33 protein-coding genes, 1 tRNA gene and 1 riboswitch (1 of these 35 running past the window's edge) are annotated in these 54,811 nt (G+C 47.5%); of the genes, 31 read left to right on the forward strand and 3 right to left on the reverse strand.

Annotation, left to right across the window (positions count from 1 at the left end):
- From ABFC84_01360 to ABFC84_01460, 21 genes are all read left to right on the forward strand, one after another.
- Window positions 1-36 carry the final stretch of an HAD-IA family hydrolase gene (locus ABFC84_01360; GenBank protein MEN6411393.1) on the forward strand. 591 nt of this gene lie to the left of the window's left edge, so the window shows 36 of its 627 coding nt (coding positions 592-627); the start codon falls outside the window, past its left edge; its stop codon occupies window positions 34-36.
- Between the two features lie 73 nt (window positions 37-109).
- Window positions 110-412, forward strand: coding sequence for a hypothetical protein (locus ABFC84_01365; GenBank protein MEN6411394.1), 303 nt, complete (start codon window positions 110-112; stop codon window positions 410-412).
- Window positions 413-619: 207 nt separating this feature from the next.
- A complete protein-coding gene (gene glpA, locus ABFC84_01370) occupies window positions 620-2,236 on the forward strand; it encodes an anaerobic glycerol-3-phosphate dehydrogenase subunit GlpA (GenBank protein MEN6411395.1) in 1,617 nt (538 codons plus the stop codon).
- Entirely contained in the window at window positions 2,223-3,467 is a 1,245-nt protein-coding gene (gene glpB / locus ABFC84_01375) for an anaerobic glycerol-3-phosphate dehydrogenase subunit GlpB (GenBank protein ID MEN6411396.1), read from the forward strand. The genes glpA (ABFC84_01370) and glpB (ABFC84_01375) overlap by 14 nt, the downstream gene beginning before the upstream one ends.
- A 15-nt stretch (window positions 3,468-3,482) precedes the next feature.
- The gene (locus ABFC84_01380; GenBank protein ID MEN6411397.1) at window positions 3,483-4,685 is read left to right on the forward strand and encodes an anaerobic glycerol-3-phosphate dehydrogenase subunit C; all 1,203 of its coding nucleotides are present in this window, start codon (window positions 3,483-3,485) and stop codon (window positions 4,683-4,685) included.
- 88 nt (window positions 4,686-4,773) lie between these two features.
- Window positions 4,774-5,691, forward strand: coding sequence for a phosphate/phosphite/phosphonate ABC transporter substrate-binding protein (phnD, locus tag ABFC84_01385; GenBank protein MEN6411398.1), 918 nt, complete (start codon window positions 4,774-4,776; stop codon window positions 5,689-5,691).
- Window positions 5,688-7,142: an ATP-binding protein gene (locus ABFC84_01390; protein MEN6411399.1), complete on the forward strand. Its 1,455-nt coding sequence runs from the start codon at window positions 5,688-5,690 to the stop codon at window positions 7,140-7,142. The genes phnD and ABFC84_01390 overlap by 4 nt, the downstream gene beginning before the upstream one ends.
- 12 nt (window positions 7,143-7,154) lie before the next feature.
- On the forward strand, window positions 7,155-7,817 hold the full coding sequence (locus ABFC84_01395) for a response regulator transcription factor (protein ID MEN6411400.1): 663 nt from the start codon (window positions 7,155-7,157) through the stop codon (window positions 7,815-7,817).
- Window positions 7,818-7,935: 118 nt separating this feature from the next.
- A complete protein-coding gene (locus tag ABFC84_01400; protein ID MEN6411401.1) occupies window positions 7,936-8,715 on the forward strand; it encodes an HAD-IIB family hydrolase in 780 nt (259 codons plus the stop codon).
- A 69-nt stretch (window positions 8,716-8,784) separates the two neighbouring features.
- Window positions 8,785-9,672 (forward strand): ARMT1-like domain-containing protein, encoded by an 888-nt coding sequence (locus ABFC84_01405; protein ID MEN6411402.1) that lies wholly within the window; start codon window positions 8,785-8,787, stop codon window positions 9,670-9,672.
- A gap of 337 nt (window positions 9,673-10,009) precedes the next feature.
- Window positions 10,010-11,356, forward strand: coding sequence for an MFS transporter (locus ABFC84_01410; GenBank protein MEN6411403.1), 1,347 nt, complete (start codon window positions 10,010-10,012; stop codon window positions 11,354-11,356).
- Window positions 11,326-12,999, forward strand: coding sequence for an anaerobic glycerol-3-phosphate dehydrogenase subunit GlpA (gene glpA, locus ABFC84_01415; protein ID MEN6411404.1), 1,674 nt, complete (start codon window positions 11,326-11,328; stop codon window positions 12,997-12,999). Before ABFC84_01410 ends, glpA (ABFC84_01415) begins: the two co-directional genes overlap by 31 nt.
- A complete protein-coding gene (gene glpB, locus ABFC84_01420) occupies window positions 12,986-14,230 on the forward strand; it encodes an anaerobic glycerol-3-phosphate dehydrogenase subunit GlpB (GenBank protein ID MEN6411405.1) in 1,245 nt (414 codons plus the stop codon). The genes glpA (ABFC84_01415) and glpB (ABFC84_01420) overlap by 14 nt, the downstream gene beginning before the upstream one ends.
- Window positions 14,231-14,246: 16 nt before the next feature.
- Entirely contained in the window at window positions 14,247-15,449 is a 1,203-nt protein-coding gene (locus ABFC84_01425) for an anaerobic glycerol-3-phosphate dehydrogenase subunit C (GenBank protein ID MEN6411406.1), read from the forward strand.
- 112 nt (window positions 15,450-15,561) lie between these two features.
- Window positions 15,562-16,602: a recombinase RecA gene (gene recA / locus ABFC84_01430; protein MEN6411407.1), complete on the forward strand. Its 1,041-nt coding sequence runs from the start codon at window positions 15,562-15,564 to the stop codon at window positions 16,600-16,602.
- Window positions 16,603-17,212: 610 nt separating this feature from the next.
- Window positions 17,213-18,091: a LysR family transcriptional regulator gene (locus ABFC84_01435; protein MEN6411408.1), complete on the forward strand. Its 879-nt coding sequence runs from the start codon at window positions 17,213-17,215 to the stop codon at window positions 18,089-18,091.
- A gap of 223 nt (window positions 18,092-18,314) precedes the next feature.
- Window positions 18,315-19,673: a C4-dicarboxylate transporter DcuC gene (gene dcuC, locus ABFC84_01440; GenBank protein MEN6411409.1), complete on the forward strand. Its 1,359-nt coding sequence runs from the start codon at window positions 18,315-18,317 to the stop codon at window positions 19,671-19,673.
- Between the two features lie 40 nt (window positions 19,674-19,713).
- Window positions 19,714-20,865 carry a M20 family metallopeptidase gene (locus ABFC84_01445; protein MEN6411410.1) on the forward strand — a complete coding sequence of 384 codons (1,152 nt, stop codon included), beginning with the start codon at window positions 19,714-19,716 and terminating at the stop codon, window positions 20,863-20,865.
- A 36-nt stretch (window positions 20,866-20,901) separates the two neighbouring features.
- Window positions 20,902-22,320 (forward strand): tannase/feruloyl esterase family alpha/beta hydrolase, encoded by a 1,419-nt coding sequence (locus ABFC84_01450; protein ID MEN6411411.1) that lies wholly within the window; start codon window positions 20,902-20,904, stop codon window positions 22,318-22,320.
- 14 nt (window positions 22,321-22,334) lie between these two features.
- Window positions 22,335-23,495: a hypothetical protein gene (locus ABFC84_01455; GenBank protein ID MEN6411412.1), complete on the forward strand. Its 1,161-nt coding sequence runs from the start codon at window positions 22,335-22,337 to the stop codon at window positions 23,493-23,495.
- Between the two features lie 275 nt (window positions 23,496-23,770).
- Window positions 23,771-25,222, forward strand: a complete 1,452-nt coding sequence (locus tag ABFC84_01460) for a nicotinate phosphoribosyltransferase (GenBank protein ID MEN6411413.1) — start codon at window positions 23,771-23,773, stop codon at window positions 25,220-25,222.
- A gap of 59 nt (window positions 25,223-25,281) precedes the next feature.
- Here the strand turns inward: ABFC84_01460 and hydG are convergent, their stop codons facing one another.
- Window positions 25,282-26,706 carry a [FeFe] hydrogenase H-cluster radical SAM maturase HydG gene (gene hydG / locus ABFC84_01465; protein ID MEN6411414.1) on the reverse strand — a complete coding sequence of 475 codons (1,425 nt, stop codon included), beginning with the start codon at window positions 26,704-26,706 and terminating at the stop codon, window positions 25,282-25,284.
- Window positions 26,707-27,060: 354 nt separating this feature from the next.
- On the opposite strand from hydG, the gene ABFC84_01470 reads away from it, so the two are divergent.
- A tRNA-Met gene (locus ABFC84_01470) sits at window positions 27,061-27,136 on the forward strand.
- A gap of 306 nt (window positions 27,137-27,442) precedes the next feature.
- The gene (locus tag ABFC84_01475) at window positions 27,443-28,528 is read left to right on the forward strand and encodes a PrpR N-terminal domain-containing protein (GenBank protein MEN6411415.1); all 1,086 of its coding nucleotides are present in this window, start codon (window positions 27,443-27,445) and stop codon (window positions 28,526-28,528) included.
- A 159-nt stretch (window positions 28,529-28,687) separates the two neighbouring features.
- Here ABFC84_01475 and ABFC84_01480 read toward each other — a convergent pair whose 3' ends face one another.
- Window positions 28,688-29,587: a hypothetical protein gene (locus ABFC84_01480; GenBank protein MEN6411416.1), complete on the reverse strand. Its 900-nt coding sequence runs from the start codon at window positions 29,585-29,587 to the stop codon at window positions 28,688-28,690.
- Window positions 29,588-29,640: 53 nt separating this feature from the next.
- A complete protein-coding gene (locus ABFC84_01485; protein ID MEN6411417.1) occupies window positions 29,641-30,510 on the reverse strand; it encodes a LysR family transcriptional regulator in 870 nt (289 codons plus the stop codon).
- 364 nt (window positions 30,511-30,874) lie between these two features.
- Between ABFC84_01485 and purB the strand changes: the two genes are divergently transcribed.
- From purB to ABFC84_01525, 8 genes are all read left to right on the forward strand, one after another.
- Entirely contained in the window at window positions 30,875-32,221 is a 1,347-nt protein-coding gene (gene purB / locus ABFC84_01490) for an adenylosuccinate lyase (GenBank protein MEN6411418.1), read from the forward strand.
- Window positions 32,222-32,246: 25 nt separating this feature from the next.
- Entirely contained in the window at window positions 32,247-33,656 is a 1,410-nt protein-coding gene (locus ABFC84_01495; protein MEN6411419.1) for an anion permease, read from the forward strand.
- Between the two features lie 79 nt (window positions 33,657-33,735).
- Window positions 33,736-34,317, forward strand: a complete 582-nt coding sequence (locus ABFC84_01500; protein MEN6411420.1) for an FxLYD domain-containing protein — start codon at window positions 33,736-33,738, stop codon at window positions 34,315-34,317.
- Between the two features lie 249 nt (window positions 34,318-34,566).
- Window positions 34,567-34,644, forward strand: a riboswitch (cyclic di-GMP riboswitch).
- A gap of 135 nt (window positions 34,645-34,779) precedes the next feature.
- Window positions 34,780-34,992 (forward strand): hypothetical protein, encoded by a 213-nt coding sequence (locus ABFC84_01505; protein ID MEN6411421.1) that lies wholly within the window; start codon window positions 34,780-34,782, stop codon window positions 34,990-34,992.
- 64 nt (window positions 34,993-35,056) lie between these two features.
- Window positions 35,057-36,697 carry a ShlB/FhaC/HecB family hemolysin secretion/activation protein gene (locus ABFC84_01510; GenBank protein MEN6411422.1) on the forward strand — a complete coding sequence of 547 codons (1,641 nt, stop codon included), beginning with the start codon at window positions 35,057-35,059 and terminating at the stop codon, window positions 36,695-36,697.
- Between the two features lie 73 nt (window positions 36,698-36,770).
- The gene (locus ABFC84_01515) at window positions 36,771-53,324 is read left to right on the forward strand and encodes a leukotoxin LktA family filamentous adhesin (GenBank protein ID MEN6411423.1); all 16,554 of its coding nucleotides are present in this window, start codon (window positions 36,771-36,773) and stop codon (window positions 53,322-53,324) included.
- A gap of 55 nt (window positions 53,325-53,379) precedes the next feature.
- The gene (locus tag ABFC84_01520) at window positions 53,380-53,859 is read left to right on the forward strand and encodes an OmpH family outer membrane protein (GenBank protein ID MEN6411424.1); all 480 of its coding nucleotides are present in this window, start codon (window positions 53,380-53,382) and stop codon (window positions 53,857-53,859) included.
- 714 nt (window positions 53,860-54,573) lie between these two features.
- On the forward strand, window positions 54,574-54,811 hold a 238-nt coding region (locus tag ABFC84_01525), incomplete at its 3' end, for a TetR family transcriptional regulator (GenBank protein MEN6411425.1).

The raw sequence follows: 54,811 nt of genomic DNA on the forward strand, positions 1-54,811 counted from the left end.
GAGCAGCTTTATAATATTCTTAAAATAAACAAATAAAATCTATGCCGAGCCAATAATTTTATATTGTTAAATTGCTGAGGAATAATTTGGCAGGGGAGCTGCGGAGGCAATGGCTCATTTACTGTCGAATAAAATAAAGGCTGCATCAAATTCTTTTAAGAATACGCCCTACGATTACGATAGGATAGTAAAGGGGGCGATTCCCTTGGAAAACAAGATTAAGCCCGTTGAGGCTGTTCAAAAAGCGTCGAAGCTATTTCCTGTCAGGCCGGTTGGTTTTGCCGAGAACCCAAGATATCAATCACAGCAAAAAAAGAAACGGGCGGTGAAATCTAACCGGGAAGAAGATAAACGGCAGAATCAGTCACAGCAGGCGGAAAAGACCGGAACACATATTGATTTAAATGCGTAGAAAAGAGATCCTGGTTTGAATTTTTGCAAAAAAGGAATATTCATATATTTGGTGAAATAGAACTAAGATAAAATAATAACTTTGGACTAGAGAAAAGAGAAGTCCGAATCAACATTCCGCGTGTTTGGCAGGATGTTGATTTAGACCTCTTTTTTCTTGCTCCTTTAGAAATCAGCAAGAAAAAGGTTTTCAGGAAGGGGTAATGACATGGAAAAGGCTTCAGTAGTAGTCATCGGCGGCGGAGCCACAGGAGTCGGGATCCTGCGGGATCTGGCCATGAGAGGAGTAGACGTGCTGCTCCTGGAACAGCGGGATCTGGTGAACGGCTCCAGCTCCCGCTATCACGGACTGCTGCACAGCGGCGGTCGCTATGCAGTAAAAGACGCCGCCGCCGGCAAAGAATGCATTGAAGAAAATACTATCCTGCGGAAAATCGGCAAACATTGCGTCGAAGCCACCGAGGGCTTCTTTATCCGGCTGCCGGAAGACGATAAAGCATTTGAAGAAAAATGGGTGGAAGGCTGCCGCAAAGTAGGTATTCCCGCCATACCCATCTCCCCGGAGGAAGCTTGGCGACTGGAACCCAACCTCACACGCCGGATTCAGTCCGTGTACCGGGTGCCGGACGCCGCCATCGACGGGTTCCGCATGGCTTGGCAGAACGTAGCCTCCGCCCGCCGCTACGGCGGACGGGTCAGGACCTATAGCGAAGTCGTCGCCATTGAACAAAGCAACCAGCAAATCACCGGTGTCAAAATCAAAAGTTTCCTGACCGGCGCAGTCGAAACAATCGCCTGCGACTTTATCGTCAACGCTGCCGGCTCTTGGGCCGGAAAAATCGCCGGATTGGCAGGCATCCAGGTCCATGTTCAGCCGGACAGAGGCACCCTGCTGGCCTTTAACCACCGGCTTTCCAGCCGTGTCATCAACCGGCTGCGTCCGGCCTCCGACGGAGATATTTTTGTGCCCCACGGCTCCATTACCATATTAGGCACCACCTCCTCTCCGGCCGAAAGTCCGGAAGACAACCTGCCATCCACCCAGGAAGTATTGGCGATGATGAAAATCGGTGAAGCTACCTTCGAAAACCTCGGTCAGTACCGTCTGCTTCGCGCCTTTACCGGCACCCGTCCCTTATACAGCGCTGATCCCAGCGCCAAAGGCCGGGGAGCGTCCCGAAATTTTGTCATTCTGGATCATGCCAAAGATAACCTGACCGGCTTCGCCAGCATCGTCGGCGGTAAATTCACCACGTACCGTCTTATGGCCGAAAAAATGAGCGATCTGGTATGCCGGTATTTAAAAATTACAACACCCTGCCGTACCGCCGAAGAACCCCTGGTGGAAGACGCTTCTCCCCAACTGCTGGCAAAGGCCAGACAATATTTTCCCGCCTACGGAACCGAACTGGCTGCCTCACGGTTAGGCGCCGAACGGCTGGAGAAAGTCGTCAACAGTATGGAACAGGACCCAGAAAAGCGCCAATTGGTCTGTGAATGCGAAAACGTTACTCTGGCGGAAATCGAAACAGCCGCAAAGGACAGCACCAGCTACTGCCTAAGCGATGTCCGGCGCAAAACCCGCATGGGAATGGGGACCTGCCAGGGAGCCTTCTGCATCTTCCGAAGCGTCGGCGCCGTTGACAGTCAGAACCTGGCCTGGGGCCAAAGCACCAATGATCTATTAAAAGAATTCCTCCAGGGCCGCTGGAATGGCATTCGTCCAATCCTCTGGGGCAGCGTCCTGCGGGAAATGGAATTGACCAGGGGCATTTATGAGGGAATGTTGAATATCAATGGAGTGATCGACAATGAGACAAAGTGACGTAATCGTAATTGGCGGCGGCTTTGCCGGACTCACCGCAGCGGCAGTGGCCGCCAAACGGGGCAAAACAGTGACAGTGCTGAGTAAAGGAGTCGGCACTCTGACCATCAGCGGCGGAACCATCGACCTGCTGGGCTGCGGCAGCGACGGCCGTCCCTTTGCCAGCCCGGCTGCCGGACTGGCTTTGGTCGATCCGGACCATCCCTACAGCAAAATAGGCAAAGAAGCCGTTCAGGCGGCAGTTGACTTTTTCCTTGATCTGTGCGAAACAGCCGGTTTTCCCTATCGGGGAAACTTGCAGGAAATGAAATGGATTCCCACCGCCGCCGGTACAATAAAGCCCACCTGCCTGGTACCCAAAACCATGGACACCGCGCCCCTGGCAGAAACCGATATGGTCTATGCAGTCGGCTTTCACTGTCTAAAAGACTACTACCCCCATATCGTCGCGAAGAATTTGCAAAAACTGCCGGGCTATGACAAAACCTACCACATCGCCATGGTCGATCCGCGCTTTACCGCCGGCCGGGATGTCAGCGCCCTGGATATTGCCCGGTGGCTGGATACCGAATCCGGCCGGCAGGACTGTATAGAACAACTGCGAAACACAGTGAAGCCAGGCGCCGTCCTGCTCCTGCCGCCAGTACTGGGAACCCGTCCCGACTACCAAGTCCTGCAGGAACTGGAACAGGCAGTTCGCTGCCGGATCATCGAAACCGTCGCCCTGCCGCCGGCGATGACCGGCTTTCGGCTGCGAAACCTGCTGCTGGATCACCTGAAATCAGCCGGCGTCCGCATCGTTGAGCAGGCTTTTGTTGCCAAAGCCATCGTCGAAAACGGCAGGTGCCTGGCAGTCGTCACCCAGAACAGCGACCGGGAACGGAGCTATTCGGCCCAAGCCTTTATCCTGGCCAACGGCGGTTTCTACGGCGGCGGCCTGCTGGCCGAGCCAGGAAAAGCCGTCGAACCCATCTTCCACCTGCCGGTCAAAGCCCCGGCCAGCCAGACGCAGTGGAGCAATCCCCGGCTTTTCTCCCGGGAACAGCAGCCCTTTGCCAAAATCGGCATCGCCGTCGACAGCACGCTGCGCCCCCTGGCTGAGAATGGCAGCTTGGCCCTTGAAAATGTATATATTGCCGGACGCAGCCTGGCAGGCTATGACTTCTGTTTTGAAAAATCAGGCAACGGTGTTGCGCTGGCATCCGGCTATCAAGCGGCCATGATGGTATAAGGGAGGAAAACAAGCATGAAAATACAGCATAACAATCCGGACAGCTGTACCGCCTGTACAGCCTGCATCGCTCAGTGTCCCGTTACCGCGGTTACCCGGAAATTCCGCGGACCGAAAATGGTGGGACCGGCCCTGGAACGAATGAGACTTTCCCAGGAAGATACGGAACCCTCCCTGGAATACTGCTCCAACTGCAAAAACTGCGACATAGCCTGCCCTTCCGGCGTGCCTATTTCCACCCTCAACATGCTGGCCAGAGCCAAGTCCTTTAAAAACCGCAGCCATTCCCTGCGGGACGATATGCTGGCCCATGGCGAAAAAATGGCCAAACTAGCGGAAAAAATTCCCGGCGGCGCATTTTTGGCCAACCTGGGCATGAACCTTGGCGGCAGCCTGGGCCTCATGAACCTGGCGGGCATCGCCGGAGAAAGACCATTACCATCGTATGCCGCCGAATCCTTTCTCCGCCAATTTAAAAAATTTAAACAGCAAAGCTGCCCGGATAAAGTCGTATTCTATCCCGGCTGTTTTATCAACTACAACGATCCCCAAGTGGGAATGGACTTCGTAGCCGTTATGCAGGCCAACGGCTACGAAGTTATCGTGGAAGAAGACTTTGTCTGCTGCGGTTCGCCTATGGTTGCAACCGGCTATCTGGACGAAGCCGGTGAGCAGGCCCGGACCAATACCGAACTGCTGAAAAAATGGCGACAGCAGGGCTATCCGGTAATTACCTGCTGCACCAGCTGCGGTCTGATGCTGAAGCAGGAATACCAGGAGCTGTATGATATCGAAGGAATGGCGGAAAATGCGAGGAATTTGTACGACGGCTGTGAATTTTTGCTGCTGCTGGCGGACAAAGGGAAATTGAATACCCATTTTGCCGCTCTGGAAGAGAAGGTCCTGTACCACGCTCCCTGCCATCTTCGGGCCCAGGGGTTCGGACTGCCGGCACTGGATTTGCTGGAGCTTATTCCCGGCCTTAGGGTAGAGAACGCCGGCGCGGGCTGCTGCGGTATTGCGGGCAATTACGGATTTAAAGCCGATAAATATGACATTTCCATGGCCATAGGGGAGAAGCTGTTTCAAAGGATCAAAGACAGCGGTGTGGATACGGTGGTCAGCGACTGCGGGACCTGCCGGCTGCAGATCGCCCATGGCGCTAAGGTAGAGACGGTTCATCCCCTGACTCTCCTGCGCCGGGCATATGAAAGATAACAGTTCAGTGACAGGAATTAAGGATTTCGCAGCGAATTTAAATATTTTTAATCGACGAATTTTTGAAGCATAGGCAGGTCAGATCATTATGAAATATTTTTCGGCGATGCTTGTCGTACTCTGTATGCTGCTTGGCGGGTGCCAGAATCAGCAAAATCAATATATTGATTTTAGCCGTCCCTCAGCCAACCCTCCTGTGTACAGCCGGGCAGAACAGGAACAGGGCCCGATTTTAATTGCGCTTGCCTCCGTGATGTCTCCTTATGAGACCATTAGTTATTACCGTAAAATCGCCGAACATATTTCCCGGGAAACAGGCCGGCAGGTCGTTCTCATTCAGCGCAAAACGTATGCCGAGGTGAACATGCTGCTGGCTAATGGCGATGTGGATATTGCTTTTTTGTCAACCGGTGCTTACAGTTCCTATCAGGGAATGAATGAAATCGAAATCCTGGTGATGGCGGAACATGGGGATAACGTATTTTATAATGCCGATGTCATCGTTCATACCGACAGCAGTATCAAGACGATGGATGATTTGAAGGGGAAAGTTTTTGCCTTTACGGACCCGCTGAGCTATTCGGGGCATATGGTCATTGAGGACTATTTGCGGCAGCACGGCACCAGTCCGGAAAAATTTTTTAAGCGTTATTTCTATACTTATAATCACGACAAGTCTCTCTGGGCCGTAGCCAATAAGCTTGCCGATGGGGCCAGCTTTGACAGCCAGATTTATGAATATGCCAAAGAAAGAAATCCTGAGCTGACGGCAAATATCCGCATTATTTTTTCTACCGCACCGGTGCCTACCGGTCCGGTAGTAGTCAGTAAAAGGATGAAAGCAGAACAAAAAGAACAGCTGCGCAGTATTTTTCTCAACATGTATCAGGACCCGGATACGATTCCCGCCCTGCAGGGACTGGTTATCGATCGCTTTGTCATGCCGGAACCTGAATTTTATGAGCCGTTGCGGCTGCTCTACAGCCGGATGAGTACAGCCTTATGAAAAATATAAAGCGATTCAGCATTTATTACAAAATCAATTTTATCATCGTCAGTGCAATTTTATTCCTTAGTCTGACAATCGGCCTTCTCACCATTGAAACGACCAGCAATTTGCTGAATGAGCAGATGGAAAAACGGGGGGCAGAACTGGCCTCCTATGTGGCAGCCTTAAGCCGGAACGACATTCTGCTGGATGATCATTATTCTCTGTTTGACCGGATCAATAAAACCAAGAACAATACGAAAGATGTCCGCTATATTTTGATCTCCGACTCGGCCGGGCGAATTATCGCCCACACATTTCCCGGCGGTCTGCCGGAAGGCCTGCCGCTGACTGCCGGAGCAGCACTGCCGGCGAAGAATGAGGCAGCGGACAGCAATGGATTGGAATCCGGCCTGTCCCCCGATTATGAAGTTGCAAAGTATGACAGCAATGAAGGCTCTATCCGGGAAATAACCGTACCGATCGAGAGCGGCATAGGTTTTGTACGGGTGGGAATGTCGGAAAAAGGAACCCAGCTGCTGATTCGGCAAAAGACAAATGCTGCGATCGGAATCACCTTGATTTCCTGTATCCTGGCGATGCTGGCGTCTACCTATCTGGCTCATCTTATTATCAAGCCGGTGGAAACACTGGCGGCAGCGGCAGCAGAAATCCGCAAGGGCAACTTTTCGGTACAGGCCCAAGAAACGGCGGATGACGAAATCGGTCATTTAACGGTTGTATTTAATGAAATGGTTGCCGGGTTAAAGCACAAAGAAAGTGAAAATAAGCATTTGCTGGATGAATTGCGGGAAAAGGAAGAGATGCGCACCATACTGATCAATAAGCTGATTACCATTCAGGAGGAAGAACGGAAACGGATTTCACGGGAACTGCATGACGAAACAGGCCAGTACTTGACTTCCCTATTGGCCTATTTAAAAGTGCTCATGTCGAAACTCACCAATGACACGCAAAAGACGCTGCTGCAGGGAGCCAGAGATTTGGTTATCGACGTATTGGACGGTGTGCGGAAAACGGCGGTGGACTTGCGTCCGCCGGCCTTGGATGACCTTGGTATTACGGCTGCCATGACGAAATATATTCAAAAGTTCGGTACGGAACAAAACGTTAATGTGAAATTTGCGGCACCGGAAGCGAGACTGAACCTTAGTAATGAAACCGCTCTGACTTTATATCGGATTCTCCAGGAAAGCCTGACGAATGTTGCACGGCACGCCCGGGCAACTTCCGTTTCGATTACTCTTGACTTACAGGCAGCGGCTGTTACGCTGAAAGTCGAGGATAATGGATTAGGTGCGGGTTTCAAAGAATTGGAGATCGCCCGGGCTAAAAACAGGCTGGGAATATACGGGATGCAGGAAAGAGCCGAGCTGTTGGGAGGGAAGTTGGAATTCCACTCTGCTCCCGACAGGGGAACGGTTGTTTTTGTAACACTGCCAATATAGGAGGAAAAAGGAATGGACAAACTGCGGATCTTTCTTGCCGATGATCATTCCGTGCTTCGGGCAGGGCTGAAGCTGCTGCTCAATAACGAAGCGGACTTTGAAGTTACGGGAGAAGCTGCCAATGGGGAAGAAATATTAAAATTGCTGGAAGAGCGGTCGGCTGATATTCTAATTTTGGATATTTCCATGCCGCAGATGGGGGGCTTGGAGTGTATTAAAGAAATCAAAAGCCGCGGCTACAACATCAAAATTTTTGTACTCACCATGTATGAAGACGAACAGTATGTCAAGGAAGCGATTCAGGCAGGGGCACTGGGCTACGTGGAAAAAAGAGCGGTGGATACGGAGCTCTTTGAAGCCATTCGGACAATTGCCACCGGGGCGCGGTACTTAAGCCCGCAGAATGCCAATGCGCTGATTAACAGTCTGCTCCTTGACCATGAGAAAGAAACTCCGGATGATCCCTATATTCTCCTTAGCTTCCGGGAACGGGAAGTTTTGAAATTGATGGCCCGGGGCCATTCCATGAGCCAGATTGGCGAAATGCTGTGTTTGAGTGTGAAAACAGTGGATACGTATAAGACCCGGTTAATGGAAAAACTCCAATGCACCCAGCGAAGCCAATTGGTTGAATATGCTCTTCGCTACGGGTTCCTCTCCGCAAAATCCAGATGAGAAGTTATCTTACCTGAGCTTTGCGGCTTTTTCCTACAAAATAATCAGAAAATTTCTGCTAACCATTTTTTACTGTTTGTAGGATAATAAGAAGAGATATAAAGAAAGGATTAAACCAATGCAATTATTTAACGAGATTCCCGGTGAACGGGCGCGAAAAATAGAATACATTCTTACCGATATTGACGATACCATTACGGAAAACGGCAAACTGCCGGAAGAGTCTTACACCGCATTATGGAGACTGCATAACGCGGGATATAAGATCATACCGGTTACCGGACGGCCGGCGGGATGGTGCGATCTGATTATCCGGCAGTGGCCGGTAGACGCGATTGTCGGTGAAAATGGAGCCTTTGTCTATTATTTTGCCGGCAAACAACTCAAAACCTTTACCCATCCGTCAGTAGCCGGTGGGGATATTCGCAAAAAACTGGACAAGGTCAAAAACGCCGCTTTGCAGGGCGTTCCGGGCTGCCGGATTGCCAAGGATCAGTTTTCCCGGATTTATGATCTGGCAATTGATTTTAATGAGGATCCTCCCTATCTTGGTTTTGAAGCGGCGGAAAAGATAAAAGACATCTGCGTTTCCCTGGGAGCGGAAGCAAAGGTGAGCTCAATTCACGTTAACGCCTGGTTTGGCGAATATGATAAACTATCGATGACCGAACTGTTTATGCAGCAGATATGGCAGGAAAAAAATCTAAAAGAAAAGGTGCTCTTTTTTGGTGACTCTCCCAACGATGAACCGATGTTCGCCTATTTCCCCAACAGCTGTGCGGTTGCCAATATAAAGCCTTTTGTAAATAAAATGAAGCATCTGCCGACTTATGTGACCGAGAAAGAATGCGGCTGCGGTTTTGCCGAAGCGGTGGGCCATTTGCTGTCGATAAAATGAAACCGGAAAAGATATGCATTTTTAGTAAATCAGTAGTAAGGGAAAATATAATATACCAGGGAGGGGAAAATGGGCTCACATGTGGATTGTATCGCTTGTATAGTAAACAAAGCCAACAATTTAGCCGATTTATATATAAAGGATAAGAGAAAAAAGTATGGGTTTATGCAAGCGGTGCTAACAGAAATTTTACATACCGGCTATGACCGGTCAGCTCCCTTGGTAGAAGCAAAAATGACTAGAATTGCCCGGCAAGTAACAGGCATTGAAGATTTTTACGAGCACGACAAACGTTATTTTAATGATTTGCTATTGTCATTGGAACAAGATGTGGAAACCCTGATATGCAAAGGGGAAGAGCCGCTAGTTGAAGCATTAAAGGCGGCTCTTGCCGGCAATATAATAGATTTTAGCGCTTTAAATAATGTCCCGCCCGATTTGGTAAAGGATATCATCTTTAAAACGGTGACGGAGCAGGAACTTGATTCTTGTACCTATGAGCGATTACTGGATGATTTGGCTTGTTCAACAAATTTATTATATTTAGGCGATAATGCCGGAGAAATCGTATTGGATAAAATCCTGCTCAAGTATATCAAGCGGCGGTTTCCCCATTTGAATATCGTATTTACAACAAGAGGAACACCCATTTCAAGTGATGTAACCGAAAAGGATGCCTATTATGTAGGTATTGATCAATATGCGGCTATAGTCAATAACGGGACGGATTTACCCGGTACGGATCTGCAGGAGGTTTCGGATGTTTTTAAAGATGCTTTTGAAGCCGCGGAAGTGATTATTGCTAAAGGACAAGGGAACTTTGAAACGCTTACCGATAGCGGTAAAAATATTTATTACTTATTCTTATGTAAGTGTAATGTGTTTGTAAAAAAATTGAATTTCGGACGATTTACTCCTATATTTCAGGCTGAACGTAAAAGTCAAAAGGGTCGGTAAATAGTCTTTTTGGTATGGATTAGTTTTCAGGAAAACCAAGTAAGAATACTTCTTACTTGGTTTTCCTTTGTTTTTCTTACGGGAGAATCAGTATTTTACTGCTAACAGAGTTTTCAGCATTGTGTGATAATTTTATTTGGATGAGATAGTTGTTTCGTGTTATTTTAAAAAATAATTTGGGGGGATGCTGATGGAAGCAGGTTATGCATTGTTTTATGTTTTACGGCTTTGCTTTTCACCGCTTCAGGAACAACGGTTGTAGGGTGAAATCCGTGTCACATTTATGATACGGCTGCAACTGCCGAATAAGAGAAATTAGAGAAATGAGGTAGAAATTATGGGAGCTATTTGGAACTTTTTCAAAACCGGAACGAATATAACGCCGCTTACGGATGCAAAAGAAATCAAGTCGAAATTCAACACAATGCGCTGGCAGGTATTTGGCTCTATTACCATCGGTTATGCGTTATTTTATGTACTGAGGCTTAACTTTTCAGTTATAAAAAAACAGCTTATGGCGTTAGGTATATTGGATGCACAGCAATTAGGACTCATGGGATCGGTTTTCTTTATTACTTATGGGATTGGTAAATTCACCAATAGCTTTCTGGCGGACCGGTTCAATAATAAACGCTTTTTTGCCTTTGGACTGTTTATGTCGTCTGTTGCCAGTACGTTGATGGGATTTTGCAATACATTTGTACCGCTTGTGGTTTTATGGGGGATCAACGGCTGGTTCCAGTCTTTTGGCGCCGGTCCCTGCATTGTTGCCTTGAATCAATGGTTTACGAATAAAGAACGCGGCACTTATTATGGCATTTGGTTTACAAGTCATAACTTAGGCGCAGCTTTTACCTATATAGTAACAGCCGTGTTGGTTACTTCTTACAGCTGGCAAATGGGGTTTATTGTTCCGGGCATTGTTTGTCTGGCAGGCTCTTTCGTTATATTATTCTGCATGCATGACCGCCCGGAAACAAATGGCCTGCCAAATGTGGAAGTATATAAAGGGGAAGTACAGCCAGAAACGATAGAAACCAATAAGACGGTAGGACAGCTGCAATGGGAAGTTATTAAAAACCCGGCAGTCTGGATCCTTGGCTTATCGAGTCTTTGCTGCTATATCACACGCTATGCGATTGAAAGCTGGGGGGTTGTCTATTTAACAGCAGAAAAAGGTTATTCTACGGTGGGAGCAGCCGGCGTACTCGGTGGAATGCAGATTGCAGGGATTGTCGGAGCACTGACCTGCGGTATTGTCTCTGATAGATTCTTCAATCATAGGCGCAATATGCCATGCTTGATTTATGGTATTTTATATGCTGGATCGGTTGGCATGTTCCTTTGGGCACCGCCGAGCTTTATTATGGATATGGCCTGTTTGTCCGTGTACGGTTTTGTAATGGGAGCTCTTGTCTGTTATTTGGGAGGACTTATGGCAGTTGATATTGTTCCTAAGCGTGCAACAGGTGCTGCAATGGGCATGATTGGCCTTTTAAGTTACGCGGGCGCAGCGATACAGGAAACTGTCAGTGGCGTTCTTATTAATTCCCATATGACAATTGTGAATGGCCAAAAAATATATGACTTTACGCTTGCGGGTTACTTCTGGGTAGGTGCCGCTGTTGTTTCTCTATTATTGGCGCTTATTGTATGGAATGCAAAACCAAAGGAAGTAGTGTAACCAGCTTTCAGGGAAGGGGTAATAGCGTGGAAAAGGCGACAGTAGTAGTCATCGGCGGCGGAGCCACAGGAGTCGGCATTTTGCGGGATCTGGCCATGAGAGGAGTGGACGTACTGCTTCTGGAACAGCGGGATCTGGTGTACGGCTCCAGCTCCCGCTATCACGGCCTGCTGCACAGCGGCGGCCGTTATGCGGTAAAAGACGCCGCCGCCGGCAAAGAATGCATCGAAGAAAATACTATCCTGCGGAAAATCGGCAAACATTGCGTCGAAGCCACCGAGGGCTTTTTTATCCGGCTGCCGGAAGACGATAAAGCATTTGAAGAAAAGTGGGTGGAAGGGTGCCGCAAAGTAGGTATCCCTGCCATACCCATCTCCCCGGAAGAAGCCTGGCGACTGGAACCAAATCTGACCCGTCGGATTCAGTCCGTATACCGGGTGCCCGATGCGGCAATTGACGGTTTCCGCATGGCCTGGCAGAATGTGGCCTCGGCTCGCCGCTACGGCGGACGGGTCAGAACCTATACCGAGGTCATTGGGATCGAACAGAGCAATAATCAAGTGGTGGGCGTGACAGTCCGCAATTTTTTCACCGGTGAAGTCGAAAAGATTGCCTGTGATTTTGTTGTCAGTGCTGCCGGTTCCTGGGCCGGAGAAATCGCCGGACTGGCGGGAATCAAGGTGCACGTCCAGCCGGACAGAGGCACCCTGCTGGCCTTTAACCATCGGCTTTCCAGTCGCATTATTAACCGGCTGCGTCCGGCCTCCGACGGAGACATCTTTGTGCCCCACGGATCCATTACCATTCTAGGCACCACCTCTTCTCCGGCCGAAAGTCCGGAAGACAATCTGCCCTCCACCCAGGAAGTACTGGCGATGATGAAAATCGGCGAAGCTACCTTCGAAAACCTCGGACAGTACCGCCTGCTCCGCGCCTTTACCGGTACCCGTCCCTTATACAGCGCTGATCCCAGTGCCAAAGGCCGGGGAGCCTCCCGGAATTTTGTTATTCTGGATCATGAGAAAGACAATGTAAAAGGTTTTGCCAGCATTGTCGGCGGTAAATTCACCACGTACCGGCTCATGGCTGAGAAAATGAGTGATCTGGTATGCCGGCAGCTCAAAGTAACAGCACCCTGCCGTACCGCTGAAGAACCGTTGGTTGAAGACCCTTCCCCCGGATTATTGGAAAAAGCCAGACACTATTTTCCCGCCTACGGAACCGAATTGGCCGCCTCCCGCTTAGGAGCCGAGCGGCTGGAGAAAGTAGTCCAATCTATGGAACAAGATCCGGAGAAGCGTCAGCTGGTCTGCGAATGTGAAAACATTACCCTGGCGGAAGTCGAAGCAGCCGCCCAAGACAGCACCAGCCACTGTCTAAGCGATGTCCGGCGCAAGACCCGCCTGGGAATGGGAACCTGCCAGGGAGCCTTCTGCACCTTCAGGAGCGTTGGTGTTGCCGACAGTCAAAATCTGACCTGGGGCCAGGACACAAATAAGTTATTGCAAGAATTTCTTCAGGGCCGCTGGAACGGAATCCGCCCGATCCTTTGGGGCAATACTCTCCGGGAAGCGGAACTGACCCGGGGTATTTACGCGGGAATGTTGAATATCAATGGAGTGATCGACAATGAGGGAAAGTGACGTTATTGTGATCGGCAGCGGTTTTGCCGGGTTAATAGCGGCTGCTGCTGCTGACAAACGGGGTAAAAAAGTTACTGTCTTGAGTAAGGGAGTCGGCACTCTGACTATCGGCGGCGGAACGATTGATCTTCTTGGTTATGGCAATGACGGCCGGCCTCTTGCCAATCCGGCAGCCGGGTTGGCTGCAATTGAGCCGGCTCATCCTTATAAGAAAATAGGCAGTCCGGCCATTTACGCTGCGATAAAATTTTTTCTGGCAATCTGTGAATCGGCAGGCTATCCTTATCTGGGCAGGCTGGAGGAAATGAAATGGATTCCTACGGCTGCTGGGACGCTAAAACCTACCTGCCTTGTGCCGAAAACCATGGATACAACATGTCTGAAATCAGCTCATACTGTGTATGCAGCGGGTTTTCAAGGCTTAAAAGACTACTATCCCCATTTGGTGGCAAAGAATTTAAGCAAACTACCGGGCTATGATAAAAATTACGAAATTGTTATGGTTAATCCTCATTTCACCGACGGTCGGGATGTCAGTGCACTGGATGTGGCTCGATGGCTGGATACCGGGACCGGGCGAAAAGAGTGCATACGGCAACTGGTAAAGAAGGTAAAAGCGGGTGCAGTCATTCTAATGCCGCCGGTGTTAGGGACTAGCCCTGATTATCAGGTGTTAGAAGAAATGGAAACAGCGCTGGACTGCCGACTGGTGGAAACAGTAGCCATACCCCCTTCCGTTACGGGGTTCAGACTGCGCAGCATGATGCTGAATTACTTAAAAACCGCCGGTGTCCGCATCATTGAACAGGTTTCTGTCGCCAGAGCCATTATGGAAAAGGGTAAGTGCCTGGGAGTTGTGACGCAAAATATCGACCGGGAACGGACTTATTATGCAAAAAATTTTATTCTGGCCAACGGAGGTTTCTATGGCGGCGGTTTACGGGCGGAACCGGGGCAGGCGATAGAACCGATTTTCAATCTTCCGGTAGAGGCACCGGCCAAGCAGGAAGAATGGGGAAATCGGCAGTTGTTTTCCCCTGAGAAACAATCCTTTGCCAAAATCGGCATAACAGTTGACAACAAAATGCGTCCTCTTGCCCCCAATGGCAGTATCGCTATTGAAAATATATTTATTGCCGGACGCAATCTGCGGGGCTATGATTTTTGTTTTGAAAAATCAGGCAACGGCGTTGCGCTGGCATCCGGCTATCAAGCGGCCATGTCGGTATAAGGGAGGCAAAAAAATCATGAAAATGTATCAGCATAACCCGGACAACTGTACAGCCTGTACAGCCTGCGTCTCTCAGTGCCCTGTTACCGCCGTCACCCGGAAATTCCGCGGACCGAAAATGGTGGGACCGGCTCTGGAAAGACTGAGACTTTCCCAGGAAGATGCGGAACCCTCCCTGGAATACTGCTCCAACTGCAAAAACTGCGACATGGCCTGCCCTTCCGGCGTACCCATTTCTACCCTCAATATGCTGGCAAGAGCTAAGTCTTTTAAAAATCGTAAACATTCCCTGGGAGAAGAACTGCTGGCTCATGGTGAAAAAATGGCCAAACTGGCGGTGAATCTTCCCGGCGGTGCTTTTTTTGCCAATATGGGCATGCATATCGGCAGCGGGCTTGGGTTGATGAGAATGGTCGGCATTACCGGTCAAAGATCCTTGCCGGCTTATGCCGCCGAATCGTTTCTCAGCCAATTTAAGAAGCTGCGTCAGCAAATTTTTCCGGATAAAGTTGTGTTCTATCCCGGCTGCTTTATCAACTACAACGATCCTCAGGTGGGGATGGACTTTGTGGCTGTGATGCAGGCCAACCGGTACGAAGTGATTGTGGAAGAGGAGTTCGTCTGCTGCGGATCGCCTATGGTCGTTACGGGTTATTTGGCGGAAGCAGAGCAGCATGCCGAGAAAAACAGCGAACTGATAAAAAAATGGAGAGAAAAAAGTGTTCCGGTGATTACCTGCTGCACCAGTTGCGGTCTGATGCTGAAGCAGGAGTATCAGGAACTGTATGACATCGAAGGATTGGCGGAAAACGCGAAGAACTTATATGACGCCTGCGAGTTTTTGCTGCTGCTGGCGGACAAAGGCAAATTGAATACCCAATTTGCCGCTCTGGAAGAGAAGGTCATATACCACGCGCCCTGCCATCTTCGGGCCCAGGGGTTCGGCTTGCCGGCACTGGATTTGCTGGAGTTTATTCCCGGCCTTACAGTGGAGAATGCTGACGCGGGCTGCTGCGGGTTGTCCGGCAATTACGGCTTTAAAGCCGATAAATACGATATTTCCATGGACATAGGCGAGAGGTTGTTTGCCAGGATAAAAGGCAGCGGCACGGCTACGGCAGTCAGCGACTGCGGAACCTGCCGGCTGCAGATTGCTCACGGTGCCGGAGTGGCGGCGGTGCATCCGGTGACACTGCTGCGGCAGGCTTATCAGCGATAAAAACTTTTCCTTTACAGAGCCTCTGATCCGATGCTATAATAAAACCAAACAGACGTTCTGTGACGGAGGGGTTAAGGTGGCGGAAAAAACTTTTGGCGTAGGCGGCAGGAACATGACGAAGGAGCAAGCTCTGGAATCGGCGGTTAAACAGATTGAGAAAGATTTTGGGAAAGGCTCGATTATGAAACTGGGGGAAGCAGCGGCGAATATGAATGTGGAAGTGATTCCTACAGGGGCTTTGTCGCTGGATATTGCCTTGGGAGTTGGCGGAGTACCACGGGGCCGGGTGGTGGAGATCTACGGGCCGGAATCTTCCGGGAAAACGACTGTCGCCTTGCATATCATCGCCGAAGCGCAAAAATTAGGCGGCACGGCGGCGTTTATTGATGCGGAGCATGCCCTTGATCCGGTGTATGCTAAGGCACTGGGCGTCAATACGGAAGAACTTTTGATCTCGCAGCCGGATAACGGCGAACAGGCTTTGGATATTGCGGAAGCTTTGGTTCGCAGCGGTGCTATCGACGTTATTGTTATCGATTCAGTTGCTGCTTTGGTACCCAAGGCGGAAATTGACGGTGAAATGGGTGATTCCCATGTGGGTCTGCAAGCCAGGCTGATGTCGCAGGCGATGCGTAAACTGACCGGCATTATCAGCAAATCCCGTACTACCGCCATTTTTATCAACCAGCTGCGGGAAAAAGTCGGTGTAATGTTCGGCAATCCGGAAACAACAACCGGCGGCCGCGCGTTAAAATTTTATGCGTCAATAAGACTTGATGTTCGGAAAAAGGAAAGTATTAAACAGGGAAATGACATTGTGGGAACCCGGACAAAAGTAAAAGTAGTAAAAAATAAAGTCGCTCCTCCTTTTAAACAAGCGGAGTTTGATATTGTATACGGTAAAGGAATTTCTCGGGAAGGTATCTTGGTGGATTTAGGGACTGAGCTTAATATTATTGATAAAAGCGGCGCTTGGTACTCCTATGGCGATAACCGTTTGGGGCAGGGACGGGAAAATGTAAAGGCCGCTTTGGAGGAAAACAACGATATTGCTAATGAAATTGAAGGGAAGATCAGAGAACTGCTCTTGTCCGGCAGTGTAAAACTGCCGGCAGCAGCCGGGAACGATCTGGTGGATATAGAAGAGGAATAATGGAAGGAATTAGATGATTTTGTTACTTCCGCCAGGGGGGAAATGTCTTCCTTTGCATACCGATATAGGAGATATGAACGTACGTATTTCTCTTGCTGAAACGAAATAAAGGGCTTCAGTTGCTGATAGACGAGAGCTTAGTGTGAAATGATGAACACTGAACTCTCGTCTATTTTAGTCTGTGATGAGAATCTTATCTAATGCTTAGCTGCTTCGGTGGGAGTCGAATCTCCCACCGAAGATTCGATGTTCAGCTTTAGCTGAACGAGTTCACTGCCCAGCCGGTCGATGAGATTGAGCAGCTTATCAAAGAATATCCGCAGATTTTTTTATGGATTTCAGGGCATACCCATACTCCGGCTGTTAATCCCTAGTTACGCCTCATCGGTCAATCTTTTTGCGGAACAGGTGATGAATATCCATAATGCCGATATGGATTGTGGGGTCATTTGGACCAATTCACGATACTTGCACCCCGAATAATAGCTGCAAGCTATAGTGCCAATCCAGGTTTATTCATAGAGGAGTTACAGACTGGTAAGCGAAGTAAATATATAGATTAACTTTGCGGACTTCTTCAAACATCGTGTGTTATGGAAGGGGGTAAGGTATGGATTTAAGGAAATTGGAACATTTTGAAGCTGTGAGCAGACTGAAGAGCTTTACCAAAGCGGCAGAAGAGCTCCATGTTGCTCAACCATCAATTACCGCTTCCATACGAAAACTGGAGGAGGAACTGGGAGTTTCTTTGCTATACAGAAATCAGCACGTAGTCGCTGTTACACCGGACGGTGAATTGTTCCGAGAACGGATTAAGAGCATATTACATGATGTGCAGAACGTTGTGGATGAAATGCATGATTTAGGCACTCAAGCGAATCGAACGCTGAGACTGGCAATTCCAACCTCACTTGGTTCTTGGATGTTTCCCGCCGTATTTGTCGAGTATGCAGCGCAACATCCCCACGTTATTCTCAATGTTCTTGAGCGCGGAGTACAAAATATCGTTGACCGGGTTATGGATGAGACGATAGAGTTGGGCTTCATTGTCTTGTCTGATCCATCACCTCCCTATATGACGCTTCCTTTTTCACAGGGACAATTTTTTGTTATTGTTTCCGCTGAGCATCCATTGTGTCATTACGAGAAGATCTCCTTTGAATTATTAAAAAATGAGAGATTTATTTTGTGTTCAGGTGGTAGCTATATCAGAAAAAAAGTCATGGCAGAATGCGAAAAGCATGGTTTTACTCCTAACATTACATTTACCCCATTGCAAGTTGCCACTGCCTTTAATATGGTTGCCAGCGGGGCGGGAATATCCTTTCTGCTCAATGAAAAAATTGCTATAATTAGGGATAATCCCCATATAGCCATCAGGCCTTTAGCAGAGCCAATTGAATTTGAGACCGGGTTTATCTGGGCCAGGGATAAATATTTGTCGGCCGTAGCCCGTGGTTTTATTCAGTTTATTCAGGAATTCAAATGATGTACAAGAAGTTGATGAGAACTCGTTCTCGTCAATTTTTTTTTGCAGATGACTCCTTATAGCGTAGAACTATCACGCGATAGAAAGGATGTATTTCACAAAATATTCATTCAAATATAAACTAAGAATGCAAGTTCAAGCAACAGCCGCTAGCAAAATGGGTTCAATCAATGATCAAAGGAGGGAAGAAGCGTTTTAGAAAATTTCAGGAAGGAGCTGTGATATGTTAGAAATAATCATTGCGGCGGCAGTCCTTTTGGGGGTTAGCTGTCTGGTAGTGAAAAATTATAAACCACAAACGGTTATTTTTTTGGGCGGAATGATTCTATTGGCTTGTGCAGTGATAATGGGAAAGCCGATCATTGCAGTTAAGCAGAGTACGGGCAATGTCTGGTTTGATATTTTTAAAGTAATCGAAAATCTGTTTAGCAACCGGGTAGCCGGATTAGGATTAATGATTATGTCGGTCGCTGGTTTTGTTCGTTACATGGACCATATTGGTGCGAGCAAAGCATTTGTGAAAATCAGTGTCAAGCCGCTGCATTACGTGCGATCCCCGTACTTAGTATTAGCCTTTGGCTATATTTTGGGACAGCTAATGAAAATGGCGATTACCAGTGCAGCAGGACTAGGCATGCTACTAATGGCGACGATGTTTCCGGTACTCATTGGCATTGGAGCAAGCCGGACTGCAGCGGCTGCAATCATTGTAACCTGCTCCTGTATCGATCTGGGGCCGGCAGCGGCTACATCAAACTTGATTGCCAAAACGGCGGGTATTGATAGCGTTGCTTATTTTGTCAACTATCAGATCATGATTGCAATTCCGGTTATGCTGGTGATAGCTGCTTTGCATTACTGTGTACAATCCTGGTTTGACAAAAAGGACAATCATGTAGCTGTGAGTTCTGAATTTGCAGTTGCAGTGACGGATGAAGCAAAGTCGCCTGTTATTTATGGAATATTACCCATTATTCCATTGCTGATAATTTTTATTTTCAGTCCAATTGTCGGGTCCAGTATAAAAATGTCTTTGGTTAGTGCCATGCTTTTTGGGATTTTTATTAGTATGATCTGTGAATATATCCGGTATAGAGATGCGCAAAAAGTTTTTAAAAGTATTCAGAGTTTTTTTGATGGGATGGGGAATGCATTTGCTACGATTGTAACTTTGGTGGTAGCTGGTGAAACCTTTGCTAACGGTCTAACCGCTATTGGTGCTGTGGATATGGTTTTAAATGCCTCGAAGAGTGCAGGATTTGGTGCGGATGCAATGACAATTTTGTTACAGGTTGTTATTGCCGGTGCCACGATAGTTACCGGCTCGGGCGATGCTTCCATGTTCTCATTTGTAGGGTTGGTGCCGACGATCGCCAGTCAATATCAGATCGACCCAGTATACTTATTGCTGCCGATGCAGTTTGCCGCAACGATTGCCCGTGCTGTTTCTCCGATATCTGCGGTGTGTATTGCAGTAGCAGGCATAGCGTCAGTATCGCCGGTGGAGGTTGTCAAAAGGACGGCCATTCCTATGGCTGGGGCCATGATAGTGACAACAATTGCTACAATTATTGTGTTTTGAATCAGATAAATCGGTAAGATACCAATAGTAGGAGGATATCATGCTCAGCTACAAATTTGAAATATCAAGATATATAAGGGATCTAGAGTACTTAGTCAATATCGACAGCGGTTCCCGTGATGTTGAGGGAATAGCTAAGGTCACTGAATTTTTTGCCCGGAAGTTTTCCGAAATTGGCTGGAAGGTGAAAGAACATTACTTTGATCCGACCGCAGGACCTTGTCTGGAGATTGTAAACAGTGATAAGAATTATTATGACATACTGCTTATGGGACATATGGATACTGTATTTGAAACAGGTACGGCAGCGAAAAGACCCTTTGCAATCAAAGACGGTAGAGGCTATGGTCCGGGGATTGCCGACTGCAAAGGGGGGCTATTAGCTGTTTTCTATGTTCTCAGTGCTCTTCGGCATGAGGAAAAATTAAACCATCTATCAATTGGTGTGGCATTTAATTCCGATGAAGAGATAAGTTCCATCTATTCGAGGCCGTGGCTGGAGATGCTTGCGAAAAAAAGTGAATGCGTTCTTGTAGTTGAACCAGGCAGAGCGAATGGTGATTTTGTAAACAAACGCAAGGGCGTCGGGCGTTACCGGCTTGAAATCAATGGGGTGGCGGCTCATTCTGGGATTGACCACGAGAAAGGCCGCAGCGCTGTCGAAGAGTTAGCGCATTGGATACTTGCCCTCCACAGCAAAACCAATTATGCAACAGGGACTACCGTCAATGTGGGAGTTGTTTCGGCAGGGACCGCAGTGAACGTGGTTGCGGCACAGGCTAAAGCGGAAGTGGATGTGAGAATGTACGATCCTGCCGAGGCACAAGCCGTTGAACAGGTAATGAGAGACTTAGCGGCGCATCCCCGAACTTCCGGGGTGACGGCACAGGTTAGAGGAAATGTGACCAGACCGCCCATGCTTCCTTCGGCAAGAACGTTGGAATTATGCGATGCTATGGAGCACATGGGAGCTGAGCTGGGAATTCCTATAAACTGGACTGCAACCGGCGGCGGATCGGATGGCAGTTTTGCCGCCAGTTTGGGTATTCCAACTTTGGATGGGCTGGGGCCGATAGGTGGCGGCTTTCATGGACCAAACGAATATTTGCTTATCGATTCAATTGAACCCCGTTGTAAATTGTTATACCGGTTTATTGAATATATAGCGGAAAATAGCAAAAATAGCAGATGAAGGTGACTTCGTCGTTCAAAATCAGGAGGAACAAGGATGCGCCAGTTAAAATTGTGGGCAGCATTGGGATTGTTTATGATTTATGGGTTATTTACGGCAACGAATGTTCAGGCTATGTCAACACTGATCCCGGGAGCTCATAGCGTGGAAGTAAAAGCCTATGATGATTTGACGACCAATAACGATGAAATTGGTCAAGCTTTTTTAGGAGCAATGAGTGCTGATTCCAGGAATCTCAGGGACTGGGATGAGAATGGGAATCCGTCGAAGCCATCCTGGCTTATTCCACAGGATAAAGTTCCCGGATTGCAGATTACAGGCATGTTTGATGATTCTCACTTTGTCATTCGAATTCCTGACAAATGGAACGGGAAATTGGTTGTTGGGGCTGCCGGCGGTACGGGTAGCGAGTTGTCAGCAGATGAAAGGTTAAGTGATTTTGTTCTGACAAGGTTTGATGCCAATGGTGCCAGTTACGCATACGCATATACCGATAAGGGAACACGAGGAGAAACCATTCCCGGACCAGACGGGACAATACATAAAAACTCAAAAACAAGGACTGCTTTTCTCCATCCCCAGGATTCGATTGAAGAGTGGAATATGAGAATGAAGCAATTAACGATAGCCACAAAAGATTTACTGTCACAATTGAAAGGAAATCATCCATCCCGCACCTATATATCGGGAACTTCCAATGGCGGTTATGTTACACGGTATGCCCTGGAAAACAGCGGTGATTTGTATGACGGGGGGCTGGATTGGGAAGGCGTATTGTGGAATACACAAATCAATAACATCAGTATTAAGGTGGAAGAACTGCGAAATTGGAAAATATTGCAGGACCAGAACGCGAGTGCAGAAGAAAAAAAGCTAGCCCGTGAAAGATATGGCTTTCCTCCTGAATCTGATTTTCTTATGATTAAGCAGTACCGCAATGGTAGGGCACTGAGCCCGGATTCCCTCAGAATGAAGTATGACCCTACCTATATTCACCGGGACTGGTGGGAATATGGCAGTCATCCGGAGGACTATGATAACTATAATTGGCAAGACCGTCCCCAAGAGGTCAAGCAGAATGTTGCTTCCATATCCCTCAGCGGTAAGATACAAAAACCGCTTATCTCATTAGCAGGAACCTGGGATGTACAGATTAACCCACGTTATAATGCTATCGGCTATGACGAAATGATTAAGACAAATGGAAAGGGCGATATGCATCGACTCTATATGATTGAGCGGGCAAACCATGTGGACGGAATTGTTGGAAACCCTAAAATCGATAAGGACAAGCTGCTGCAGCCGATTTTGCCCTATTATCATCAGGCATTTGACTTGCTGATTGATTGGGTAGAAAATGGCAATTCACCGCCAGACAGTAAAACGATTGGGGTACCAGCGTCAGGAGATAAAGCAATCAGTATTACGACGGGTGAAGAAATTGATCGCTATTAAAAGGGGGATAAGACGTGAAAAAGCGACTGGTAACTAGTATCGCTATGATTTTAATTTTGGGTAGCACTAGCAGTGTATTTGCCGCTGCGAGTGAAGACTACTCGGCAGAACTAGCTATGCTTAAACAGCGTATGGCACAGCTTGAAGCTAAAATGCAGGCGCAGGCAACCAATACGAAAGCAGTGACCAAATCTGACGAAAAAGACAATTTGAAATTTAGTGGAGACTTCCGTGTTCGGTCTGTATGGAATGGTGGACCGGCAACCTTCCAGGAACGGGTTCGTCTGGCATTGACGGATAAAGTAAACGATAATACAACCTTTTACGTCCGTTGGGCGGTGATGAACAATAATCAAATGGGGACAACGGCTCGGTATAATGATGTACTGCCCAACACCTCAACTGACGATGATATGTCGGCGCAAGACCGAAATATCGTATCCGATGCTTACATGCGGGTGGACAATTTATTTGGAACGAAAAATTCGGTAACGATGGGGCGTTTTGGCCAGGATATTGGAGCCACGGGCTATTGGAACTCAGCAGGAAACATTGGGTTAATTGATGGCATTAAATTTGATACTAAGGTGAATGACCTAAAGGCAACAGTAGGATTTGCCAATTGGTCTCCGCTGGCTTCAGCAAAACTATCAAAGAAAGGGGTTGGATCGGTAACCAGACCGCTGCAAAATGCTATGTTTTTAAATGCTTCTTATAAGGTGAGTAATCCTACAGCTATCTATTGGACTTACGTCAAAGAAACGAACAGCAGCGATTCCCCTATTAACTTCCAGGTAAGCGGGCCTGGAATTAGAACCCGCATTAGTGATGATTGGAGTTTTAGGGGCGATTATTTAAGAAATTATGCTGCTGAGGGGAATCCTTTGGGAGAATACTTTAGCCTAATGTATAAAGGTGCAAATGATCAAAGGCCTCACTCCTGGGGAGTTAGTTTGGATTACCATTATGTCCAACCCAACAACATTGCCTATACTTTAGCAACTAGTACGCAAATGCAATCTTCCACAGACATTAAAGGACCGGGCATTACTGCCCACTATTCACCGGATAAAAATTGTATGCTGGATTTTTATCAAACTTTTAACACGAAAAAGGCAAGTACAGGTCAAACAACAGCGAATTATTCGCGTTTCCAGATCGTCTATGGTTTTTAGAATGATCTGTTTTGAAGTAAAGTCTTTACGGACTTACTGCCAACGGACAATACGAATCTACGATTCCAGAGCCGCATACAAAAAGTATGCGGCTCTGGAATCATGCAAGGTACTCCTGCAGAATTTGTAATTTGCAGGAGTTTTATGGTTTTTAGCGTAAGTAGCATAATAAAGAATATATTTGGATGATAAATGACGCAGCAGACTGTTCCCGCGAGTCTGATTTTTTCATGCTTCACCCAAGCAGCAGAGACGCAGAATAAGGAGGATCATTAATGAGTTATGAGAGCAATATAAATTTAACAATGTTAACTGATTTCTACGAATTAACTATGGCAAATGGGTACTGGCAGGAAAACTTAACAAATAAAGTTGCCTACTTTGACATATTTTTTCGGAAAGTTCCGGATGACGGCGGTTTTGCTATTATGGTTGGCGTGGAACAATTCATTGAATATCTGAAAAAACTGGAATTTACGGATGATGACATTACCTATTTAAGAAAAAAGGAACTGTTCAGTGAATCTTTTTTGGCGTATCTTAAAAATTTTTCTTTTAGCTGTGATGTATGGGCCATTCCGGAGGGAACGCCCATTTTCCCCCGTGAGCCCATTGTTACCGTCCGGGGACCCATTATCGAAGCCCAATTTATTGAAACCATGATGCTGTTGACCATCAACCATCAAAGTTTGATCGGCACCAAAGCCAACCGAATCGTAAGGGCTGCCCAGGGACGGCCGATTATGGAATTCGGCTCACGCCGGGCGCAAGGATATGACGGGGCAATATTCGGGGCCCGGGCCGCTTATGTCGGCGGCTGTATTGGCACTGCCTGTACGATTACCGACCGGGATTTCGCCATTCCCGCTCTTGGTACGATGGCTCACAGCTGGGTGCAGCTGTTTCCCTCCGAACTGGAAGCCTTTAGAGCCTATGCCAGGACGTATCCCTATGGATGTACTTTTCTTGTGGATACCTATAATGTGCTGAAATCCGGCGTGCCGAATGCGATCCAAGTGTTTAAGGAAGAACTTGTGCCGCGGGGAATCAGGCCCCAGGGCATACGCATCGACAGCGGCGATATTACTTACCTCTCCAAACAGGCGCGAAAAATGCTGGATGACGCCGGTTTTGCCGATTGTAAGATTGTGGCATCTAATTCGCTTGATGAGTATATTATTCGCGATATCCTGCTCCAGGGAGCCAAAGTGGATTCCTTTGGCGTAGGCGAGCGGTTGATTACATCCCAGTCCGAGTCGGTTTTCGGGGGAGTGTACAAACTGGCTGCCATTGAAGAAAACGGACAAATCGTACCGAAAATAAAACTCAGTGAAAATGTGGATAAAATTACTAACCCGGGATTTAAGCAGGTGTGGCGGTTGTTTGACAGGACAAGCGGCAAGGCGATTGCCGATGTTATTACCCTGGCGGATGAAGTCATCAATGAGAATAAGCCCTATGAATTATTTGATGCGGAACATACCTGGAAGAAGAAACGGGTAACCAATTTCTATGCGAAGAAACTCCAGGTACAGATTTTCGCCAAAGGTAAATGCGTGTACCAAAGCCCGGATTTGAAAGCGATCCAAACCTATTGCCGGGAGCAGATCGATACTTTATGGGAGGAAGTGCTGCGGTTTGAAAATCCCCATTCCTACTATGTGGACTTATCATGGAAGCTGTGGCATTTAAAACAGGACCTAATCGACGCTTACACCATGGAATAGAAAAAAGCTTCCCTGCCATTGGAATCTTTTTGTTTTGATTCTGCCGGCAGGGAAGCTTTTTAGAAGTACAAATCTCTCGTTCCCGTTTCGATTTTTTTCAGCTCATCAATGGTCATTTGCTTCACCTTGGGGTTGGGGATCATATCCAGATGCTTCTGAATCGTTTGTTCGCCGATTCGCCGGGTTTCCGGACTGGCATAGTCCATTAAATATTCTTTAAACGTTAATATGGCATTCGGCTGGCAGGTGTTTTGAATTTCGCCGCTCTTGGCCAAAGGCATAAACCTGTCGCCGGTTCTTCCTTTACGATAACAGGCGGTGCAGTAACTGGGAATATAGCCGGCTTCGCAAATGTGGCGCAGAATTTCATCCGGCGTCCGGTGATCAGCGACCTGAAATTGAGAGGAATCTTCGACGGCGGTATGGCCGCCCTTTTTCAGTTTATCAAGCTGGGCCTTGTAGCCTCCTACGCCGACGCACGATCCGGCGCTCAGCTGGGATATACCCAGATCAATAATTTCATCACGGAAATCGGGACTTTCTCTCGTCGATATGATCATCCCGGTATAAGGCACTGCCAGCCGCAATACGGCGACAATCTTTTTAAATTGCGGGTCGGTAACCAAATAGGGGAATGTATCTAGGTTGACGCCTTCAGCGGCTCGCATGCGGGGAAAAGAAAGAGTATGAGGGCCGATACCAAATCTTTTTTCTAAATGGTTGATCGCCAGCATAAGACCTACTACTTCAAAACGATAGTCATACAGACCGAACAGCACGCCCATCCCCACATCGTCGATGCCGCCTTCCATGGCCCTTTCTATCGCTGTGGTATGCCAGTCATAATCCCGTTTTGGTCCGGAGGGATGCATTTTGGCATAAGTTTCCCGGTGGAAAGTTTCCTGAAAGAGAATATAGGTGCCGATGCCGGCCTTTTTCAGCAACCTGTATTCTTCTACCGTGGTGGCCGCAATCTGGACATTGATCCGGCGAATGGCGCCGTTGCCTTTTGTCGTATCATAAATGGTTTTCATTGCTTCAATTACATATTCGATGGGAGTGCGGACCGGGTCTTCCCCCATATCCAGCATCAGCCGCTTATGGCCCAATTCTTCCAGCGCCTTGACTTCTTCCCGGATCTCCTCCATGGTCAGCCGCTTGCGGTGAATTTCGTTTCGGCAGCCATAACCGCAGTAAAAACAGTTATTAATACAGTAATTGCTCAAATAAAGCGGCGCAAACAGCACCAGCCGCTTACCGTATATTTTCTGCTTGATCTCCAGCGCAGCGGCAAACATCTTTTCCAGCAATGCTTCATCTTCCAACTGAATTAAAGCGGCCACTTCCCGGGCAGTCAATCCTTTTGCCCCTCTGGCTTTTTCGATAATTCCCTCCAGTTGACTCTTGGGAAGCGAGGCTGTTTCTGACAATAACGAGTGGATAAAAGGTTCATCGATAAAGTCGCCTGCATACTTCTTGTCCATTTCCATACTCCTTTCGTGGTTAGTACTGCCCGCAAAAGAGAAAAGTTAATCCCCGGTAAAAATTTTTACGCCGATCAACAGAAAAACCTTCCCTAGGGAAGGTTTTTGACAAAGCTAAATTCTTCACCCCTAGGAGCAGAGAATATCCTCTTTACCGCAGGTAGTTCTAAACCTTCCTCCCGGTAAGGCGTACCCTGCCGGTCAGAATTTGTATTTAATTAATTATAGCTCCAAATATTTCCAATGTCAAGTGCTGTATCCCCTAAACGACATGGGAAGACGAGTATAAACAGTAGATAAACAGCAGCTTGCTATTTGACATTATCCTGTATTTATTATATAATAAAAAAACAGCGCGGGGTGGAGCAGCTGGCAGCTCGTCGGGCTCATAACCCGAAGGTCACAGGTTCAAATCCTGTCCCCGCAACCAAAATAATTCATTCTTTAATGCAACGGATGCAGGAAGATGTTTATAAAGAAGTAAATTCCGCCTGGCAGTGTAATAATGCTGCCGGGCTTTTTTTATTTTTGTCAAGGGGAAGGGAGTGATGATATCGATTTTTTATGCTTTTAAAACAATACCGCGATTAAAATAAATTAGGCAGCAAGAAAATTTGCTAAAAACAGAAAAATTTGTAAATGGTGGAAGGTATCTTTCGCTGATTGTCAAAAAGAATAATTATATAAGTTATTAAGTTTACCAGCGTCAAAACAAGAACGAATAGGGGTGTCATACATGGAAGATATTTTATTCGTTGCTCCATCCTCTTATGTGGCTAATTCCGCAGCAAAGGTAATATCTGAAATGAGGTTGCAAATACCGGTTGAAGTTAAAAATATGCAGGAAGCGATAGCTGTGGCCGAGAGATACCCAGATGTCAAGATTATAATCAGTCGGGGTGGCACGGCTGAAATCATAAAAGCACAGACAGATAAAACAGTAATCGGCCTTAAAGCCTCAATCAGTGATTTGCTAGACCCGATTCATAAGGTTGCAAGCAAAGAAATCGATAAAATTGGTATAGTGGCAAATTATCATCTTATTGATGATAGTGTACAGGACCTCAAGCTAGTAAACTGTGATCTCTACTTTCGGCCATGGCGTAACGAGAACGATTTAGAACAAGTTTTTCAGGAATTTTCTCGCCTTGGAGTGAAAGGGATTGTGGGCGATACGGTGGGAGCAAAATTTGCTGAAAAGCTAGGTCTTCCCACCGAAATGCTTGATTCGGGGGAAATTTCAGTTAAAAAAGCGATAAAAGAAGCTGTCAGAATTTCTGAGGCACAGCAGTCGGATCGTTTGCGTGCTCAGGAACGGGCGCAGCAAATTGCACATTACTCTACCGACATCTATTCGGCGATTGAACAAGCTGCAGCTGCAGTAGAAGAGTTAACAGCTTCTTCACAGGAGTTAGCCACTACAAGTTTAAAAACGGCTGATGTGTCAAATCAAGCTACGAAAGAGGTCCGTAATACGGTTGAAATCGTAGAGATGATCAGCCGGGTAGCTCAACAGTCTAATTTGCTGGGATTAAATGCAGCAATTGAGGCAGCCAGAGCGGGAGAACTGGGTCGGGGCTTTTCAGTTGTAGCCGAGGAAGTCCGCAAATTAGCGAATGAGAGCAATGAATCAGCAAAAAAAATTAAGGATATCTTGGATAATCTGGAAAGCTGCGTAACTAAGGTAGTAAGCGATATTGCTCAGAGTAATGTGATTACCCAGGAGCAGGCAAAAGCTACTCAATCAATTGCTCAAATGCTTGAGGGCCTTAGAGATGTTGGCCAAAAGCTAATGGATATGGCAGAAATTCAAACAAAATAGGCTAGAAGCTAGCCGCAAACATACGAATTTTCCTGCAAAATGATCAAACCGGCAAATTAGAAATTTAGAAGAAAACGTTAGACAACAAAATAAATAAGGCCTTCCGGCAATGTGCCGGAAGGCTTGAATTCGGGTAGGTATAACGGTTCGAACCTTATTTTACAGCTTTGCTAACTTGTCAACAATCAAATGAAGAGTATTATTGGAGGCCATAATCGCTTCCAAAGAACCATAAATCGTTTCCCCAGCAAGTTGTTCAACATCTAAGCGATTATTGCAGGTATCAAAGATCGTGATATCGGAAGAAATATTATTCAGTACCGATTTTGTTACGGCATTTTGAATTGTATCCATCGCGTTATTGCTTGAAACAGCCAATTCTTTGACTTCCAGTCTGATTGTTTCTAATTCGGCTTCAGAAGCCACGGATTTACTTTGTAAATCCGTGGCTATTTTTTTTACGGTAGTGTCGATATGGTGATAAAATTTTGCAGCGATGCATTGAATGAGTACACAGGCAGAATGAATAGAGGCGGCTCGTGTTGCCGGAATGATCGTGACGTCTTTGCGCAGGTAAGCTCGGTAATTTGGCGATAAAAGACCGCCTTCACCGACAAACCGGTCAACACCGATAATATATTTTGCTTGTTTCAATCGTGCCTGAATTTCCTTCTGCGGCATGTCACGGTAGGCGATCGGTACAAATTCAACGCCGGTAATACCAATATTTTTACAATAATTACCTAGAATGAGCGCGTATTCCAAATGATTATTAAATATATAAATCGTTTCGTTTTGGGGGATGCGAGCTACTGAAATAAAAAATTTTGAATTTGGCATCAGGTCCAGCAAAACAATTTTTTTTCTTGGTACTGCCGCAGCTAACGACTGTAGCTGTGTTTGAGCACAAACATAGATGTCGGCCACGGAATCATCCTTAATTTCATAGGTCAAATATGTTTGAACGTCTATATTTTCGCTGACAATTGATTTTATAATATGCATGATTTCACCAGCAATTAGCGGACCACTGGCGACAACGGCAATTTTTAAATTCATGGCATGATCTCCTTTAAAAGAATATGGGAATTTTAAAAAATAGCTAACACGGTTTAGCAAAATGGGACCTCGCTAGCTAATTTAAGAAAGGCCCGCGCCGCATGAGAGATATATTTATTTTTTTTGATAGCGATGGCGATATCGATCATTAATGGAGTAGTCAAAGGAATATTGATGAGAGAATTGTCACATAAATCCAGCGGTAAAATTGTCAAACCGGCATTACTGGCAGTAAGTCCTTTTATTGTTTGTATGTGATTAGATTCAAAGGCTATTTGCGGTAGCGTGTTTAGTCTTTCGAATTCCTTTATAATGAGTTTTCGCAGCAGGCAGCTCTGGGTGAGTAGGATTAACGGTTCATTTACCAGTTCGGACAGCGCAATAGAATTTTTCCGGCGGAAACAGTGATCTTTTGAACAGCAGACGGCCAATTCCTGTGAGCCGATGGTTGTATAATCGAGCAGGTTGTTATCTTCACCCAGAATGACAATAGCGAGATCGACTTTATCCTCAATTAATAATTCTTGTATATCAGTAACATTTTTTTCAATAAAAGAGAGCTGAATATTCGGATATTTATTTTTGAACTTTTTTAAAAGCTGTGGGATTGGCTGCATTCCGGCAACCGGAGTGATTCCCAAAGTTAGTACGCCATTGTTGAGATTTTTCAATTCGTTAATTTCAAAAATTGTTTTTGAAACGCCGCTCATAATATTTTCGACATGTCGAAAAAAGACTTGACCTTCTGTCGTTAGAAATGCCTGCTTTTGATTACGGTCAAATAGCTGGACGCCGAGTTCTTCTTCCAAGCTATGAATAGCATTCGTTACGGCAGGCTGAGAGACATAAAGGCGTTCCGCGGCTCTGGTAAAACTGGTTAGCTTACTGACCATAAGAAAATATTCAAGTTGTCGTAACTCCATAAGCGTTGCTCCCGTATGTTTATACTATAATGCTATTCTAGCATGAAAATATCGGCTTAATGCGAATTTTACTCTGAAAGATAATAAGAAGTTTTTATTATAAGATAAGCAAAACTTATTTATGAGCTAACTCTGCCTTTAAAAGCCAATTATTCAATGATAAAGCGGAATTATCAGATTGAAAGAGTACTTATCAGATGAAAGTAAGTTTTTTATAAAGATTTTTTATGCAAAGATAAGCGACTGATATTTTAGTATTATTTTTCGGAATGATATTATTTAACCAAAGTTAGTCCTGATTTTTTTGTGCGCACAAAAACTAATAAGCCGAGTATTTAAAATATTACATAAAGGAGAGAGTTCAATGCCATCTACAACAATTGACAGCCAGGTTTTTGGCTGCTTATTCAGTACCGACAAAATGAGAGATATATTCAGCGATAAGAATATTGTCCAAAAATGGCTGGATACGGAAGCAGCATTAGCTAAAGCACAGGGAGAACTGGGCGTTATTCCCAAGGGAAAAGCAGATGAAATCAATGCGAAAGCAAAGGCGGAATTGCTCAATATTCCGCAGATTGGTGAGTTCTATAAAAGTTCAATTACAATAGTACCGTTACTGAAAGCGTTCAAAGCAGTGCTGGCAGACGACGCCGGTGAATACGTTCACTGGGGTGCCACTAGCCAGGATATTGTAGATACAGGGCTTGTTCTTCAAATGAAGGAAGCTTATGCGGTTATTTTAGAACAAATGAAAGCATGCCAGAAATCAACGCTGAATTTAGTCAGGAAATATCGGGATACAATTATGTGCGGCCGTACCCATGTCATTCATGCTTTGCCGATCACTCTTGGGTATAAAGTGGCTGTCTGGGCTGATGAACTTGGCAGAGATATCCAGCGATTGGAAGAAATAAAAGACCGGGTATTCGTCGGAGAAATGGCCGGTGCTGTGGGAACGCTGGCATCTCAGCCAGAAAAGGGACTCGAAGTTCAGACGAGAATGATGGAAATTCTAGATCTAAACGTTCCGACAATTGCCTGGCATGTGGCCCGGGACAGTCAGGCGGAATTTACCAGCCTGCTTGCAATCTGCGCCGGTACAATCGGCAGAATTGCCAGCGAGATTCTTTCTTTGCAGCGAACGGAAATTCTTGAACTGGAAGAGCCGTTTTTTATGGGAAAGGTCGGCTCCAGTACGATGCCGCATAAACGTAACCCGCAGGTCGTTGAAAATATCATCGCACTTTGTCGCAGCGTCAGAAGCATCGCGCCGGCGATTGTCGAAAGCATGGTAAGTGAAAATGAGCGGGACTGGGGTTGCTTTATAACAGAATGGGAAGCCATTCCACGTGCCTGTCACCTCATCAGTGCAGCACTTGAAAAATCTATGGATGTTCTGGAAAATTTAATTGTTTATCCGAAACACATGGAAGCGAACTTAAATAAGTTAAGAGGGCTGATGATGTCGGAATGTATAATGATGCATTTGGCTCCTAAATTAGGCCGTATGACAGCTCATAATATCGTGTATCGGACCTGCATGAAAGCCTATGAAGCAGAACAGCAAATGGAGGTCGCATTAAAGGCAGAGCCGAAGGTTCGCGAGGCGTTTACCGATGAAGAAATTACGTCAATGCTAAATCCTCGCAATTATATCGGGTATGCTCCACAATTTGCAGACCGTGTTCTCGCAAAATATAACGCATAAAGCATATTAAGGATGTGTTAATGCCATGAATAAAAAGCTACGAAATGGGCTAATTGTTTTGGCTGTCGGTGCAGTTATATGGTTCATGCCGGTGCCGGAAGGGCTGAAAGTACAGGCGTGGCACTTATTTGCCATATTCGTTGCTACAATTTTAGGCTACATTCTTCAACCATTGCCTATAGGAGCGATTGCCTTTATTGCAGTGACGTTTTCCGCGTTGTCAGGGACACTGAAACTGGGTGATGCTTTAATGGGCTATGGAAATGGGACAATGTGGCTTATCGTTTCCGCGTTTCTATTTGCCCGGGGTTTTATAAAAAGCGGTCTCGGACGGAGAATTGCCTTTGTTATTATTAAATTGATTGGCAAATCATCCCTAACGCTGGGTTATGCCATCACTATCAGTGATTTTGTCATCTCACCGGCGACGCCTTCTAGTGCGGCACGCGCAGGCGGTATCATTTTCCCGATTATCAAGAGCCTGTCCTCGGCGCTTGGCTCTGAACCAGGGCCGACTGCTCGTAAATTCGGTTCGTATATCATGCAGATTGAATATCATGCCAATGCCATTACCTGTGCTATGTTTATGACGGCTATGGCTGGTAATCCACTCTCCGTGGAGCTTGCATCAAAAGCAATCGGCGTTGAACTTACTTGGACTTCCTGGGCGCGGGCAGCCTTGGTTCCCGGTGTCGTTTCTTTGCTGCTCATTCCCTATGTTCTCTATAAGTTGTATCCACCGGAAATTCAAGCAATGCCGGCTGCAAAAAAATTAGCGAAAAAAGAATTGGAAGCTATGGGGCCGATGACGCGAATGGAACAAGTAGTTGCCTTCGTATTTATAGGCGCATTGCTCATGTGGGCAACTTCGGAAATCACTCATATTAATGCTACTGTTGTAGCGATGAGTGCTGTATGTATTATGATTATTTGCCAGGTACTTACCTGGGAGGATGTCATTGGTGAAAAAGGAGCATGGGATACACTGTTTTGGATGGGGTCTCTTGTTGCATTAGCAACAGCGCTGGCGAAATCCGGCTTTATTGCCTGGATTGCAAAGTCGGCCGGTGCAATCATTGCGGCGGCGGGATTGTCGTGGACTGTGGCATTTGCGATTCTGATTATTGTTTATGTATATTCTCATTATGGCTTTGCTAGTGTTACTGCACATATTAGCGCTATGTATGCAGCTTTTCTTGCAATTTCTGTCGGGGTGGGAGTTCCCCCACTCCTTGCCGCCTTAGCATTTGCTTTCTTGTCTAATGTCATGATACCGTTGACACATTATGGCGGTGCGGCAGGACCGATTATATTTGGCGCCGGTTATGTAACGCAAGCTGAATGGTGGAAGCTGGGCTTTATTCTGACAACAATGAATGTCTTCGTATGGCTGGGAATTGGGGGTGCATGGTGGAAGGTTCTTGGCCTTTGGTAACTTAAATAGAATCAATATACGAAAGAAGGCTGCAAAAACATTCTGTTTGCAGCCTTCTTTCGTATATGGGGGTAAGTATTTGACACAAGAAGATTGGATGGGTTGTCCAAAATGCGGGGAAAAAATAATCAAAGCATCAGTAACAATCGAACAACCTATTACTAAACAGCAAAATCCGCCAATAATAAAAAAGTGTTCAGAATGTGGAATTGAATTACCTCCAGATGTTTCTCGGTGCCCAAGATGTTCTAAAGAAATTACGACAAGCCAAGCGAAAAGAAAACAATTAACAGGTACACAAATAATCAGTGGAATTATAGTCGTAGCCTGTGTAGTATTTTTCTTTAATTCTTACAGTCGCTCTTTAGTTCCTCAATCTCAACAATCAAAAAATACTGTTTCGGTAATTACACAACAAACTCAGCAAGCGAATGATCTTGAAGTAGTAGAGCATAAGGCGCAATCAAATAATAGCAATAAAAAATATAGATACGCGGAAATCCGGTTTACACTTCATGATAAATCCGGTGCTCAAGTTGGTACGGCAATGACAAACACTGCTGATATAGAGGCCAATGCTGTGTGGAAATTTAAGGCGCTTATTATAGATGAAAGGGCCACAAGTTATAAATTGGCTGGCGTAACAGGGCGTCCGTATTAAACTAGCAACCTACATGATATTCCTGCCGTAAAAAAATAATCCTGCAGATTGTCATGGGGTTCTACTATTGTTTATCTATCGCACACTGAGTGCACACAAAGTTGCCCCGTACCCGTTTGATGTTCAGTTTACCACGGGTTTATTCTGTCCATCAAAAGGGGTATGGGGCACTAAAGCCAATAGCCATGCGTGTTTCAATGTCTACGATATAACGATAGTGGCACAAAAGTTTTATAATAGTAGTATAATCAAAATATATGGTAAACTTGTCCAGAGACAAGGACGCAAAGCCACGGGTCAATGATCGCTTGAAAGCGGAATGCCCGGAGTTTGATCTGTCCTATACAACAGTGCAGCGGTTTGTGAAGGAATACAAACGGAAACTTCAGCAAACCAAGACCATTCAGGAACTTGTATAACATCCGGGCGAAGCGCAAGTAGATTTCGGAGAAGCCGACTTTTATGAAAAAGGAGTGCTTTGTCGCAAAAATATTTGACGGGTTTTTTCCCTACAGCAATCGCGGTTTCTGTCAAGTATTTGGCGGAGAAATCGGAGAGTGCGTTTGTCAGGGGCTCAAAGATATTTTCGAGTATATTGGCGGAGTGGCGCGCGGTGTAGCTTTTGACAACGCTACAGGAGTAAAGCTATTTTATGGATGGGAGGAATATCAATAGCAATTAGCGAGATTATGGAGATTGCGATGGCAATAATACCCAGAGCCGATCAGGAGGTCAATGTATGAAAAAGCAGGTAATCGCAGCGATGTTAGTCCTATGCCTAAATGCACCAGTGTGCCAAGGGGAAGAAGTTTCTACAGCGACGGGAGAAGCAGTCCAAAAACGGACGCCGCAAAATACCGATTATTATCGGCTGGAGCAAAATCTTAAGGAGAGGCGGACGGAACAGGAACCGATTCAAGACAACACCGGCAAACCGGGAGAGATGGCGCAACAAGATAAATCTATTACTGTGTTCGTGCGGAAAATTGTTACGACGCCGTCACAAATTCTAACTGCTGATGAGATCGAGTCTGTGGTTAGTCAGTATGAAGGCAAGACCATCAGCATGAAGGAACTGAATGATGCGGTTAAGAAATTGAATGCTCTTTACCGGCAAAAGCAATACATAACCGCACAGGCCCTTCTGCCGTCGCAGAAAATCGAGAACGGTATAGTAAACATTCAGCTAGTGGAAGGCCATGTGGGTCAAATCTATGTTGAAAATAATCGTCATACCAACCTAAATTACATCAAAGACCGGCTGACGCTTCAGCCAGGAAATCTGCTGAAGCTAAATGAACTGGAAAAAGACCTTACCTTTTTTAACCGGACCAATGATATTCAGCTTCAAGCAGAGCTCAGGCCCGGTAAAGAGTTTGGCGCTACCGATCTTATAGTAAAAACCCAGGAGCCGGTAAATTCCCAAGCTACGTTGTTTTCAGACAATGGCGGGCGTAAGGAAAGCGGGTTGTACCGCACCGGCTTAACCTGGGTGGATAGCAGCCTGACAGGCTGGCGGGATACCCTGTCGGTCACTGCCATTCAGGCTAAAGATACTACGGCGGGAGCTTTTTCCTACTATATGCCCGTTGATACCCAAGGAACGCGGGTAGGTGTCAGTTATGACAAAAATCAGACCAGTGTATCTTCGGGGGCTTATGAAAGTCTCGATATAAAGGGGAATTCCGATGATTTTGCTGTGTATTTAAGTCATCCCTTCAGGGTAACACCTCAATACAAATCAGAAGGATACCTGGAGTGGCATAATAAGACCTCCGACACTTCTTTTTCCGGGATTACCTTACTAAACAATAAAGTAAAAACCGGCGTAGCCGGAGCTTCATTTCAGTCAATCGGCAATAACCGTTTTTGGTATATGCGCAATGATTTTACTTTTGGTAATAGTGATAGCAGGGTGCATGATTTTTTCCGCTATAATCTTTCTTATGTGCAGCAACGGTGGCTTTCCCATGGCAATTTGCTTATTTTCCGGGCTAACGGACAGTGGGCGAATAAAGAGCTGCTGCCGTCTTCCGAGCAGTTTAGCCTTGGCGGAATGTCCAGCGTACGAGGTTTCCCCGAAGGATTGAAAAACGGTGATAAAGGGTATTGTGTAAGCGCCGAGCTGGACATGCCGGTAAGACCGGACAGCAAGACAAAATTCATGACTTTTATTGATCACGGCGGCACGTTTACCTTGAAAGGGAACGGAGAAGGCGTTGACCATAATGACTTTCTTACCAGTGTAGGTTGTGGAGTGATTCTGAACTTTTCAAAGTATGAATCCGGAAAAATCGCCATCGGATTTCCTTTATCAAGTCAAACTGCTTACCGACAGCATGTACGGGTACATTTTTTCCTGCAATCAACTATTTTTTAGGCAGTTATCAATAAACGATAGGCGAAAAAACGTGGATATAAAGAGAAATATGAGTTAGGTGGGGGGAAAGAAAATGAAGATTCAACGAAAATGGCGCCGGGCATGGAGAAGAGGCGAGCCGTTATATTTGGCCCGTTTTCGTAAACATACATCCGTGAGAAAGCAGCGGCCCAAACTGCGTCTGCTGCGATCAGAAAAAGCATATAAGACGGTGGCTGCGGGCCTGAGCGCATTTGCCATTTTAGATCCCTTAGGCTTGAATATTGCCGCAGCAGCGGCCAACAATATCGTAACCGACGGACAGACGAAGACTACGGTTGCCGCAAACGGCAACATAACCAATATTACAACCAATACGGTTGCCGGGGCAAACGGCTTTAATTCCTTCCAGTATTTTAATGTGAACACCGGCAATACAGTCAATCTACAACTGCCGAAAAACACTGCCAACCTGCTGAACTTTGTAACCGGGGGCCAGCAGTCCAATATTTATGGGATTTTAAATTCCATAAAGGACGGAAAGATTGGTGGTAATGTTTATTTTCTCAATCCCCAAGGAATGATGGTGGGGGCGGGCGGCAGCGTGAATGTCGGTTCTCTGACGGTATTTACGCCGACCAAGGCGTTTATGAATTCGGTTTATAATTCGGCGCTGCAGCAATATGATCCAGCGGCAGTCCAAGAAATCCTCGCTCATTCCCTGCAAAATGCCTATGTACCCATTGATTCCAACGGCTCCATTGTAGTCAAGGGAAAAATCAATGCGATGAATGATATAAAAATGTATGCCGGCAATGTGACAGTGGATAAGGATACGGACACTGCCGGAAATGTAGTTTCCCGGGGAGAAATCAAAAACGGAGCCGTCTTTACGGCAACCGCACCCGGCTTTAGCGATATGGTAAATACCAACGGTGCATCGCGAGGGACAACACTGCAGAATGTTAATGGTAATATAGAAATCGTTGCCGACGGACAGATAATCAATAACGGGACCATTGCTAATTTGACGGGAACTCCTGGGAAAACCGGTGTAAAAACCCATGATGTCACGATTAAAGGCAAGGACATTCAGTTGAATGAAGGTTCTGTTGTGTCGGCAAGGGGATATGGTTCTGATTCTTCCGGCGGAGCGGTTACGGTTAAAGGAACGCAAAGTGCTGTATTTAATAAAGGCGCCGTGATCGATGCCCGCGGCGGGGAGAAATCCGGCGACGGCGGGGCTATTGATTTTAGCGCCAATGATTCGGTGAAGTTAGCCGGCGGGTCCTTTCAGGCCGGTGCGGTGAAAGGTGAAGCCGGCAGTGTGCTGGTAGATCCCTATGGATTAGAAATATCAGAGAGCTTTAACAGCGACGCTGATTTTACCGCCCAAGCAAAAGCTATCACCGTGGACAGCGGTGTGACAATTGACGCATACGGCCATGATATTAATCTGATTGCCAGTATCCATGATTTTAATGACAATGGCGGTGCGGCCTTCATTACCATGAACAACGCGACGCTGCAAGGAAAGAACATCACCTTAAGCGCGACTTCCGCTATTAGCAGCAATTCGTCGGGAATCAACACCCTGGGAGCGTCGGCAAAAATTGACGTGCTTGACAGCACGATTCAGGCAGCCGGAAGCTTGAAGATGACGGCTGCCAGTAATTTAACAATGACTAACCAGCCGACGGCTCAGATACCGGCCAATTCTTGCGGCGATGCAGCGGCGGCTATTTCCAATGGGAACAGCACGGCTTCCGTTCATGTGGGCAGCAGTAAGACTGGCAGTACTACAGTAAGCGCCGGTGGGGGTATGACGCTTAGCGCGGTTAATAGCGTAAACGTGACCACTACTGCCGATGCCAGCGGTAAAACAGCAGGAGCGTCGACGGCGCTCAGCAAAATCAGCAGTACAACGCAGGCTTATGTTGATGGGAATGTCACGATAGCCAATACTCCAGCGGCGTCGATTACCGCTACTTCCGGCAATACGGTTACTACGGTGGCAAAAGCCACAACTCAAGGGGCGGCACAGGATGCCAGCGGCACCAGCCAATCGGCGCAGGAATTAAAAGATTATGAATCCGATGCTTCTACTACTGACGGAAAGGTGACCGCAGCAGCAGCTTTGGCTATTAATGATATTACCAATACAACGCAAGCCTATCTGGCATCCACATCTACGGCAACGACGCCTGTCTTTGCCAATGGTGTTCAGATCAGCAGCAATGCGGTGAATAAATCTCATGTAACTGCTGACGGCAGCAGCGTAAAGTCCGGTGCTACCGGCGTCGGCGTGGCGGTGGGAATCAATAAAGTTACTTCGGACAACGAGGCGTATGTTAATCAAAAAATCAAAGCTAACGGCCTTAAAGTGACAGCCCAAGTCGATGATGCTAATACTCCGACGGCGAAAAATCAGTTAACAACAACCGTCACATCCGGTGCCGGTGATGCCGGTAAGGTGGGAGTGGCCGGTGCTTTAGGCGTGAACTTGGCGAATCTGAGCAGTGCGGCCCAGATAAAGAAAAATGTGGATGGCGACGGCGGCAATATCACATTGCAGGCTGTGAACGATTCTGACAGCACGGTTACCGTCAGCGGAGGATCAAGCGGCGGTTCTGTAGGGATTGGGGCCTCGGCAGCAATGAATATTGTCAAACAAAATTCGGCCCAGGCGCAGATTATCAATGATGCTGATATTACGAATGCCAATAATATCAGTGTTCAGGCCAGCGGCGTTCATACTCTGGACACAGAAGCGACGGCAGGAGCGGCCGGCGGTATAGCGGTTTCGCCGGTAGTAGCCCTGACGGCAGGGGATAACAGCGCCGAGGCCAGTATAGGCACCGGCAGCATACTTACGGCGGGCAGCCTGAATGTCGATGCGACCAATAGTGATACTATCACTACTGCAGCAACCGGCTCGACCGACAGCAGCAAAGCAGCGGTAGGGGCAGCCCTGGCCATCAACGTGGTAAACGATACGGCGACAGCCACTACTGACCGGGACATTACAACCAGCGGGGCAGTGACCTTAAACGCGCAAAATGTAGACAATATAACCGCCAACGCTACGGCCAGCGCCTCAGGCGGTAAAGCGGCGAAAGACGACGGCACAGCGGAGAGCGGACAGCAAAACGTCGATGAAATGGTAAGCAGTCAAACCAGCTTTGGCCAGACGAAACAAGGCAAGAAGCAAAGCGAGCAAAAAAGCGCGACATCAGCCTCGACTAGCGAGGGGAAACTCAGTGCAGCAGCGGCGGTAGGAGTGAACGTCACCGACAGCGAAACGACAGCCAAGACAAAGGCAGGACATACCATTACCACCGGCGGCAAACTGACGGTGAAGAGCGCCCAAAACGCCAGTGATACTGTAAAAGCCGACGGCAGTGCGGTTGAAAGTGCGGATCTGGGCATCGGAGCGGCGGCAGCGATTAACACCGCCACGATCAACAACCTAGCTACACTTGAGAAAGGGACGTACAACGTAACAGGCCTGGATGTGGAAGCTGCGGCGTATAACAATGGGACAAGCAACCGGAGCCTGTTTGACGCCGATGCCACATCGGGAGCCGGGGGCAGCAAAATTAGCGTTGCCGGCTCCCTGGCTCTCAATGTGGTGAACGATATTAGTAAGGCTACCATCAGCAGCGGTGCAAATGTTCCAGCCAATGGCGGCGACGTGACAATTACCGCTGAAAATATTTCCGGCACCAACGCTAAAGCCACTCACGCGAACGAAGGAGCCAGCGACAGCAAACTAGGTGTAGGTGCATCGGTGGCCATAACCATTGAGACGAATGACACCGAAGCATGGGTTGGCGATAACGCGACAGTGACGGGAACAGGAAATAGCAAAGTTGCAGCCACAGCCGATGAGAAATTATCGAATAGCGCTGCCGGCGGCGCTGGCGGCGGAGCTGTGGGGGTTGCCGGTTCCGTGACGGAAGAAACGCTTTCCCTTACTACCAAAGCGTATATTGGTCAAGCAGCGACTATTGCCGCCGGGCAAAATGTGGCAGTCGAGGCTACCGATACAACGACTGCTAAAGATTATGCGGGTGCATTAGCTGACGGCACAAAAGTCGGTATCAGCGCTGGTGTCGACGTAGGTACTATTCAAAAGGACACGGAAGCCTATATCGGATCTTCCGCCAAGGTTAATAGTGGCAATAACGTGGATATCAAGGCGGTGTCCGGCGAGAATATTACCTCTGATGCCGCCGGATTAGCTGGTGGCGGCAGTGCTGGTATCGCCGGTGCCGGTGCCGGTTATTCCCTTACTGATATCACCAAAGCCTATATTGCCAACGGCACTCCCACGGAAACCACGCTCTTGACGGCCGGCGGCAGTCTCTGGCTGGATGCCGACAGCAATACCACGCTGAATATGGTTCAGAATATGGCTGGTATCGCCGATACGATAAGCTTTTGCGCCGGAGCCGGGGTAGCGGTAGTGAACAAGACGACAAAATCCTTTATCGGCACAGAGACGATCGGTGCCGGTACGACCAGCCTTGACGCTTCTAACACATCGGTAACCGCTTTGGGCAGCGGGACCGCTGGCGGCCTTACGGTAGATGACGGTTCCTTTAACGCCAGCTATGGGCAATACGCCAGTGATGAAAATCCTGTTTCGCTTCAGGATACTACCACGGATAAAAAAGGTAATGCTCAAAAAACCTCTATCGGTACCGCAAAAGATACTTCCGGCGATCAGGCTTTAAGCGAGAAGCGGAGCGTGCATAAAGGAACTACTTTCTGGCATGGCCTGGCTGTTACGGCAACCAATCAAGATGACATCCGTACCTTTGCTGTTGGAGGGGGGGTTGCAGCCGATGGGGCGGTTGCTTTATCCGGTGGCGTGAATGTAATTTCCAACACGACGAACGCCCAAATCGGCGACAAGGCAAAAATCAATCAGGATAATGATAGCGGAGCGGATGCGCAGCAGTCGGTCAGAGTTGCCGCGGGTAATGACCTCTATTATATTGGCGTGGCCGGTTCCTTGGCAGGCGGTTCGGTTGCCGGCGTTGGTGCCGGAGCCAATGTTACCGTTATTACCGACAGAACCGATTCCAGTATAGGTCAGTCGGCGCAAGTCAAGGCGAGGAACAGCCTGACGGTAAATGCCCAGGATGGGCAGCAGCTTATTTCTCTAGCCGCTAACGCCAGCATTGCCGGCGAAACAGCAGTCGCCGGTGCCGCTTCCGTATTTTATCTGGATAATGCGACCCAGGCTACGATTGGCGACAGCGCGACCGTTTACACCGGCGGCAACACCCTGGTTAACGCTATTGATACGACCGGTACGGATCTGATCGCCGGTGATGCGGCGGTGGGTTTTGGCACAGCCGGTGTCGGCGGTGCCGTAGGCGTTACTTATATTAAAAAAGATACCCAGGCAACGGTTGGCAGCAATGCTACGGTGGATGTTTTGACGGATCCGCAGCAGTCGGCAGTTAACATGCAGGCTGTTGACAAGGATGATTCCACAAAATTCGATAATGTGTCCGGTCTGCTGGTACAGGCCCAGACCCAGGAGAATGTCCTGACCGTGGATGCCGCCGGAGCGGGCGGCTTTTACGCCGGAGTGGCGGGAGCCGTATCGGTGGAGAGCCTTGATTTGACAACTCATGCCGGTATCGGCAGCAGCGCCAAAATCAATACCGGGGATGGAAAAAGAACCGGCGGCAGCAGTCAAAGCGTGACTGTAGCCGCTCATGACAATACCAAGCTGACCACCATTACCGGTGCGCTGGCGGGTGCCTTAGGGGCTGGAGTTGCCGGTGGCGTCGATGTGGGTGTTATTAAGGACAACACTCTGGCCGATATCGGTGATGGCGCAACGGTGAACGCCAAACAGGATGTGGATGTGTACGCTTTAGCGGAAAAAGCGGTGAACAGCACGACCGTCAGCGCTTCCGGCGGCTTGGGAGCCATTGCCGGCGGTGTGTCGGTCTATTCCATCGGCAACGGATTGGACAGCGATGCGACCAGCCGTTTGAGTACAGCGACAACCTATAAAACAAAGGACTCTTCCAAGAAAAAGAACGACCCAACCGTTTCCAGCGCAGATCAATATGCCGATAACGAAGCAACGAATTCTTCCGTCACCGATTTGCTGGGAAAATATAATAGCGGTTCCATGAGCGGTATCAGTTCTAGTGCAGCTACTTCCCGTAACAGCAGTAAAACCAGCTCGACACTATCTTACGATACGAAAGTATCGAAAGGGACGATTGCCCATATCGGCGCCGGGGCCAATATTCATGCCGGCAGCAAGGTAACGGTGCAGGCCAGCGATAAAATTAACAAATTAAATATAACTACCGGTATCGCCAGTGTAGGCGGTGTCGGGTTGGGAGCCGGCGTCGGTGTGGCAACGGTATCGGATGTGGTGAAAGCCTATGCGGACGACAATACGCAGATCAGTGCCAATAGTACGGGTTCGGTGAATTTTGCGGCGATTATGGATGAAACGGCTGCAGATAAGGCTTATGTTGGTTCGGGCGGTATCATCGCCGCCGATGCGGCGGTCGCTGTTCTTAAGGATCAGAGTCAGGTAGAAGCCAACGTGGGAAATCAAACCGCTATCCATGATGCGAAAACCATCAGTATTACGACTAGCGATAGCCGCCATCTTACGGCTGAAACTGTTGGCGCCGGCGTGGGAGTCGATTCAGCCGGCGCAGCGGTCGCGAAAGTGACCCTAGCTGGGTCCGATAAGGCTTATACAGGTAACGATGTGCAACTGGGCTTGCCTTCCATTACCAGCGGCTCCAGTACAACGGACCAAATCCTCATTGAAGGTAGTGCCGATTTGAAGGCCGACAGTACATCGGAAGCAGCCAACGGAGGAATCGGTCTGGCTGCCAGCGGCAGTGTTGCCGATGCCACTGTTGCAACAACAGTTGACGCTTACACCGGTAAAACAACAGTGACCACAGGCGGCTCCCAACTGGTTACAACCGGCAATACGTTGCACGATTCAGCGGGAAACACCATTGACAATGTTATCATTAAGGCCAGTGCCACGCCTATAGCGAAAGCAACGGCCAAAGGCATCGATATCGGGGCTTTGGAAGTTGGAGTATCCCAGGCGACGGCTTCGGCAAAACCGACTGTGGACGCTTATCTTGGACAGCAAACGACAGTGAACACGAATAATATAGCTATTACGGCTTTGGTGCAGACGCCGGGAAACGATGATTTTGTCTACGCCAGCGCTGTAGCTTCAGGGGGAGGGTTGATTGGCGTTAATGCTACTTCCGCTTCCGCCAGCAATGAAGCCACAGTCGACAGTTACATAGATGACGGCAGTAATTTAAAAATTTCCGGTCAAGCAGTTATTTTAGCTCAAACCGAAACACGGCAACATGCAGAAGCATCCGGTAAGAATGGAGGAATTGTTGCTGTGGGTGCCAATACAGCAACTGCCCAGTCAAATTCTAAAACGAATGCTTACCTGGGACTAGGGACTAAGGTTAATACGTCTGATACGGTTAATGGGACACTTGGGACACCACTAATGGGCCAATTGCTAAAGATTGATGCGGAGGGAACGGACGACAATTACGCCGTGTCGACGGCTGGAGCGGGCGGAGTAGTGACCGGTGCCGCCGCCACAGCTATCACGACGACGACCAGTGTGACCAATGCGTATGTGGAAGACGATACGCAGGTGGGTGAAATGTATGATACAACGAAGTATGATGCTTCCCTGAATACGGTCTATGTTCCCGTTTACTCAATTAAAACGGTAGAGATTGATTCCAACCATACGTCTAAATTCAATAGCAGTGTCAATACGTTGAGCGCAGGTGTTGTCGGTATGAGCGGTGCTAAGGCGACACATACCGAGACGAGTGATGTTACGGCCCGAATCAGCAAGCAAGCTGCGATCAACGTACCGGATGAAGTAAAGCTTGCGGCAAAAGACACGGTGGTGAAAGATTGGCTTGGGGATTTCAGCAATTTTGATACGGGTAAGTATAAGGATAAAGGGGATGCCGCCGACTGGAATATTGCCGCCGGCAGCGGCGGACTTGCTGGTGCTGCCGCTGTACAGGACAACATAACGGTAACAAGCAAAGCTATCGCTGAAGTCGGTGATCAGGCTGATATTCACGCTGGAAGCGACCCCGCCGGTACAGACTGTTTTACCGCTGATGCGGGCAGCAATATTATCGTGCATGACAAGAGCAAAATCAATGCCGGCGAGGCAATTTCCCAAGCCAGTGACCAAACTTCGCTGACGGTGACAAGCACCAATACCGTAAATTTTGGGGCAAACGCAAAAATTAACAGCCTCTACGGAAAAATCAAGGCTGGAGCCAGAGGCGACGCTGATTTGGACGACCGGGTAGCGGTGGATGTCTTTGGCGGCGTGTCAGTCGCTCCTTCCGGTCAAGCAAATGTGTCCTATACTGGGAAAAATCAGCTGGAAGTTAAGCAGAACGCCTCGTTAACGACCGACATGGATGATATTTTTTTGGCAGCCGGTCAGGATTCCAGCGGTAATTCCGGAACGATCAATGATTATGCCGATATTCACATCTGGGATAATACCATCGTCCCTATCGACGTGACTCCCAATCCCCGGGCTGACATTACCAATGATGCTAGCATCGCCATTGACGATGCTGCGGATGTGGCCAGCGCCCAGGATTTATACTTGATTGCCACGAAGGGACAGTTGAACGCCAACTACAGCGGCGTAGGAAAGAATACATATTCGGATCTGGCCAGCCTGATCGGCGTCAGCCTGGAACTTGACGGCGGTTCCGCCTCTGCAGCCGGTACCGGTAGTGTCGTTGTAAACGGAACGGCGGAAACAGGCAGAAATCGTAATTTGAGCCTTGATATAGGCCAAGGATCATATACTCCGCCTCCGTCGGAAATTGCCTATGACAGCGACGGCAATGTGATAGATCCACAAATTCAATGGACGAACAAGTATACAAGAGATTCGTCCAATAAAACGGATAAAATTATTTATCACGAAACGCAAACCACTGTTTTAACCAGTATGACGGAACGACTCAACAACTTGCAAAAATTAAGGGCCGAATATGCAACCGACCCGGTGGCTACTGGCGCTTACGACGCTGAAATTAAATTTTTAGAGACCAAAATGGTTGCTATGGGATTGGGGTATTGGATGACCAATCCGGATACAACCCAAAGTTTTGTCGCTTGTGTGCCGGCCTCCAGCTCGCAGAGTCCCCGGGAGATTGCGCAGGCTTATAAAAATACTATGCAAACGGCGCAGGTAAAATTGCAGCCGGTTCAGAATACCGTCAGTGCAATAAAGACAAGGGATATAGATCAGGGAGTATTGGATACTGACAACGCAACCCTGCAGACTGCTTCCCGTGACCTTGATACACTAGGAATAACGGATAAGACTACTGCTCATTTAAACTCTATTATTGCCGATGGTTCAACTCTCCAAACAACCAAAGATAAATGCACAGCCTACCTTACTGCAGCGGCTGCTGCGACTTTCGCCCAGAATAGAGTAGATGCCGACAAGAGAAATATTCAGACAAATGATACGCAAATTACTGATACCAGCATTTCTCTGAGTGATTATATAAAAAGTCAGGGATTTCTGAGTACGGATGCTTATAACGCCTTAAATACAACGATAACCAACGTAGTGAATCTGTATACCGATGACTATATCAACAGCCTATCGACAACTCCGGAGGACAGTTCATCGAAAATAAACTCCGTCACCATTGACAATGTTATGGCGAAGCTGGGGAATATAAAAGTTACAGCCGACAACCTTACAATTGGCGGCAGCGGCAAATTATCCGCTCCTGGGGATGCTTCTATAAAGATCACCAATTCCACCCCCAGTTATTTGACAGTCAACGACTTGACCATTCGCGACGGCGGGAACATTCTTATCAACGGCGGGGCGGCTTATACACTACCCGACATTGACAAATACAATAAGACGAAAGGATTGAATTCCGGGGATCATGCAAGCCAGGTTGTGACCAAAAAGAATTCCGATGCCCCCGTTATCTCTATCAGCAATACCTTCGATCCTTCTCAATATACCTATAATATAAGAGACACCAACGGAAATACAGAAACCTGCGATGTTTATGCCGCACCGGACATTACTCTCAATGGGACGATTGCCAATTTGGATGGCATAGTATCCATTGCCAGCAAGGCAGGAAGCATTTATTCCAACGGATCAATTTATGCAGGCACTGTGGATATTACCGCCACCAACGGCGATTTTGTACAAAGCTATGTGGAGGGATTTGACAATATCGGCGGCGATCCCAGCTATATTTACAACAACAGGAACAACAGTGACCTGAAAATCAAAGGCATTGTGGCCAACGGCAACGTCTTCATCAGCGCCCGCTACCTGAATATCAACGGCCTTATTCAAAGCGGCATTGCCGACTGGACGGTGACCATTCCGCAAGACGCGACACTGACGGCCACTGCCGCTCAATTGGGGCTGCCGACTCCCGACAAATTGGTTTTATTCTGCAATGTACAGAATGAAGATCATATGAGGTGGATTACGATTCCTGTTTATTATGACTACAGCAGTCAGAAATATCTCTTTGGTGCATCATCCACATCCGGTATTACTTACGACGAATTGCGGGAGGATTATCCTGATCAGATTCTTCCACCTCCTAAAAGCGGCCCTTTAACTTATAAAACAGCCAATGGCAATATAGCGACCTATAACTGGGACACTAACAAATATGAGTTTAATACAGCATTTGCCGAGGATATTAGCAAAACCTTGAGTCCGGGTTCATCCCGATTTGCGCTAAGTAGTACTACGGACAATATTCCAGTCGATTATGATGGCACCAGCCACGAATATGTTGTCGAGGAAACGGCGGTTCACGGCGGAACGGTACAGCTTTACGGCCAAATCATTAATACGGCGCAGGACGGCGCCAGCACAGGTAAAATAAAAGCACTGGACGGATACGGCAGCATTGCCATTACGAATAACTCCGACAAGGCTGTTGTTGTTAATAATCTCAGTACCGGCGACGGTACAGCCGGCGTTATTGATATTACCGATATCCAGTCGGTCAGTCCCGACGGTAAGACGGTGACAGCCAAGCATACGGTTTATACCAGTAAAGACGGTGTACTTACCGAGAAAGTGGATGGTCAGACTGTGCCTGTATCCAGCCCGACCACTATAACCAACCAGGACGGCTCCACCCGGCAGGGAACAACCTATCAGCCCCAAGAAAGCCTGTACTATACCTGGACTACGGGTACAGATACATCGATAACCACCACATACTATTACAAAACCAAGAAGCTCTTAGGCTGGAAATTTTCCGATCATTTGGAAGGGGATGTTACGGGTATATCGATGGGCGTAGAAACACCTCTGGATGGAGGTATTTATTTAAGCAATAGCCGGCCTTACGATGGATCCACAACTGGCACGGTGATCGACAACTACAGTTCCGATGGATATCATTCCGGTATTACGATTCAAGAATCTAACGGAACGCCTCAATACCAAAAACTGCAGGAATGGACGACAAGTTCCTGGCTGGGACTTGTGAAAACCTACCACCAGATTTATGAGATCACTAAGCCGATGAAAAACATTACGATCAATACTGTTTCCGCCAGTAACCCTATCGGCATTGAATTTATCGGCAGCAACAGCGGAACAGTCAAGATTACAAGCAATACGAACATTGGTTTGACCGGCTCGATCAGCAATTCTGCCGGAGCAACAACGATTCATGCCGGCAGCGGCGATATCAGCCAGAATGCAGGCGCTCTGATTACCACAAAGACGTTGGATATGAGCGGTGCCACTATAGGTACCAGCGACCAGGCAATCCGAACGGAAAATGTTGATACGCTGACGGCTGTTGCCAACGCCACGAATACGCAGACTGCTGTTGCCGACACCGGAAATATTTACGTAAATCAGATAATAGGCGGTATTGGACTTAAGCAGGTGACAGCCGATAAAGGAATTGTCAATATTGTTGCCGATGGCAGCATTACCGGAGTTAATGCTGCTACAAATGATTCCGGCGGCAATAAGTCTGTAGTGAGAGCAAAACGGATTGAACTCACCTCCAATAATGGCTCTATCGGCACCAGCGACAGTAATGGAGCGCTGCAGATTGCGGCAGGCGATACGTCGTCCATTCTGGCAGCGGATAAAAAACAGTATGGCTTGAAAGCTTCCGCCATGGATGGAATCTATATTAAAAATAATCAGGATACAAGTAACAATCAATACGACGGAAACCTGCTGGTGGATACGGTGGTATCCGCCATCGGTGATGTAACCTTATCGACTGCGGGTCAAATGATCGATAATAATCTTGAGGAACAAATAGACAGTCACACATACAATCAATTGTTAAACTATTGGAATTCCTTGCAGCTTACGGGTAGCGCGGCCGAAGATAAATTGACAGACGCGGTTACAGCCTATGAGCATAGAAAAACAGCCGACTACCAGACCTATTGGCAATTAAAAACGCATATCGACGGCAATGGCAAGTATCAGCTTACGGATGCGGAAACAGCTTGGCTGAACGCACAGAACCAGGATATAACCGCCTATGTGCAGAGTCAGGCGGATAAGTACGATGCTTTGAAAACGGAAGGGGTTGATAAATGGAATCACGCCAGCGGCACTTTTGACTCAACCTGGACCTACACGGTTAAAAAGGGTTCGGATGAATATAATCAATTGGCGAAAGGCCATTCCTGGACAGATACCCAACTGGCTGTATCCGTGTCAAGCGGTACGCTGAAGCAGCTCACCGATACCAACCCCGTAATAAAGGCGCCCAATGTTAAGGGAAAACACGTGCAGTTGAATGCAGATAAGGGAATCGGCTCCGAAGTAACCCTCAATATAAGTGCCGATGCAATTAAAAATCCGTTAAATAACACAACATCGTCGATTGTCCTGACCGATGATCAAAGAGTTGCCCTGGCGGCGGCAGAACGGGATGATATCAAAATCAACGCCGACGGGTCCATTCAGGTACTGCAGCGCAAGCCGGTGAATGTCGCTGTGGGAAGTGACGGCTACCTGCTGGCGACAGCGAAGGCTGATTACGCCTATCTGGCCTCCGAAGGATCGGTGCCGTTGGAAACAATCAACGCCCAGGGACCGGTGCGGCTGAAAGTCTCTGGTGGTATTGAAAATGCATGGACCGATTCAACGGCGAACATTATCAGCAATGGGCATAATGTGGTACTGGAAGCTGCGGACGGCAGCATCGGAACAATGACGAATCCGGTTCGGCTTGATCTTTCAGGACAGGGAATTCTCACCGCCCGGGCCGACGGCAGTATTTATATCACCGATAAGTATACCGGCAGTGGTGCTAACGAGAATCTTAAGATTGACAATATCTATTCCAAGCATGATGTAAATCTTGATGCTGCCGGCTCCATTCTCGCGGCATACACCGATACAGTCAATATCGAAGGCGAAAACTTGACATTAACGGCGGGAAACGGCAATATCGGTGTTGCTTCCGATGCGAAGAACGATACTGCGTCCAAGTATCTGCAAGTAACGCTTGAAAAGGCGGATTCTGATCAACCGCCTTACGAACTAACGGCAACGGCAGAGAATGGAGATATTTATTTGGCAAGTCCTGGTACTAATGATTTTACAATCGCCAAGGTAAAGGCGCATAATGCCTACCTAATGTCCGATGCCGGCGATATCCAGATTGATGCTGCAAAAGGGGGTGTTACCGCAACTACTGTTGCCGACTTGTATGCGTACAAATCAGTCTTCCAGGCGGCAGCGGGGACAGCTATTGCGGCTGATGATATTCAGCTTGAAGCCCATACCGGCAGTATCGGAGCAAGCAACACCGGCGGCGGGGCACTGCAAGTTGCCGCTACCGGTGCCGTAACGACAGCTAAAGGAGCGCAGGGGGTCTACCTTACGCAGGAGGGCAGCTTTATCGCCAACGATGTGGAGTCGACCGCCGGGAATATCAGCTTAACGGCGACGACGGGCAATCTTGAGACAGGTACAGTCACCGCCACCAGCGGCAGCGTGACAATGCACGCCCATAACAACATCACTGCTGGTACGACCACCGGCGCTGCCGGAGTGAGCCTGACGGCGGACACCGGAGATATTAAGGCAACTCAAACGAGGGTTACCGGCAGCGACGCGGCGGAGGGCATAACGATGACGGCGACGGCGGGCAATATTGAGACAGGTACAGTCACCGCCGCCGGCGGCAGCGTGGCAATGCACGCCCATACTGGCATTACCGCCGGTATGACTGTCGGCGGTGCCGGAGTGAGTCTGACGGCGGACACCGGAGATATTAAGGCAACCGAAACGAGGGTTACCGGCAGCGACGCGGCGGAGGGCATAACGATGACGGCGACGGCGGGCAATATTCAGGCCGATACGGTTACGGCCCAGGGAGGAACCATCATATTAAATGCCGGCGGTTCGATTACTTCTGTGGGAACATCCGGTTTGCCGGACGGGATCAGCGGCAAGGCCGGAGTGAAAATGACGGCTGACAATATTACTGCGGATGATGTGGAATCGACGGCAGGAGACATCAGCTTAACTGCTGCGAATGTCAATACGAAAACGGTCAAAGCGGATAGTGGCAATATCAACTTAACGACGACGGGCAATCTTGAGACAGGTACAGTCGCCGCCGGCGGCAGCGTGACAATGCATGCCCATAACAACATTACCGCCGGTACGACCACCGGCGGTGATGGAGTCAGCCTGACGGCTGACAGTATTACCGCGGATGATGTGGAATCGACGGTAGGAGACATCGGCTTAACTGCTGCGAATGTCAATACGAAAACGGTCAAAGCGGATAGTGGCAATATCAACTTAACGACGACGGGCAATCTTGAGACAGGTACAGTCACCGCCGGCGGCAGCGTGACAATGCACGCTCATAACAACATTACCGCCGGTACGACTACCGGCGCTGCCGGAGTGAGCTTGACGGCGGATACCGGAGATATCGATACTACTGACGTGGAATCGTCGGCGGGAGATATCACTATTGATTCCAAGCAAGGGGCCGTAGGATTTACCCATGTAATAGCGAAAAAAGGTTCTGTGGTACTGACGGCGCAGCAAGGCGATCTTAAAGCAAAGACTGCTGATTCTGCGGGTAATATTCAGGCGGATGTCATTACCTTAACGGCAAATAGCGGCAGCATTGGGGCTTCGGCAAGTCCGCTGCTGATTGACTCGTCCACTACCACGGACGGAGTGGTAACGGCAATGGCCGCAGGAAGCGTTTACCTTCAAGAAGTGAATGGCAACTTTAACATTAATCAAATTCAGTCCGCAAACGGAGGTAATATTGATCTGACTGCCGCTAACGGTTCTCTGTTGAATCGCGCCCAACAGAACGGAGCTGTGAATCTGATTGGGCAAAACATAACCTTGGCTGCAGCGCCGGGAAGCATCGGTGAAATGGGGAAACGTTTTGTAGTTGAGGCTGGAGGAATATTGAATGCTTCTGCCGATAGCGACGTGGATCTGGAACAGCATACCGGCAATTTACAATCCGATTATATCAGGAGTACCCATGGTTCTATGGATTTAAACATACCCGACGGCAAAGCATTGGTGACTGACTTGTCGGCTCCAAACGGAATACTGCAGATAGCGGCAGCCGGAGGAATGAAAATTGGTAATTTGGATGGTTCCCAGATTACCCTAGGTTCTCCATTGCCGGACAGTGTTATCGAAATTAGCCGCGTTCGCGTTTCTAATGGAATGACTATTAATGCCGATATTATTAACTTGTCGTCAGTTACCGGTAGCGGAAGCGGGCCGCTGGAATTTAGTTTTGGCGGCGGCAGCCAAGGTTTGGCCAAAGATATTACGGTCGAAGTGACGTCGCCGACCAGAATTGATTTTACCCATTTAGCTGCGGATACGGCTACAATTGATGCCCAGGCGGATACGTTGCAATTTGACGATATCACCATCGGCAGTCGGGCAGATATTAATAATAACCTTTTCACTGTAGTAGTCAATAATCATTATGCCGGTACGTTGGAAGGCGATGTAGAATTGAATCCGGGAGAAACGCCATTCAACTTGTATATGTCAACCAACAAATATGTCTCTACCAGTTCCAGAATTTTAAACTACGATCCGTCCTTTATAGTCAACGACTTCAGCACCGACAACAGCTATACCCGGGTAGCGGAAAAAATGCTGGTAGGTATGACTAAGCCGCTGGCAACGACCGGGAACTTTGTTCCGGTTCCCGTTGCTGCACCAACTACTATTATCGGAAGCGGTGTTAATATCGGAATGAGCCTGATTACCGGGGCAGTAACCGGAACAACATCCGAACCAAGTATCGTACCGGGTGCAGGAACTGCGGCAGAAAGCACTCCTCAAGCAGGTGTCGGCGTGCCGAGCGCGGCAATTACAGCCGGAAGCACGCCTGAAGCAAGTATTGGTGGAATACTGAGTGGGGGAACAGGCCTTCCAGCAGGAGGCATTGTTACGAGTGCTGAAAGTGCAGCGGCTGGAGAACCCGGGGTTATCGGTTCTGATGATAAGGAGAAAGAAAAAGACGCCGGTTCCGGCGACGGTGAGTAATTTAAGAAAGGTTTACCCGCCGCTGTGCCCGTGGCGGAAGCAGTAACCGCAACAAATGGAGAAAAATAAAAATTACAAAACAGAGAGAAGGAATTTGATTATGCTTCAGGGGAAAAAAATATTGTTTGTATTCATGGCCATCGGCATCTTACTGTGTGCCATGGGAACGGTTCAGGCCGCGCCTGCCGCTGCGTCCGTGGGTTATGTTGATTATTTATATTTGATTAATCACCATCCCGATACATCTGGTGCTAATGAGGCGCTGAAGGCAGAGCGTGATCAGGATAAGCAGCAGTATGACGAGAAGTCCGCCGCACTCAGTGACCCGGATAAACAGGCCTTGGCAAAACAACTCAATCAACAGGTGGAGCAAAAGAGGCAGGAACTGCTTAAGCCGATCGCGGAAAAAATTAATGCTGCAATCAAAGAAGTTGCGGATGAAAAAGGGTTGTCAATCGTCATCAGTAAAAACAACGTGATTTATGGCGGGGTTGATATTACCGCTGATGTCTTGCAAAAGATCGGCGGTAAATAAGCAGCTAAAAATCATCTTTCTAAAGTGGATGTGGCGCAAAACAAGGCTTTTGTATCCGAAAGGATCAAAAGCTCAGTTTGCAAAGGGAACATACTAAAGGATTTAAATTATAAAGTCGATATTATGTTCAAATAATTTTAAACATAATATCGACTTTTATCTGATAAATAGTTCTTTATAAGATGAGTTTGTTCACGCTTTTTACAGCGATACAAAACCCGCCACCGATTGACTGTCGTCAAGGTGACGAGTTTTTGACGCTTAATTTTTTGAATTTGTTGGGATGGGTTCAATTTCCGTATACACTCATAGCGTTGGTAATTCGAAAATATATTAACTTTTGAAAGGACAATGTTATTTGACGTAGTATAAAATAATTGATAATTGGTTTGTATACTACTTGAGATATATAAAGCGTAAGGTGCAAAATGAGAAATTTAGGGGACTGGTTTAATAGTATCGAAGGAATTCGAGCAGCAATCAAAAATTTTACTATTCCTAAATTTATAAATAAAAATGAAGTAGTAGATATTAAAAATAGGTTTATATCATCAAATATATCGTGTACCCCAAGGTACATTATTTTGTCCGCTGGATTTTTCCATTAAAAAAGAAGAAATATGCACCAAGAAACTTACTGTCCCGGCAGCGGTATAATTCCCCTGCATAGTAATGCGTTGAAATGATGACAAAACAGTAAGAAGGTGGATAGGGATGAAATTCTCAGAACGAACCCGATATACATTGGCGAATTCCATTAAAGAACTTATGAGAAATATTCCACTAGATAAGATTAGTGTTCGGGAAATAGTCGAGAATTGTGGAACGACCCGCCAAACGTTTTACCGGAACTTTAAAGATAAATACGATTTGGTCAATTGGTATTTTGACAAAATTGTTCAAAAGACCATCAAACAGATGGGACTGAGTCTGTCTTTAGAAGAAGGGTTAA

The sequence above is a fragment of the Veillonellales bacterium genome (assembly GCA_039680175.1).
Classification (GTDB): Bacteria; Bacillota; Negativicutes; order JAAYSF01; family JAAYSF01; genus JBDKTO01.

Bases quoted from the DNA above. Each gene is read 5' to 3' on its own strand.
- ABFC84_01365 (MEN6411394.1), top strand. From the start codon at position 110: ATGGCTCATTTACTGTCGAATAAAATAAAGGCTGCATCAAATTCTTTT.
- glpA (MEN6411395.1), top strand. From the start codon at position 620: ATGGAAAAGGCTTCAGTAGTAGTCATCGGCGGCGGAGCCACAGGAGTC.
- glpB (MEN6411396.1), top strand. From the start codon at position 2,223: ATGAGACAAAGTGACGTAATCGTAATTGGCGGCGGCTTTGCCGGACTC.
- ABFC84_01380 (MEN6411397.1), top strand. From the start codon at position 3,483: ATGAAAATACAGCATAACAATCCGGACAGCTGTACCGCCTGTACAGCC.
- phnD (MEN6411398.1), top strand. From the start codon at position 4,774: ATGAAATATTTTTCGGCGATGCTTGTCGTACTCTGTATGCTGCTTGGC.
- ABFC84_01390 (MEN6411399.1), top strand. From the start codon at position 5,688: ATGAAAAATATAAAGCGATTCAGCATTTATTACAAAATCAATTTTATC.
- ABFC84_01395 (MEN6411400.1), top strand. From the start codon at position 7,155: ATGGACAAACTGCGGATCTTTCTTGCCGATGATCATTCCGTGCTTCGG.
- ABFC84_01400 (MEN6411401.1), top strand. From the start codon at position 7,936: ATGCAATTATTTAACGAGATTCCCGGTGAACGGGCGCGAAAAATAGAA.
- ABFC84_01405 (MEN6411402.1), top strand. From the start codon at position 8,785: ATGGGCTCACATGTGGATTGTATCGCTTGTATAGTAAACAAAGCCAAC.
- ABFC84_01410 (MEN6411403.1), top strand. From the start codon at position 10,010: ATGGGAGCTATTTGGAACTTTTTCAAAACCGGAACGAATATAACGCCG.
- glpA (MEN6411404.1), top strand. From the start codon at position 11,326: ATGGAATGCAAAACCAAAGGAAGTAGTGTAACCAGCTTTCAGGGAAGG.
- glpB (MEN6411405.1), top strand. From the start codon at position 12,986: ATGAGGGAAAGTGACGTTATTGTGATCGGCAGCGGTTTTGCCGGGTTA.
- ABFC84_01425 (MEN6411406.1), top strand. From the start codon at position 14,247: ATGAAAATGTATCAGCATAACCCGGACAACTGTACAGCCTGTACAGCC.
- recA (MEN6411407.1), top strand. From the start codon at position 15,562: ATGACGAAGGAGCAAGCTCTGGAATCGGCGGTTAAACAGATTGAGAAA.
- ABFC84_01435 (MEN6411408.1), top strand. From the start codon at position 17,213: ATGGATTTAAGGAAATTGGAACATTTTGAAGCTGTGAGCAGACTGAAG.
- dcuC (MEN6411409.1), top strand. From the start codon at position 18,315: ATGTTAGAAATAATCATTGCGGCGGCAGTCCTTTTGGGGGTTAGCTGT.
- ABFC84_01445 (MEN6411410.1), top strand. From the start codon at position 19,714: ATGCTCAGCTACAAATTTGAAATATCAAGATATATAAGGGATCTAGAG.
- ABFC84_01450 (MEN6411411.1), top strand. From the start codon at position 20,902: ATGCGCCAGTTAAAATTGTGGGCAGCATTGGGATTGTTTATGATTTAT.
- ABFC84_01460 (MEN6411413.1), top strand. From the start codon at position 23,771: ATGAGTTATGAGAGCAATATAAATTTAACAATGTTAACTGATTTCTAC.
- hydG (MEN6411414.1), bottom strand. From the start codon at position 26,706: ATGGACAAGAAGTATGCAGGCGACTTTATCGATGAACCTTTTATCCAC.
- ABFC84_01475 (MEN6411415.1), top strand. From the start codon at position 27,443: ATGGAAGATATTTTATTCGTTGCTCCATCCTCTTATGTGGCTAATTCC.
- ABFC84_01480 (MEN6411416.1), bottom strand. From the start codon at position 29,587: ATGAATTTAAAAATTGCCGTTGTCGCCAGTGGTCCGCTAATTGCTGGT.
- ABFC84_01485 (MEN6411417.1), bottom strand. From the start codon at position 30,510: ATGGAGTTACGACAACTTGAATATTTTCTTATGGTCAGTAAGCTAACC.
- purB (MEN6411418.1), top strand. From the start codon at position 30,875: ATGCCATCTACAACAATTGACAGCCAGGTTTTTGGCTGCTTATTCAGT.
- ABFC84_01495 (MEN6411419.1), top strand. From the start codon at position 32,247: ATGAATAAAAAGCTACGAAATGGGCTAATTGTTTTGGCTGTCGGTGCA.
- ABFC84_01505 (MEN6411421.1), top strand. From the start codon at position 34,780: ATGAAAAAGGAGTGCTTTGTCGCAAAAATATTTGACGGGTTTTTTCCC.
- ABFC84_01510 (MEN6411422.1), top strand. From the start codon at position 35,057: ATGAAAAAGCAGGTAATCGCAGCGATGTTAGTCCTATGCCTAAATGCA.
- ABFC84_01515 (MEN6411423.1), top strand. From the start codon at position 36,771: ATGAAGATTCAACGAAAATGGCGCCGGGCATGGAGAAGAGGCGAGCCG.
- ABFC84_01520 (MEN6411424.1), top strand. From the start codon at position 53,380: ATGGAGAAAAATAAAAATTACAAAACAGAGAGAAGGAATTTGATTATG.